This window comes from [Scytonema hofmanni] UTEX 2349 (assembly GCF_000582685.1).
GTDB classification, from domain to species: Bacteria; Cyanobacteriota; Cyanobacteriia; order Cyanobacteriales; family Nostocaceae; genus Hassallia; species Hassallia hofmanni.
In genome coordinates this window covers 3155403-3213073 of sequence record NZ_KK073768.1, presented here as the reverse complement: position 1 = coordinate 3213073, position 57671 = coordinate 3155403, and the positions used below count along the sequence as shown (strand labels likewise).

Below are 57671 nucleotides of genomic sequence, written 5' to 3'. Positions count from 1 at the left end.
AATACAAAATAAACACGGGTAAATACAACTATGACGATAAATACCAGCAAACGCGAATTTTACATCATCATTGAGCGTGACGAAGATGGATATTATATTGGGGAAGTTCCTTATCTAAAAGCTTGTTATAGCCAAGGAGAAACAATAGACGAGTTGATGGTGAATATGAAAGAAGTAATTGAATTATGTTTGGAAGTCGAAAGTGATGAAAATATACCGAAATTTGTCGGAATTCAAAAAGTACTTATTTGATGCCAAAACTACCAACTTTAAAGGGACACGCAATTATTAGCACTTTGGAAAAAGTAGGCTTTTAAGTGGTGCGTCAATAAAATATAGCAATCCTAAACAAAAGCGTGAAACTCTCTGTTTCCTCTTCCTCCGCGTTCTCTGCGTCTCTGTGGTTCGTTTTTCCAAAGTATTTTTTAATGAATCCAGATAGGATTGCTACAAAAACTATTCCTATTCTGGGAAAACTATTGGCTGCATGATTGCTACGCAAAATATTACGCGATGCTGAAATTTCAATCTTATGATTTTATAGCATTGCTTGAGTAAAAATTATCACTTTTAAATTCAATGGCAAATGTTCGTCTAGAAGACATTAAACGTAGGTTTAACAACGTTACCGCTGTCGAGGATATTTCCTTTGAAATTCCGGATGGTGAATTTTGGGTTTTGGTGGGACCATCGGGTTGCGGTAAGTCTACAATTTTGCGGACGATCGCTGGTTTGGAATCTGCAACTTCTGGTAAATTGTTTATTGGCGATCGCTTGGTAAACAATATCCCGGCAAGACAGCGGGATGTAGCGATGGTTTTCCAAAATTACGCGCTATATCCGCATATGACGGTAGCGCAAAATATCGCTTTTGGGTTACAGATGCGGAAAGTTGATCCTCCTACGATTCAAGATAGGGTTTTGACGGTAGCGCGATCGCTTTCTCTGGAACATTTGCTAGATCGCAAACCAAAACAGCTTTCCGGGGGACAACAACAACGGGTAGCATTAGGTAGAGCGATCGCTCGTCAACCTCAAGTTTTTTTACTTGATGAACCTTTATCTAATTTAGATGCCCAGTTGCGAGATGATACTAGGGCGGAGTTGAAGCTGCTACATCAAAAGTTGGGAATTACGACGATTTATGTGACTCACGATCAAGTTGAAGCGATGACTTTGGCTGATAAGATTGTGGTGCTAAATCAAGGACGAATTCAACAAATTGGCGATCCGCAAAGTATTTATGCACGTCCTGCGAATCGAATGGTAGCGACTTTTTTAGGTAGTCCACCGATGAATATTTTGCCCTCTTTGTTTCAGGATAATGCTTTTAATGTGGGTGGGCAATTGTTGCCTGTTTCGGATGATATCAGGCAGAGTTTAAAGCCGCAACAAGGGCAAGGTTTTGATTTGGGGATACGTCCGGAATATGTTTATCTTAACGAACCGCCAAGACGCCAAGAACCCCAAGAAGGAGAGTTAGAGGTTGAGGTGAAGGTGGTGGAACCTTTGGGAAGGGAGACTTTGATTAGGGGTGATTTAGTTGGTTCTCCGGGGGTTTTGGTAAATGTGCAAGGGGGTGCAGATGTGCGTTTGCGTTCAGGCGATCGCTTGACTTTAGAATTGGATATGCATCAATTATTTGTGTTTGATCCGAGTACGGGTGACGCTTTATATCAGCCTAAGTAAAGTTATTTAATAGGAGTTTATATGGCTTTTAGTAGTTACAAAACTATCGGTGAAGTAATTAAAGCATTTCAGGTTTTTTATACTGAAGCAAATTTTATTGTGGAAACTGCGTTTAATATCTCTAATTATTTTCGAGAAGATTTAGAATTAATGATGCGGGAGGCTGTTGTTGATAGTTCAGAATTTGCTATTTGTGAAAATTTAATTTATCCAGTTCTCAAAGAAGTTTGGAAGCAATATCTCAACAATTTTATTTTATGGAGTCATCACTCGCTCAATTTTGATGAAAAATTATCAGGTTTTCCAGAGTATATTCTGTCGAAAAGGTCTCCTTTGGGTAAAGTTGTATTTGATCAACCATATTTTATCTTAGTCGAAGCAAAGCAAGATAATTTTGAAACGGGTTGGGCACAATGTTTAGCCGAAATGATTGCAGCGCAAAGACTTAATGGAGAACTGGAAATAATTGTCTTTGGTATTGTTTCTAATGGTGAACGCTGGCAGTTTGGTAAGTTAGAAAAAAACGTGTTTACTAGAAATGCAACTTTTTACAGCATTCAAGAACTAGATAAACTATTTGCTGCTGTGAATTATGTCTTTCAAGAGTGTGAATCGCAGCTAAACAATCTGGTAGCTGTTTAATTTTCAACTTTTAACGAACATGCGATCTGATATCACTATTAGACATCTGGTGAAAATGTAGAGACGCGATTAATCGCGTCTTTACAAGGGTTCTGGATAACGTATATTTAAATTCGGTCGATGACTATTCAATATTTCGGAATTTGGTAAAATATTACTCATAAGCAAAATACTAAATTTTTGGTAATAAACATGATAGAATTTGCCGCCATTACTTCAGCGATTAGTAAATATGCTCCTCAAGCTGGTCAAATAATCATTAAACAAGCTCAGAAACACGAAGCTATTATCAAAATTCTACACGAATTAGAACTCAATCCTACCCAAATTGCCGATGATGTTGATACTGTTTATGGTTACACTCTGGTAAAGTATGGTGTATTTAAGCATGAAGCAATTTTAAATTTGTTTAGAGAGAAAGGAACTAAAGATTCTTTTTGGGATGCTTATACTAATAATACTCCGTTTAAATTCGTAGAATATATCCGCCATTTTATTGATAAAGATACTGATTTAGACACTGATTTACGCAAAGCTAACATTAATATATCAGCAGAATTAGAGGAATTTGGTGAGGTTTTTATCTCTGTCGCTAAAGCTACTACATCTGCAAAATTCCTGATTCCTCCAGACCAAACTTATCCAGATTGGGATTTAGATGTTTATCCCAAAGAATTTAAAGCCTTGATTTCTGAAAAAACTCGTTTATTTTGTGGTCGTGATTTTGTTTTTCAGGTGATTATAGATTTCGTTGCCAAGGAAAAAAAGGGTTATTTTACTGTGATTGGTGATGCAGGGATGGGTAAAAGTGCCATTGCTGCTAAATACGTTTTACTTCAGAGACACCCTTGTTATTTTAATATTTTCGCAGAAGGACGCAACAAGCCAGAAAAGTTTTTAGCCAGTATTCGTCAACAGTTAATTAAGCGTTATTCCCTCCAAAATGCAAAGAACGCTGATTTAAGAACTTTACTGCAAAAAGTCAGTGAAGAACTAAACGGACAACAACTTGTCATTGTTGTTGATGCACTAGATGAAGTAGAACAAGAAGGAAATGGTAATCTTTTAGATTTACCGCAAAATATTCCTGATGGAGTCTATTTTTTACTGACCAGACGACCTTATAATCAAGAAACAAAACGTTTAACTTTGTCTCCAGATACTCCTGTAGATGAATTGGATTTAAGAAAAGATGAATATAAAAATTTTAGTGCAGAAGATGTAAAAGAGTATCTTAACTTGTTTCTCAGTGCTGATAAAGACTATAAAGATAAGTTGAAAAAATGGATTGCAGACCGCAATATTTCTGAACATAACTTTATTCAAGAAGTAGCGGCTAAGAGTGAAAATAATTTCATGTATTTGCGTTATGTATTACCTTGGATTGCTGAAGGAGAATATAGTGATTTGACATTACAGGGATTACCACAAGGTCTGAAAGACTATTATAAAGTTCATTGGCTGCGGATGGATATGGAAAATGAATCCAATGAAATGAAAGTAAAAATTCTGTATATGTTAGTAGAAAGAGGTGAACCCATATCTTTAAACATGATTGCGGAAATTCTTGAGCAGGATGAATATGAAGTGAAATTGGTTTTAGATGATTGGGTGGAATATATAACAGAAAAAGATAGTAAAAATGAAAAACCAACTTACTATAAGATTTATCATCTAAGTTTTCTGGAATTTCTCAAAGAGCAAGACAAATTAGCTAAAGGTCGAAGATTATTTAAAGAAGTTAATCAACGTATAGCTGATTACCTGGAGCAGAGGATTGCATAAAATGGGTGAACTTGCTACTAAATTTGCCTCAGCAACAGACGAAGTTAAAAATTTGTTTCTAGGCAAACGTGCTGAAAGCAACTTAAAAGCGGGAGATGCAGAGAAATATTATCAAACTCTCACGAATTTTGATTTTATTTCTCTGAAAATTCAATATCCTAAATTTGGAGTAGAAGCCCTGATTAGAGATTATTATTTGATTCATGACCCAGAGATATTAGATAAGTTAGAGGAAGAAGAGAAACTAGACCCCGAACAAGTCAAAACCCTCAAATTAATTCAACGTACCTTAGAGTTATCGGCACATGTTTTGAATCAAGACCCAAATCAATTAGTAGGACAATTATGGGGGAGATTGCAGAGTTTTCCCCAGCCAGAAATTCAAAAAATATTGGCAGATGCACAACAAAGTAAAAGTGAAATTCCTCGATTTCGTCCCATTACAGCTAGCTTAACCACTCCAAGCGGAAACTTACTGCGTACCCTGACTGGTCATAATTCCACAGTAAGAGCAGTAGCGATCGCACCAGATGGAAAAACAGCGGTTTCTGCTTCATCTGACAAAACCCTGAAACTGTGGGATCTAGAGAAAGGATTGGAAATCTCTACCCTGACTGGTCATAATGACTGGGTAACAGCAGTAGCGATCGCACCAGATGGAAAAACAGCGGTTTCTGCTTCATCTGACAAAACCCTGAAACTGTGGGATCTAGAGAAAGGTAAGGAAATAGAAGAAATAAAGAAAAATCCTTTTAAGTATGCTATTTACATTTTTAGGAAACGATTTAAGTTACTCAAAAGAAAGGAAATCTCTACCCTGACTGGTCATAATTCCACAGTAACAGCAGTAGCGATCGCACCAAATGGAAAAACTGCCGTTTCTGCTTCAAATGACAATACGCTGAAACTGTGGGATCTAGAGAAAGGATTGGAAATCTCTACTTTTATTGGTGATAGTTCTATAACTTGCTGTGCAGTTTCCCCAGATGGGTTGACAATTGTAGCAGGAGAACAATTAAGTCGTGTTCATTTCCTCCGTTTAGAAGGGGGTTCAGAAAATGAATAACATCACCCAAAAGACAATTAATATCCCCAGATATCCCCCAGAATTTCAGCAAATCATTACTGCCAAAAACCACAACTTTGTCGGTCGTGAATTTGTCTTTTCTGCCATCAACAACTTTCTCAATCAATCTGACCGGGGCTACTTTACTATTATCGGTGAGCCTGGTATTGGTAAAAGTGCCATTCTTGCCCACTATGTCAGCCAAAATCCCGGCGTTGTTTATTACAATGTGGAAATTGCAGGCAAAAGTCGCGCTGAAGAATTTATGACGACGATTTGCACTCAATTAATAGAAATTGCCCAAAGTCAACGTAGACAAAATCTCACCACTAACTTTCATGATTCTACCACAGAAGGCAGTGGTTTTTTATCATTTTTACTGCAACAAATCAGCGATAGATTGCATCCAGAGCAACATTTAATTATTACTATTGATGGCTGCGATAGAATTGATATCAACAATCAACCACGCGGCTCAAATATATTCTATTTACCCCGCTATCTGCCAGAAAAGGTTTATTTTATCCTCACTCGTCGTCCATTTTTGACAGATAAATCAGGTTTATTAATTGAAACTCCAGCCCAATCTTTAGATTTATCAGCCTACCCGCAACAAAATCGCGCTGATATTCAGGAATATATTAAAAGTTATTTAAATGAATCATCTCATTCAGAGGGTAGCGTTAGCGAAGAGAAGAATCCCGGAGATGTTTCGCTCAACATGACACAAAGTTTTGATGATGAAACCAATTTTATGTATGTTAAGGAAACTTTAGCAGCTATTAACGAGGATATTTACCCCCCAAATTTACAACTCTATTACCAAAATCACTTAGAAAAAATGAATTTAGCAACCAGTAAACAGCAACCAATGGCTTTACAGGTGTTAAATATCTTAGTTCAAGAGCAATCAATATCAATAGAAGCGATCGCAGAAAGATTAGATGCAGATGAATATGAAATCAAGGTACTTTTAGACAAGTGGCGAGAGTTTTTACATTTAGAATCAATAGCAGCAGAAATCCATTATAGTTTTTATCATGCTGGCTTTCGTGATTGGCTGAGGCATTTGTTGGTAAATTAGACATTATAGCAGTTCCCAATAAGAGTGAAGTATACACTTAAAACCTCACCACGCCAGGTGCTTCAACGCGGGGAACCCGCGCAACGCACTGGCTCCCCAACCCCTCTCCTTACTAAGGAGAGGGGAGATAAAGCACAGCTTTATCGGGGTGAGGTAATCGCGCTCACCTTAGTTGCTTAGGAAACGCTATATGTTGTTTTATAATACAATTTTGAATTGATTATGCGCCTAATTCCTCAAACAGATCCGCCGCTACCACCGAGGGAAACGCTGCCGACGATGTACGATTTACCAAGCGATAACCCAGAGGAACCAGGTTTGCCGGACGATTTTCACTTTTTACAGCCACTACTGTTATTTTTAACGTTTCAGCCAAATAATTGGAATTCAGAATCAGTTTACAGTGCTGCTGACCTCAATCTTTACTACGATGTTCGTCATTCTCAGTGGTATAAACGTCCAGATTGGTTTGGTGTGGTAGGAGTGACAAAATTATATGAAGGGGATTTACGTTTAAGTTATGTAACTTGGCAAGAAAGAGTAAATCCTTTTGTTGTCGTTGAGTTATTGTCACCCGGTACCGAAGAAGAAGACTTAGGAGAAACCCAAAGCCAACCAAATAAACCGCCTACTAAATGGGAAGTTTATGAACGGATTTTGCGAGTTCCCTACTATATAGTATTTAGTCGCTACACAAATGAAATTCGGGCATTTCATCTTGTTGGCGGTCATTATGAACCGATGAATTTAACTAGCGATCGCCTACCAATGCCAGAATTAGGCTTAAGTTTAGGATTATGGCAAGGGTCATTTCGGGATATTGAGCGGTTGTGGTTGAGGTGGTTTACTTTAGAAGGAGAATTGATTCCCGTACCCGAAGAGGAAGTCACTCAAGCTAAATTTGAAGTCACTCAAGCTAAATTTGAAGCCACTCAAGCTAAAAGAAAAGCAGAACAATTAGCAGAACGATTGCGTCAGTTGGGTGTCAATCCTGACGAACTGGTTTGACAATAAAAATTGCGCTCATTGAAAGCGATCGCTACCCAAATCCTCATAGAGACTACCAAGTGCTACGTCTCTACATGCATACCATTTTTACTACCAATTCCTTAACTGAACTGTATTAATATATAAAGCATCAAGCGATCGCTTTCACCAATTCATTGAATCTACCTTAATAAATTTATCGAATCCCTTTGTCAAGAGCGTCTCTTTTTCAAAGGTAATATTCTAGTGGGAAGGGAGTAATTCAAAAACGCTCTACAAAGTCTTCAAAATAAAGATCGTGTAATTACTGAGGCACTATTTTATCTCTAAAGTTGATAATTATTAGCTAATGGCTATTAATTTAATTTTGATTTATGTTGAAAAAAATCATTTTTTATTTTTCAAAATTGGATTACAGCCATTAATTGCAAACATCAAGAATGTTCGATATAAAATTTCCGAATATTTAATCGGAAATAGTACATCTGATTTGAATCTGATACCAAGTTACACCAATTCTATATGAGGTTGCGCTTTATTCGCCCTCAGGCTGGAAGCCTGGGGCTATACAAACAAAGCCCACCTTCGTGGGCTAATTAGACGCAGCTTCACACAGAAATGGTATTACACACCATAACCTCACCCCGACAAAGCATAGCTTTATCTCCCCTCTCCTTAACAAGGAGAGGGGTAGGGGGTGAGGTGATATCTATGAAAGCAACTCTGTATAACTACACTAAATCAATTTAAACAATTATGACACTGCAATCAAACGATTCTTTAGTAAAAGAAATTATCTTTATTGATCCCACTGTTGAAGATTACGAGAGTTTAATAGCTGGTATCTACCCAGATACAAAAGTGGTGATACTTGACCAGATGAAAGATGGGATATCACAAATTACTGAGAATTTGCAAGGTGGTACATATAAGGCTGTTCATATAGTTTCTCACGGCAGCGAGGGAAGTTTGCAGTTGGGGTCAAAACAACTGAATTCGAGTAATTTGGATAGTTATAAAAGTCAGTTGCAACAGTGGGCAAAATACCTCACAGATGAGGCTGATATTTTGCTTTATGGTTGCGATGTGGCTGCGGGGGAAACTGGTGTAGGCTTTGTGCAGCAGTTGAGTCAGTTAATGGGTGCAGATGTAGCGGCGTCGAATGATTTGACGGGGAGTGCTGCCCTTGGTGGTGATTGGGATTTGGAAGTGAAGACAGGGAAGATTGAGGCGCCACTGGCGTTTCAGGTGGGGGTGATGGAGGCTTATAACGCTGTTTTAGCCAGTGCTGGGGATGTTATCATCAACGAATTTTCGCAAGGTAGTGACAATGCAAAAGAGTGGGTTGAGATTTTAGTTGTTAAAGACAATTTAGATTTACGAAATCACAGATTAGTTGATACTAATGCTACTAATCCTCAGAATCCTGACGGTCTGGACATAACTTTATCCGGTTCTGGTTTTAGTTCCTTGAGGGCTGGAACTTTAATAGTGCTTTATAACGGTGGTGATCGCGATAGCACGATTACTCCTGACCTGACTTACAACCCCGCAGGTGGAGATTATGTATTACAGATATCATCTCAGAATATGAGTGGGGACTTTGCGGTTATACGTAATATTAACGGTGGCTGGAATAACACAGCTGGGGCTTTTGGGAATGCCAGTACAGATGCACCCAGGTTGCTGAATGTAAGTGGCACTGAAATATATAAGTTTCCCATAGCTGCAAGTGGCTCTCGCTCTAAAACTCCGGACAGTGGGAAATTTACTACCTATCTCGGCAACACTATTGCGGGTGCTACAACTGCTAGTAACTGGTCAGATGACGCTGCATCTACGATCGCTACTCCTGGTCTAGCTAATGGTGGAAACAATACAGGTTGGATTAACATACTGCGTGGAGTTGTAAAAGTTGTCAATACGCCTGCTGTCACAATTAACAATCCGTCACCTGCTAGCAATGAATTATTTGGCTTTTCACTGGCATCTAGTAGCGGTAGTATTTTAATTGGCGCACCCAAAGCCGATGGAGAAAAAGGTGAGGCGTACCGATTTGGTATTAATGGTTTATTCCAACAAACTTTTACTAATCCATCAAGCGTTACAGCAGAGCAATTCGGCTTTGCAGTTGCTACCGATGGCACTAACTACCTTGTTGGTGCTTCTAAGTGGGATGCTCTCGATGTCGGGATAGCGTACCGATTTGATGCTAATGCCGCAAACCAGCAAACTTTTAACAATTCTGTTAACAATGACGACAGTGAATTTGGTAGTGCTATAGCAATCTTGAGTAACGGTAATTACGTTATTAGTGCGCCGGAAAAGGGTAAAAGTTCACCTACTGACAACGCTGGACAGGTACGCTTGTTTAGTAGCAACGGAACATTAATAAAGGATATAACTAACCCTAATGACCCGCAAAACCCAATTATTCAAGATGCTCGGTTCGGCTTCTCTGTAGCAGCTGCTGATAATAATATTTTTATCGGTTCACCAGGTTTTACTTCTGGAATGAATTTTGCTGCTGGATTCGGTACTGGAAAAGCTTATCTTTACAACACAACTAGCAATAACTTTCAAAGTTTTACCAATCCGAATGCATCATCGCAAGATTTCTTTGGCTTTTCGGTAGCGTCCAATAGTAATGGTACGCGCTTTCTTGTCGGCGCACCGGGAGAAATTATCGGTGGTACTGCCGGAATTGCTTACCTGTTCGACAATAACAGCACTTTGTTACGAACCTTTACCAACTCAGATACAACCAATCAGGGATTTGGTGCTTCGGTGGCATTTGTTGGTAACGACATCCTAATAGGTTCACCTGGTGGTTTTACTTTAAACTTGACTACAGGTTTTAATCCGACTCCAAACCGTGGTGCAGTTTATCTATATGATGGCGATGGAACAACACCAACCTACAATCTTGACCGCATTTTCACTAATCCCAGTACAGGCGATGATGGCTTTGGGGCGGCGATTTCTGTTATTAACAATAACAGAATTGCCATTAGCGCTCCTTATTATGACGCGGGAAGTATTAATGATGCTGGAATTGCCTATATCTTCAATATAAACAATACTCTCCCCACTGCTAGCAACAAGACTGTTACTACCAACGAAGACACTACTTACACCTTAAACGCTACAGATTTCAATTTTGGAGATGCAGACAGTGATAATTTACAAAAAGTACAAGTTACAAGTTTATTAGGCGCAGGTAGCTTAACTCTCAATGGTACTGCTGTCAATGCAAACCAAGAGATTAGTATTGCTGACATTACGGCTGGTAAATTCAAGTTTACTCCTGTTGCAGATGCCAATGGCAGCAACTATGCGAGCTTCCAGTTTAAGGTGAGTGATGGTGTGGACTTTAGCACCTCGGCATATGCGATGACTATTGATGTCAACTCTGTAAACGATCGCCCCACTTTCAATATTGGCGCCAACCAAAGCGTAAAAACAGGTGCAGCACAGCAAGCGATCGCAGGTTGGGCAAGCGGCTTTTATTCTGGTGCTGCCAATGAATCAGGGCAAGGTATCAACAACTATATAGTTGATTTTGTCAACTCTTCAGACAGTCAATTTTTTGATGTTGCGCCAAAAATTAACCCTTCTACAATCAACCCTTTAACAGGCGACCTTATATACAAACCAGCCAGCACAATTACTAGCAGCAAAACGGTGGAATTTAAAGTCAAAGTCCAAGATAACGGTGGTGATAATGATCTTTCTGTCGAGCAAACTTTCAAAATCACCGTTAATCCTACAACTACTAACTTACTGAACGGTACGCCATCTGCTGATAATTTAATCGGAACAGACCAAAGCGATCGCATTTCCGGTTTAGATAATGACGACATCATTTATGGTGGATTGGGTAGCGATCGCATTTTTGGCGACAATGGTAACGATATCCTCTACGGCGATTTAGGAATTATATCTAATATCGATCCGAAACTAATATCGGACGTCCAACCAGCTTATGGTGCTACTTTTAGCATGGACGATACTATCGCTGGTGGTGCGGGTAACGATAAAATCTACGGCAATCTTGGTAATGATAAGCTTTACGGTGACGAGGGAAATGACCAAATCTGGGGTGGTGAGGGAGATGACCAAATCTGGGGTAGTTATGGCAATGATACGCTCTATGGTGGTACTGGGAAAGATGCCTTTGTCTTAGTCAGAGGTCAGGGTGCAGATACGATCATGGATTTTACAACTGAAGATGTGCTTGGTTGTGCTGGTGCCTTGAAATATAGTTCCTTATCACCTCAAGTGGTAAATGGCGACACTTTAATTACTGATACAGGTACAAATCAGCTTTTGGCAACCCTCAAAGGGTTTACCGGAACTGTTAATTATGGAGGTTTGTTTTAAAACAGTGTTTGGCGTTTCTAAGTTTCTCTTGGAAACGCCTAATTTGGTAAAAGATGAATTCGCATATGATATGGGATTACTATTTGATTGCGTGAAATACACGTAGGGTGTGGAGCGCGAAGCGTAACGCACCAAAGCATAAAAGACGGTGCGTTACGACGTTCCGTCTAACGCACCCTACAATACTAATTTGGTAAAAGATGAATTCGGATATGATATCATATGCGAATTCGGCGGCATTTAACAGGAGTTTAGAACAGCTTGTAAAGCTGTTTATGCTGCTTAATTAAATAAAAAAGTTAAAATCTTAATTGTGTCCGCCAAAGATGCTTTTCATTATGTGGTCAAAACAGCCCTTCAGAAGGATGGCTGGTTAATTACTCATGACCCATATCCCCTGCAAGCTGGTACATTTGACCTTGCTATTGACCTCGGTGCCCAAAAAGTGATTGCCGCTCAAAAGCAAGGGTTAGAAATTGCCGTGGAAATCAAAAGTTTCCTCGGTTCATCCAAGATTTCGGAATTTTACGGAGCATTGGGACAATTTATTACATATCGAGCTGCTTTACGCAATCAAGAACCACAACGCATCTTATATCTAGCAGTTTCCAGCGATATTTACGATCGCCTTTTTACAACTGTGTTTATTCACGAACTTGTTGAGTAGTTCCTAAGCCAGCAATAATATAGACAAGAGTAGACTATTATTGACAACTATTCTGCTGCACTTTCAATTAGGTTATCGACAAATGCTCTTAACCGTTCTTGCCAGTCGGGGACGGCTTTTAATTTATCTTTAACGCCTTTTCTTACTTTAAAACACACAGGCGACGTATCAAAAGGCTCATCATTAAAAGGTAATGCGCCTAATTTATGATTCTTCTTAAAAGTCATTGCACTTGGTAAACTTTATTAGTATACTAATATTATTAGCACACATTGAAGGTCGAATCAATGCTTTTATCCATCAAAACAAAGTTAAAACTAAGTAAAAGTCAAAAAATCATTATGAGTAAACATGCAGGCATTGCCCGCTTTACCTATAACTGGGGACTGGCTACTTGGAATGATTTTGTTAGAGATGGATTGAAGCCTAATAAATTTCTACTTAAAAAATTCTTCAATAATCACGTAAAATCTGAGTTTGATTGGATTAAAGAAAAAGGTATGCGAACCAATTGGTAGAACTCGGTGTCTCTAAGCAAGACATTGTTTTGGGGTTTGACCCTCCAAAGATGCGTCATTACACTGAATTTGCTGTGGGATAATCCCGCTTTTTTCTTGTTACCAAGCTCTGCCTTAACATACTTTAGGAGGGACAATTCTATTAAGAACGACCAGTTCTGGAATCATTACTCGCAGTTTCTGTGTTAAAGCCTCTATTGTTTCAGCTTCTGTTACTAACCCTGGTACGTCTTCACTGGTTGCAACCCAGACTAGAGCTTCTGAATCCCAAAATGCCTCTACTTGGCAGATAAATTGTGTCATTGTCAAGCGTTCTGTCGAATTTATTTATCTTTATCTTTATTTGGCAAGCCACTTTGATTTATACTGGGAATTACAGCGCGAAAATCTTGATTTTCTAACTGTTGAACATTGAGTTCTTGAAAACCTTGGGAAGACTTATCTAAATTCAATGTCATACCACTCACAACTTTATCGTTAACCAATAAATCGTAAGTTCCTTGTTCCAGTCTTTCTAAATAATAAACTCCGGCGGTGTTGGTGACGGAAAATAACCGCACTTTAGAATATGAAGAAACTGCTTCTACCCTTGCACCATTAATTGGTTTACCTTGAGCATCGGTAATAACTCCCGAAAAGGCGTAAGCACGAGTTAATGGTAACATTACTGGTGTGTAAGAACCGGCAATAACATCGACAGCGTAAGCGTCAGTAGTAGCTTGCCAATCTTCGGGGAAACCTGCGGGATCTAAATCTAAACGATAAGTCCCTGGATTTAAGCGTACCAAAATGCGATCGCTTTGAATATCTGCTTGCAATGATTTGATAAGTCTATTGTTAAGCAGCAGCAGTGTATCTGCATTTTCTGTATATAATTTTTCACCCGCATCGCGTTTGCCGTTATTATTGTTATCAAAGAACGGCTGAATCAATAAACCGCCTTGGGTACGGAAATAATCAGAACGTCTATCCCCTGGTGTAATGCCACTTTGCAAACCGGCGCTAGAAACTAAGTCTATATTAAAGCTGGCTTGGTCGGAAGTCACAGATACACCTTGATAACGCGCCCGCAACAAAATACCTGGTAAAATTGTAGTTGATAATGAAGCGATCGCACCGCTACCCTGAGAACCAATCCCATAACCTAACTGCGCTTCCCAACGATAATTACCATCGTTAGCGCGTTGCGTGGAACGATATCGCCAACCTAAAGTAAGTAAATTATTACTCAAATTTTGACTGCGGGTTTCATAACTTACTAGCAGCGAGTTTCCTAAATTCAAAAAGCTGCTGCTTCGAGAGAAATTATAACTGAATTCCGATAAAGTGCCGATTTCGTTACCGCGTTGATTTAATTCTAATCTGCCGAGACGTTGGAGCAAAGTCCAGCGCAGACGATTTTCTGTATCTAAGCTAACACGGGCGAAGGTAAAAGCGTTTCTGCCACTAAAGTTTAATTGTACACCACCACCTGTTGCGTCGCGGCTATCGGTAGTAGCAAATAAGCTCAAACCAGGAAAAAGGCGCCAATCTATGTTAAAACGATTAGAAAAGCGATCGCTTGTAAATGATGCACTCAAACTCCGAGTCGGATTAAACCGGATATCTGCGTTCACATCCCATTTACTACCGCTGAGTGCAGAAACTGCAATTTCTAAAGGCAAATTTGACGGACGATAAAATAATTCTGCTAAACCTCTGGCGGAATCGTCGTATACTCCACCTACACCGACTGTAAGATTTTCTGATAAACCCCATCTTTGAGCGATTCCACCACGAAAATCTGAAAAGTTCCCCAACAGACTGTTATTTAATTCGCGTCGCAAACCACCAGAAAAAACCAACGCCGAAGAACCTGCGGGTAATTGTCCTGGTACAATCGAGTAAGTAGCTTCGCGGATTTCTGGTTGAGCGGTGAGTCGTCCTTCTGGGTAAAGCAAGACGCGGTAACTACTGCCATAGTATTGATTTTCGCTTCTGACGTTTTCAAAGCGGTAAATTCCGGAAGAGTCAACTAAGACTTCGCCAATTACGCGATCGCCAAATGATTCTGCTAACCTAACTAAAGTACCCGGTTGAGCCGTACCTGTAATTGTCCTGCCAATTTGCGAAGCTTGCAACCGCAAACGCGGATCGACAAAACCACCACCAAAGAGTTGCGGTGGGGTAAATCCTTGTCGTTGAATATATGTAAAACCCCAATAATCGCTTGCACCCTGACTGCGCCAAAAAGTCGGCTGAGAACCTAATATATAGTCAGATTGATTATTTGGTCGATAAAATTGTGCTTCTGCTAATCTCCAACTTGATGCGTCTTGGAAATTTGGCTGATCTGTACGCACAAACCAACTACCACCAAACAGACTACCAACCGCGAGAAAATCGCCTCTGTAACTCGCTCCTGTCCCTTCCGCACCGCTGGCATTAAGTTTTTGTTCAATTGCGCCAAAACTGAAGTTACCCGGTGCAATTCGTGGTATACCTTCTAATATAATCGGCGGTTCCGCTTGCCCAATTCTCGAACTAGATTGATTTAGCCAAGGTACATCAAGCTCAATTGCGTAATCGTTGATGTTGAATTTCGCTTTGATGCCAAACAAAGTATCTAAATCTTGAATCGAAAATACTAAGCCTAACTCTGGATCGTTGCGAATTTTTTTTGGATCGATGCGAGTTACTATACCAGGCGATCGCACTTCTAATTGACCATCTGGTAAGTTCTTTAAGTCTAATTTCAACGCTTGAATTACATCATCAAACGGTAACAGCCAATTTTCAAAGTTAATTGCTTGCGTTCCGTCTTCTTGTCCCCGGATAATCACGCTGGGGTTGACATTGCGTTTGCCCACACTCAAACCAACCGGAAATGTACTGAATTGCTTTGTCTTTTTTTCCAATTCAGATTTAACTTCCGGTGTCAGTGTTTCAGCCCCCTTTTCCAAGGGGGGTTGGGGGGATCTAATATCCGCAGCAACGTTATCTGTAGACCGCGTAGGCTTTAGTCGTTGATGCCAATTTGAATCCTGACTTTTCACCTCATCTGGAAGACCTAACCCCCCAACCCCTTTCCCTAGTAGGGAAAGGGGAGACTCAAAGCCTCTCTCCTCGTAGGAGAGAGGTCTTTGAGATTTAACCGCTTCCCGATATTCAATCAGCCTCTCCCGCAGATCCGCACGACTAGCTTCACTAATCGGCAAACTTTTTAACCTTTCTTCCAAAGAGAGTGAATCTGGCTTCGTCTGATCTAAAGTTGCATTCATAGGTTTCACCTCACCCCCCCGTTGGCTTACGTCAACACTCCCCTCTCCTTTATAAGGAGAGGGGTTAGGGGGTGAGGTATGATCTATAACAGTTTCTTCTGATAAGTCAGGAGTAGGGTTCTTAGCCTTAGCTGGAGTAGCGAAAAAAAGGCAAATCGCAAACGCAGAAAGGTAAAACAGGGGATTTTTCACGCTGACTTTTACCTTCTATTTCTAGTTGGTGATGGGGTAGAATTTCCTCCAGGGACAGTCAAATCCAGCTTGAATGGTACTTTACTTTTGTCGTTATTTTCACCCCACATCAACTCACCACTTAGTTGATATGTTCCAGGAGAAAGAGCTAATTCATCTTTCTTAGATTGATTTAAAATTAAATTGCGATCGCCATCAGGGACAATACCAGTATCTGGTGATTCTCCAGATTTAACAACCGTTCCACCTTGCTTGAGAGTCCATTTAATAGATGTGTAAGCAGATGCTTTACCAGTGTTGCGGACTAATAGTTGTATCTTCTTTGCTTCTGCATTCCATCTAGCGCTATCCACCATCAAATTAGGACGCACATCACCTTTACGGACAAAGAAAGCGCTACCAACACGAGTAATAATGTTGGTTGTAATTCCATTCCCATTCTTGACAGTATTTGGCTTCAAAGGTTCAGTGAAAATCATTGTCCGATATTCACCAGCCGGCAAACTGGGAGCTAAACGAGCATTCAAGCGTACTCTTCTAGTTGTTCCTGGTGGGACAACAAGTTCACGCGGCGAAAATTGTAAATATGGTCTTAAATCGGAAGGACTAGATGGTAAACTTTGAAAACCTGAATCTCGATTGTATGTAAAGGATTCAGCGTAGACGCGAGCGCGAAAGGTTTCGTTACTAGTATTTGTGATATTAATAACACCTTGAGCTTGACCGCGATTAGTTTTAACTTCAATTTTTAATGGTGACAAACTGACTTGTGCTTGACTTGCACCTGCCCAAAGTAAAGCCGCAGATAATGCCCAGGAACTTAAATGCAAAGCAATATTAACAGGTGCGGAAATAACTCCCACCTTTTGAGTTGAAAACAACATTTTAATTTAATTCTCCGAACAGTTAAATTAATAAGCCCTGGCGAATGTAATTCGTGACTATACAAAGGAAGTACGCCTACGCAGACTCAAAAAAATCTAGCTTTACAGAACCTGGGTCAGCAGGTTTTGTTTGTGTGGAAGATGAACTGCGATTAAAATCGCCCGGTGCAAGATATTAGTATGAGTAGATTACCTTTGAAAAATTGGCAATTAATAATAAAATAGTGATTAATTAAGACTTAGAAATATTAACTCTTAATTTATAACTTCTCCATTACTAATTCTTCGTTAACAGTGATTCTGTTTTAGCAGTATTTTTAGCCAGTGATAACCGTAGAATCTACAGTATTTATTTGAGATGATATTAAGCCTAGTTAAATACTCGCTATTTCCACCAAACCCCACCCCACGTTTGAGTTATTCGCTAAATTACCGGCAATATAAATCCCATCACCCTAACCCCTCTCCTTACACTGCGTAGAGGGGTTAGGGATGCGATAGCCGAACGCGAGTGCGTGTCCGACAGGACAAGGCTTAAGCGGAGCTTATCGCACTTCCCTAACATCATAAATGCGTAGCCGTAAGGCTTGTCGTCAGACATCGCACTTCCCCTGCATCACAAATGCGTAGCCGTAAGGTGATCGCACTCCCATCAACCCTAATAACTGCGATCGCATATCCCATCAAACCCAGACATCGCAATCACTGTAATTTTCACGATCGCGTAAAAATCTCTCAATCACGCACAAATGTATTATTGTCCTAGTTTATAATTAATTAGCGTAAATAAATCACTCGTAAAGCTTTATGTTGCAATCGATTGAAGGAATTTATAAAGATGGTAAGGTTGAACTTATCGAACTACCATCAGATGTATTAGAAGGTCGGGTCATTGTAACTTTTTTAGAGTCAAGAAATTCTTTGCAGCACTCACAAATAATGACATTTGGAATGTTTTCAGGGAAGAATCAATCGACGGAAGAGGATTTTGGTATAGCTGAATTTTATGGAGATAGGGAAGATTACTTGGACTGGTCAAAATAACCCATGAAATATGTTGTCGATACCCATGCTCTTATCTGGTTTTTAGAAGGAAACCCACGTTTGGGTGCAAATGCCAAAACCATTCTTTCCCATCCGGATTCTAGATTAGTTATCCCTGCGACGACCTTAGCTGAAGCTGTTTGGATTGTTGAAAAAGGGAAAACATCTATTTCTTCTGCTCAAGATTTGCTCGCAGCAGTCGAAGCAGATTCTCGTGTGATAATTTATCCTTTGGATCGAGATGTGATTGAAATAACTATCAATTTATCCGCAATCAATGAAATGCACGATCGCCAAATTGTCGCAACTGTAATATTTTTAGCGAACAAAGGTGAGGCAGTACAGTTATTGTCGTGTGACAAAAATATAGTTGAGTCTGGTTTGGTTCGGATCGCTTGGTAATAAATCTAAAGTTCAAATTTATGCGATTCATTCGGATCGCGATCGCACTTCCCCAACACCACAAATGCGATCGCATAAACTCTCTAACAACCAACATGCGATCGCACTTCCCCAAAATAACAAATGCGATAGCCGAAGGCTTAAGCGGAGCTTATCGCACTAATCCCAACATCACAAATGCGATCGCACTTCCCCAACATCGCAAATGCGATCGCACTTCCCCAACATCATAAATGCGATAGCCGAAGGCTTAAGCGGAGCTTATCGCACTTTTACAACATTACAAATGCGATCGCTTCTACGCACTCCATCCCAAAGTCCAAGTCGGTGTAGGATAACAAAGGCAAATATTTTTGGTATATACTATAAATGCGCTTTGAGTGGGACGAGAATAAAGCTGAGTCGAATTTTTGGAAACATGGCATTCAATTTGAGGAAGCTGTAACAGTTTTTTGCCGACCCCTATCTCATATTTACGGAGGACTCTAGCCATTCTCAGGGAGAAGAAAGGGAATGGGCAATTGGTGAAGCGGAAGATGGCTCAATTGTTGTGGTTGTTTTTACCATGCGAGGTGAGCGAATAAGGATAATTAGTCCAAGAAAAGCGACAAAAAGGGAGTGTCAACAATATGAGTCAGGAATCTGAGTTTCCTTTTGACAGAGCAAGACGAGTTACATCAGAGGAAAACCAAAAATTCAGAGATGCGATCGCAGATCAGTTTGGAATTACACTAAGGAAGCGTGGACGACCTGCTAAGGATGAAGAAGAAAAGTATGAACCGATTTCTATCAGATTTCATCCTAAAATCATAGCCTGGGCAAAAGAAGAAGCAGAAAAACGAGGGGTAGGCTATCAAACGGTTATCAATGAAGCACTATTGGAGAAAATAGGCTAAAACTGAACGAACGACTTACGTCGCGCAAGCTAGAACTTCGTTCAGCTTTGCTAACGCATAAACTCATCGTGTAGTAAAAAGTGCGATCAGCTATTATAAAGGCATAATAAGTAAGCAAAGGTGGTGTAAATAATGCAGACTGATAACATACCACAACAAAGATTAATCGGTAAAATCCGTCAGCTAGTTCCGGAGCAAGTGGTATTAGTTGAAAGATTCATTGATTCTTTATCCCAGAAAAATGAGGAATATAATTTGACTTTAGCTGCAACAAAGCTTTCTGAACCAGTTCTGCAAAAAATTTGGGACAACCCCGACGACGCAGAATATGACAAATTATAAATTCGGGGATGTTATCTTAGTACCCTTTCCCTTCACCGACCAAACAACTACTAAAAAACGTCCATCTGTTGTTGTCAGTTCTACCGATTATCAACGTCAGCGTTCGGATTTAATATTAATAGCTGTCACAAGTATTGCTAATCCCGTAACTTCTTTTGCTGAAATGACAATTACTGAGTGGAAAGCAGCAGGTTTGTTAAAACCTTCTATTATCAAACCAGTTTTAACTACCATTGATAAGATGCTGGTAATTAAGAAGTTAGGAGAACTCCAGGAAGTTGACGCTCAAGCGTTACATAATCTTTTACAGATTATTTTGGGCGGCTAGATGCGATCGCACTAATCCCAACATTACAAAAGGCGATCGCACTCCTCAAACATCACAAAAGCGTTCACGAAGTGACTCCGAAGGAGTATCGCACTTCTACAACATCATAAATGCGTTCACGAAGTGACTCCGAAGGAGTATCGCACTTCCCCAACATCACAAATGCGTTCACGAAGTGACTCCGAAGGAGTATCGCACTTCTCCAACATTACAAATGCGTTCACGAAGTGACTCCGAAGGAGTATCGCACTAATCCCAACATCACAAATGCGATGGTCGAAGACCACTCCTGCGGAGTATCGCACTTCCCCAACATCATAAATGCGAACGACTCACGTCGGGCAAACTTCGCACTTTCCCACAAACCCGAAACGCAATGATAATTTGTGCTTCAATCTTAAAGAAGTCCACAAGAATCTGAGGGAATGTTTAATTGTCTAGCAGCATCAATAAGTCTACGATCGAGTGAGAGAAGATTTTCTATGCTGTGGTTGCGAGCGATTGCTAAATGTAAAGCGTCTCCTGCTCTCAATCCGGTTTCCCATTGCTGGATAAATTCAGCTGCGAGAATAAAATCAGCAGTTGTCACCGTAAAAACTGTGTAAGATTGAGATGCATCTTCTTTAAATGAGTGTATTACTGCTTCCATTTGTTCTAGATTCAACTCATTCATACGAACGCGACGGGACACAAGACTGGTAAACTCGACGGTTGTCCAATCGCTAATGGCTAATTTATTAGTAGGTATATTAAGGAGGATTGTCTCAACTGATGTACTGGTTGCTTCTTGGATGTAAAAAGGTGCAAGAAAGCTTGTGTCTAGATAGATCAATATCTTGCCTCTTGGCGTAAACTTTGGATCATTTCTACATTACTGGTTAGTGTCTGAGATTGGGTCGCTCTTAGTTTGTGACGAGATGTTAAAGGTTGAGGAATATGTGAGATTGATGACAACCGAGCGATGGGTTTACCATGACTAATAATCACCATTTCTTCGCCATTTTTAACTTGGTTAACCAGTTGATTTATGGTAACGGATGTGTCTGTAATATCTACTTGTTGCATAATATTAGGCGATCGCGCTCACAGTCTATATATCTATTTTTCAATCCTATCTCAACTTGTCAATGAGCGCGATCGCACTTCCCCAATATCACCAAAACGCGATCGCACTTCTACAACATCACAAATGCGATCGCTATCCCTTCACTACACATAAACGCGATCGCACTTTCCTAACATCACAAATGCGATCGCACTAATCCCAAAACCTAATAAACGGGATCGCACTAATCCTAAAACAACCTAAATGCGATCGCACTTCCCCAAAATAACAAACGCCATCGCACTCTGCTTTAACCTTTCGCCTTCCCTGATTGATTCGGACAAATTTCCTGACGCAACTGATCGCGGGAAGCGAGATAATCTTTGAGATAGTTGCAACCTTGCGTTAGTAAATCATCTAAATCTAAACTCCACAATTTGATGGTGTTGTCATCACTTGCAGAAGCTAAGGTTTTGCCATCGGGACCAAACACAACGTTGTTGAGCAAAGATTCATGCCCACTCAGGGAGGCAATTTCTTTACCTGTGGCGACATTCCACAACTTGATAGTACCGTCCCAACTTAGGGAAGCTAGGGTTCCATCAGGACTAAAAGCGACGCTCTTGACCGGATATTGATGCCCGGTGAAAGTATAAATTTCCTTACCTGTAGTCAGATTCCATAACTTGATAGTTTTGTCCCAACTTGCAGAAGCTAAGGTTTTGCCATCTGGACTAAAAGCGACGCTGTTGACCCAAGATTGATGCCCGGTGAAAGTATAAATTTCCTTGCCTGTAGTCAGATTCCACAACTTGATAATGCTGTCACTACTTGCGGAAGCTAAGGTTTTGCCATCTGGGCTAAAAGCGACACTGTGGACCGAATCTTTATGCCCAGTGAAAGTATAAATTTCCTTGCCTGTGGTCAAATTCCACAACTTGATGGTGTTGTCATAACTTGCAGAAGCTAAGGTTTTGCCATCTGGACTAAAAGCGACGCTTAAAACCCCAGATTGATGCCCAGTGAAAGTAGAAATTTCTTTGCCTGTGTTCAGATTCCAGAATTTGATAGTGCTGTCACCACTTGCGGAAGCTAAGGTTTTGCCGTCAGGACTAAAAGCGACGCTTGATACCGCATATTGATGCCCAGTGAAAGTGGCAATTTCTTTGCCTGTAGTCATATGCCACAATTTGATGGTGTTGTCACTATTTGCGGAAGCTAAGATTTTGCCGTCAGGACTAAAAGCAACACTGTTGACCGAAGATTCATGCCCGGTGAATATCTGCATTATCTGCATTATCTGCATCATAGGGAAAGCGACGCTCGATACACCATATTGAAGCCCGGTGAAAGTGGAAATTTCTTTGCCTGTGGGCAGATTCCACAATTTGATGGCGTTATCAACACTTGCGGAAGTTAAACTGTTATCACCACTTGCGGAAGCTAAAGTTTTGCCATCAGGACTAAAAGCGACGCCGTTGACCGGATATTTATGCCCAGTGAAAGTGGTAATTTCTTTGCCTGTGGTCAAATTCCACAACTTGATGGTGTTGTCAAAACCTGCGGAAGCTAAAGTTTTGCCATCTGGACTAAAAGCGACGCTTGATACCGCATATTGATGCCCAGTGAAAGTAGAAATTTTTTTGCCTGTGGTCACATCCCACAACTTGATGGTGTTGTCATAACTTGTGGAAGCTAAGGTTTTGCCATTAGGACTAAAAGTGACACTGTGGACCCCACCTTGATCCCCAGTGATGAAAGTAGAAATTTCTTTGCCTGTAGTTATATTCCACAACTTGATGGTGTTGTCAGTGCTTGCAGAAGCTAAGGTTTTGGCATCAGGACTAACAGCGACGCTGTTGACCGCATATTCATGTCCAGTGAAAGTAGAAATTTCTTTGCCTGTAGTTATATTCCACAACTTGATGGTGTTGCCATAACTTGTTGAAGCTAAGGTTTTGCCATCTGGACTAAAAGCGACGCTGTTGACCGAATTTTGATGACGTCTGAAAGTGAAAATTTCTTTACCTGTGGTCAGATTCCACAATTTGATGGTGTTGTCTGAACTCGCAGAAGCTAAGGTTTTGCCATCGGGACTAAAGGCGACGCTTGTGACCCAATCTTTATGCCCGGTGAAAGTATAAATTTTTTTGCCTGTGGTCAGATCCCACAACTTGATGGTGTTGTCATTGCTTGCAGAAGCTAAAGTTTTGCCATCGGGACTAAAGGCAACGCTGTTGACCAAAGATTCATGCCCTTGTAACTGATTGCGTTCGTGGATGTTTAACAACATCTCCTGTAAACTAAACAATGGACTGTAAGCCGGATAATCAGCCAAAGATTGTTTACTTTTCACCAAACCTTTCAACTCTCTTCCAGCCCGCATTATTTCTACCAAATTCTCAATTTGTCCTCCTACATAGAACTGACGCAAGTTTCTAACTCCCACTTGTTCCAATCGTGTAGCTGTCAGAGCATTTTGGCGTTGTTTTTCTGCGTCTTTTCGCTGCTTTTGGGCTTTTTGTGCCTGTTGTTTAGCTTCTTGCTGCTGCCGTTTTGCCTGTTGTGATTGTTGAACAGCAATTTGCCTTTGTTGCTGGGCTATTTGCTTGTCTCGTAACGCTGCTTGCTGTTGTTTCTTGATTGTTTCTAGTTTATTTAAAGCAATTTGCCGTGCCTTTTCTGCTTCTCGACGCTGTTGTTCAAGTAATTCCACTTCCTGTTTTGCTTGTTGTTTGTCTCCCTGTGCTTGTTTAGCTGCTTCCTTCAAAGACTCTTCCCTCTGTTTTAGCTGTTCAACTTCTTGGGTTCTCTGGTTGACTTCCTGATTTTTTTGCTTTAATTGTTTATCAATATTGTTAAAATTAGTATTTGCAATCTTTTCTTTATCTTCTGCTTTTTTAACTTTATCTTCTGCTTGATTAATCGTAACTTCAGCATCTTGCTGCGCTGTCACCCGTTCCTGATTAGCCCAATTTGCAAAAATCAACGCCGCAACAGCCCCAATAATAGAGACAGCAAGCACAATCAAACCAATACGAATCCGTTGATTTGTTTTTCTTTCCACCTCCGTTAAACGCTGATTCGCTGTCCTCTCTTCCTTCAAAGCCTGATTTTGTCTTTTTTCCGCTTCCGCAACTTTCTGATTTAACTCAGCTTCCACACTCGCAGATAAAAACCGATAATCAGCATCGCTCAAACTATTTTTATCAGCCCAAACACGAGCATTCTGTAAATCTTCCCCCCGCAACAAATACGAATTATTTTGAAATTTACTATTTTCCCAAGCCTTTAAATCATCAGCATAAAAACGTAATTTACCTAATTCATTCTCTACCCAACTTAAATCAAAAACATTCCTATAAACCTTGTTATAAACCCTCAAATTTCCCTGCTGTTCCACCACCAACCCAGTCAAACGCAACCTCATTTGCTCTGCACTACTATCGACAGCAATCTCATCCTGTTGCAAAATTTGCTGATACAACCCCAACAAAGCCACGGCAATTTGTTCGTTAGTCAGCATCCTATCTCGAATTGTCTTTAAATGCTCCTGTTTATCTTGTGTTTCCCAATTCTCAATAATTTTACTTTTAATAATCCTTTCAATTATTGATTGAGAATCTATATTTTCTTGCCAATCCCAGTTTCTCAACAATTCACAAACTCTCTGGGTTAAAAATGGTTGTCCCCCTGTCCAAGCTAAAACTTCAGTCATCACAGCCTGGGGATTTTCCACTTTTTCTTCTAAACCCTTCACTAATGCTCCAACTTCGTGAATTTTAAATCCATCTAGTTGAATTGGTTCCCCAATATTAAATGGTGTACGGGTTTTGTCAGCAATCAAATCACTAGGAGTTGCTACTCCTAATAAAGCAAAAGTCAGCCGTTTATAAGCTGGATTTTCCGATCGCCTATTATAGCAACTTCTAATCAGAGCAAAAAAATCCTCACGACCAAAACTTAAACTCAGAGTGCTGTCAATTTCATCAATAAAAATAATAATCTTTCCTGGGATAGATGCCAAAAGCACATCTTCTATGAATTCATCTAACTTTTGCATAGATGAAATATCATTGCGATCGCGCCACCAAGTACGGCGAAATTCTACGTGATTGGCAATTTTCAAATCCTTAACAATTCTAGAAACAATACCCGTATACCATTGCTCCTGGGTAACGTTATCTTTGCTACCTTGCCCGGAAATATCGATACTACTACAAGCGACTCCCTCATCTATAAATCGTTGCATAGTCCGAGCTTTCAAGCTCGATTTACCCATTTGCCGTGAGTTAAAAACATAACAATACTTTCCAGCTTTCAAAGCATTATAAAAGTCCGAGTCGGCTTTTCTGACTACATAACTGGGAGCATCTGCTGGAAGACTTGCTCCAACTTGGTATTCATAGTTTCCAGTCATTGCTTAGTCTCCAATGGCATAAGTGATAATGGTAAATCGGCACTGTAAATTATTTTCTTGTATTCCTATTCTCTGGTTTTTTTATTCGTATAAAGTTTAAAAATAAATCAGAAAACGTAGGACGATAAGCTTATACCATAAGACTTTACTCTGGAGAATCCTGAGATTCATTCGACTTTGATTCGAGTTTTATCCGACTTCGCTTTGACTTTTTTGGGGCTTCATTTCCTGGAAAAAATCCTTTAAACTCATTGTATAAGTTTTATCAGCACGACTATGGGAATTAGGGTAAATCAGAAATACAGCAAAAAAGTTAAAGCTGCACTGACACGAAATGGCTACCCCAGCCAAAACGAATTAGCCCTTGCGGTGGGTTTAGCTCCATCTACAGTTACTAATTTCTTTGGCGGTAAAAATATATTCATTAAGAATTTTCAAGATATTTGTGAGAAATTGGGGTTAGATTGGCAAGAGATTTTCGATAGAGAAATAGATAGTTCAGATAATATTGAACCAGAAAATTCTCCCCAGGCAAATCCTCAACCTCAGGCAATGCAAACCCCATCTGTTAGCATAGAATATCCAGAAGGCAGTGTTGCATTAGATTCTCCCTTTTACATCCATCGTCCCCCCAAAGAACAGGATTGCTATAAACAAATTAGCAAACCTGGTGCGTTAATTCGGATCAAAGCACCCGAACAAATGGGTAAAACTTCATTGCTGATTCGAGTTCTTGATCAAGCAGAAAAACAAGGCGATCGCACTGTTAAAATTAGCTTGAAACAAGCAGACACGCAATGTTTTACTAACTTAGATAAATTTCTGCGTTGGTTTTGTGTAACTATTAGCCACAAGTTAAAGTTGGAAAATCGGTTAAATGAATATTGGGAAGATGATATTAGCTGCAATATGCGATGCGAAACTTATTTTGAAGAGTACATCTTGCCAGAAATTTATCAACCCTTGACTTTGGGTTTGGATGAAGTCGATAGATTATTTGCATATCCCGATATTTATGGTGATTTTTTCGGCTTGCTCAGATATTTACACGAAGAAGCCAGACGAACAAGTATTTGGCAAAAATTGCGTTTGGTACTCGTCCACTCCACCGAAATTTACGTCCCACTGGATATCAACCGTTCTCCCTTTAATGCAGGTTTTCCCGTCGATTTACCAGAATTTAGTTTAGAGCAGGTACTAAATTTAGCTCAATTACATGAATTAAATTGGAGCAGCGATGATGTAACCCAACTAATATCTATGATTGGAGGACACCCGTTTTTAGTTCGTCTTGCTTTGTATCATATTGCCCGTCAAGATGTAACTTTAGCAAAATTCCTCCAAACAGCAGCAACTGAATCGGGTATTTACTACAACCACCTGAGTCGTCTCGTGTCTGCTCTGAGCAAACAACCTGAATTATTAGCAGCAATGCGAGAAGTTGCAAAAGTCAGCCATCCTGTACAGTTAATCGCTGAAATTAAATTTAAATTACAAGCAATGGGATTAGTAAAAATCACAAACGATGGGGTAATACCCAGTTGTGAATTATATCGAGAATATTTTCGTAATTTTTAATGCAAAAATCATTCATAAAATCAACAATTAAAAATCGAAGATAAATCGGAATAAAGTCAACAATGTCTCAGGGATGAACTCAAGTAGCACTTTTAGATTATGGAATTGTCGAGTTCAACAGGCAATTCAATGTTAGACAAAAAAGTTCAGGCTTTATTCGGAACCGTCGCTGCAATTACTGCTATTTCTGCTTCTCTTCTCGTTGCAGCTACCCCAGTTCGCGCTGATAATCGCGAATATATTTATGAAGTTCGCAACCAGTTAATCGAAAAGGCGATCGCTTCTGGTTTACGTGGCTATAGTTTAACCCACGAACCTATGATCGATGCACTTGATCACGGTCGTTCAAATTATATCACAGTAAATCTGAGCGCAGGTACATCATACGGCATGGTTGGAGTGTGCGATCGCGATTGTCGAGATTTAGATATTTCTCTCTACGATAGCCGGGGAAACCGCATCGCTTCCGATTTGGGAGATGATGATATTCCTGCCATCACCATAAATCCTTCTCGTAGTGGAACCTATCAAGTCAAAGTTGATATGGCTAGTTGTAATACCCAGGCTTGTTACTACGGTATCGGTGTATTTGGTAAATAAAACCAACTGCCATTGTATAAACAAAGGGGGCAAAGAGACAAACTTTATTTACAATTTTGTCACTTTGCACCTTTGATTTATCGCCAAGCCTTTGAATCTAGGTTTAATACCATTTCTGTATGAAGATGCGCCTAATTTAGCCCACGCAGGTAAGCTCTGTTTGTATAGCCCCAGCTTGTCATTACCAACATTCTTAAAGAAGCTGAATTCCTCTAAATGTTTTGTCCTGCCTCAGACTAAAGTAGTATCGGCTAATAGCACAAGTCCGTTGAAACGGACTATTAAATAATTTGAGTCGGATTTATCCGACTTTAGCTTTGAGACTGCGACTTAAGTCCCAGTCCCTTGCGGCTGATAAACGAGGATTTAGAGATGTTGGTAATGGTTAGGGCTTTCATCGCCTGGGCGCTCCTCTCAGGGCAAATATAGCTATTACATATTTTACCAGCTTGCCTAACCTTTACATAAGTTTACATTGCGCTTCGTCTTAAGCTTTATGAAAGAAGTATTTGTACTTTTATAAAGTATAATTAAGAATAAAGATAAAAAAAGACGGGCAACCTCCCTTGGTTAATATTACCTAGAAAGTTACCCGGAAATGTTAAAAGTTTAATTGTTTTAGATAGTTGTAGATAAAAACTACAGATATATTGTCTTTGCAACCAACTTGTGGTTAAAAAAGACAAGCAAACAAAACAGTAAAATTATTGGTTTAAGAGGCAAAGGTCGGCGTGGGTCAGTATCAACCTGCTCAGTTAACGAGCTATAATCCAAACGCGATCGCTCGCTACTACAGCTTGCGTCCCTGGCTGGCGATCGCGCGGGCAATAAAGATAGTTTGGTTTTTTGCGGGATTTATTCTCGGTTTAAAGTGGGATGAATGGCGTGGGGAAGTTGAACAAAACAAGTTCAAACGAGCCATTCAGTTGCGAGAAATATTAACACGTCTGGGTCCAACTTTTATTAAAGTAGGTCAAGCTCTCTCGACGCGACCGGACTTAATACGTAAAGATTTCTTAAACGAGCTGGTAAAGCTACAAGACCAGTTGCCACCTTTTGATAATGCGATCGCTTATCAGATTATCGAAACTCAACTGAACGCAAGCGTTGCAGAAATTTATAGCGAATTGTCACCAACTCCAGTCGCTGCGGCTAGTTTAGGTCAAGTATACCGTGGTCGTCTCTACAGCGGCGAAGAAGTAGCCGTAAAAGTGCAACGACCAAACTTACGTCCGGTGATTACACTTGACCTTTATCTAATGCGCTGGGCAGCAGGTTGGCTGAGTCCTTGGTTGCCCCTCAATCTCGGTCACGATTTAAGTTTGATTGTGGACGAGTTTGGCACAAAGTTATTTGAAGAAATCGACTATATCAATGAAGGTCGTAACGCGGAAAAATTTGCGAGTAACTTCCGCAACCATCCCCAAGTAAAAATACCAGCTATTTATTGGAGTTATACCAACACTCGCGTGTTAACTTTGGAATGGATTAACGGCTTCAAACTGACAGACACGAAAAACATTCGCGGTGTCGGTTTAGACCCAGAAGCGATTATCCAAATTGGTGTCACCTCAGGTTTGCAACAGTTGTTAGAACATGGTTTCTTTCATGCAGATCCCCATCCGGGTAACTTATTTGCCATGCATGATGGTCGTATGGCTTATATTGACTTTGGCATGATGGATCAGCTAGAGGAAACCACCAAAGAAACTCTTGTGGATGCGTTGGTGCATGTAGTCAACAAAGACTATAGCGAGTTCGCTGAAGACTTAGTAAATTTAGGTTTTCTCACACCAGAAACGAATATTGCTCCGATTGTGCCAGCATTAGAAGCGGTGCTAGGAAACGCAATTGGCAAAAATGTCAAGGATTTTAATTTCAAAACAATTACCGATGAATTTTCGGAATTGATGTATGAATATCCTTTCCGCGTTCCTGCGAAGTTTGCCTTAATTATTCGTTCTTTGGTGACGCAAGAAGGTATTGCTTTAAGCCTGAATCCTAATTTTAAAATAGTCGAGGTAGCTTATCCTTATGTAGCACGAAGATTGCTAACAGGAGATTCTCCAGGATTGCAGCGACGGTTATTGAATGTGTTGTTTAAAGATGGTAAATTCCAGTGGCAGCGGTTAGAGAATTTAATTGCGATCGCTCGCACTGATAACAACTTTGATTTATTACCAACAGCACAATTAGGTTTACAATATTTGCTGTCTGATGAAGGCAAGTTTATCCAAAGACAGTTGCTGCTTGCTTTGACTGAGGATGACCGTCTTCACACCGAAGAAGTTCAACGGCTGTGGAATCTGGTGAAAGATGACTTAAAGCCGAATCGTTTGTTGAATGTAGCGATCGGCATTTTGACAGAATTCTCTAGAGAAAGTGCAGCGGCTATTTTACCAACTGCTACATCCCTTGTTTCTTTTGGAAAAAAACAGTAACAACATAGGCTGTCGGGACAAGGGAGACAAGGGGGACAAGCGGGTGTTCAAATTAGCAATGCCCATTGCCCAATTCCCTATTCCCAATTACGATATAAATCAGGAGTTTTAATGTATTATTACCCTCTACATCCGCCATATTTTCTGTTAGCTGTTGGCTTATTTATTGCATTAACCTCTGGTGCAGCTTTATCTGGAACGCTAACGTTAATTATGCAAAAAATACAATTAAAGAATGCAGAAAGTTTAGGTTCTCGTTTTTGGATCAAAAAATTATTTGTCCCATTTATCGGAATCGCTGGTGGTGTTTGTTTATTTCTGACATCAGGTTTTCAGATATTCGGTTTTCCACCATTCCTTGCTTATATAATTGGTGTAACAGTTTCTCTTTTAACAAGTGTGCTAGTTTGGTTGCAGTTAGGAAGTATGCTAGCTTTTATAGAACGTCAAGGAACGGCATCTCTAGACTTAGATTCTATGCCTTAAATGATGCCTGACAAGTTAAAAATTTTTACTTATTCGCAGCATCCAGAACCCCCACTTCTTTAATAAGTCGGGGTTCTAGCTTTTCACAAAAACTTACTTTTTCCGAAAGCGGAATAGAGTTTTAATTTGACTTAAAGTTTGCTGCCAAGAACTTTTTTTGACCTTAACGGGGAAAATTGGTGGTGGCAATGATGGATTGAGATTGCGATAATACTCCCAAATTTCCCAATAAGGGCAACCAGGTTCAATCCGCATTCCTGCCCAGTGAAGAAAGTGTAGAGGTTGATTCAACTTAGAGTCTATAAGTATATGCCCTTGAGCTTGAAAATGAGGGCTACCTGCCCAATTTCCAGGTGCTTTACCAGGTCTATTGACTATATTAAATCGGCGCGGAACATGCTTTAAGACGAGATAGTTGAGAATAGGTTGATCGACAGTTGATAAATCAAAATATTCAGGATTATCTGCCACTTTCTTTAGCCCTTTCCAAACATCTTCTTCGGAAAAAACATGCTTTTTGGAAGCCCAAAAACCGCTATTAAAAACACCTTTTACCTCATAAGATGAGAAAATTTTATTTTCTATTATTGGTTGTTTAAAAACTTCATAAATGCCACTTAAATGTTGATAATCATAACAGACAAAATCATATTCTGTAAGATATTTGAGATTATCAATTATTTTCTCAAAAACAATGATATCTGTATCAATATACAGAAATTCCTCGAAAATTCCAAACCAGCAAATTAGCTTGCGAAGCAAATTCGGTCGTTCAAATAAATCTTGACCACAGATTTGATTAGCTTGCTCAGAAAACTTCTGAATAAATTCCAAGTCTTCATAAATATTTACTTGGGGAAAATTGCTAATAACTTCTGCGATCGCTTGATAGTTTTCATTGTATGGAATCATCACAATTGGCGTATCCTGGTCATAAAATCGGATACTGTTAATTAAAGCGATCGCATTATCCATCACGCGATCGTTGGCAACAATATAAATTCCGCGATTCATTTCTTATTCCTCAAGTTTTTAATCCTAACTTGTTGAAAACTCTCGTAGTTAAACTAGGAGGTGCATTGTAATATCTTGGCTTAGTTGTAAACTTTGGTCGCTTTTCTGGTTCATGTAAATAGCGATAGTGCAAGAAAATATCTCTATAGGGAAAATCAATATTTTCGCCGTTGCACACTCTATCAAATAGACTAGATGACAAACCAATATAATGCAGATAAGTAAGTTGGCTACCTTTGTCGTACAAAAGATTATCTCTTAACTCAAAGTGTTCGGAAGTAACTGCACAACCAGTTATTTCATTAGGAGGTAATTGCAACGATAAGTTATAAACTGGGATATTACATCGCATCACCATATAGTTCAAAACAGATTGATTTGGGGCTTTCATTAATAAGATTTCTGCTTCCCCGCTTTCTAATTTGGATACTATGTAATCCCGTTCTTCTGGGGTAAATAAACCCTTAGTTCCGGCATAAAAACCCGCACAGAAGATATCTGAACTTATGCGTTCTTTGCTGAAAATAGTTGATAATTTTTCAGATTCAGTATTGAAAATAAACGATGGATCTTTGTACTGAAAGTCATAAACAATTAGGGGATGAGTCTGCAATTTTTCAAAAACTAATTGCAGAGAATCTAAGACCAAAATATCTGCATCAAAATAGGCAAATTTGTCAAAGGGGCTATTGTTGTCAAAAGCGCAGTATCGACGATTCATGCCAATCCGACGCACTCCTTTAATGCCTTGTTCTTCCCAAACTTTTAAAGCAGTGGGATGTGTTTGCCACACTCGCAGAGAAAAATCTTCCCAACTTTTAAACAATTGGGCATCATTTAGCAGAGTGACATTTTTTCTAGTAGCGACTTCCGCACTAACTTTTTCAATATTGTCGTCGTAGGCAATTACACATACTGGAATATCTGTACCTACATTGACTTCAACACTATTAAGAAAAGCTACGAGTTGGTTATAAACTACATCGTTCGCGATTGTATAGATACCATTAGTCATGGAAATTTCCTGAATGTTTTAGGTAATTTGATTAACTGCGTTATCTAACCAGTTGAGCAGATTTAATTTGTGCAAAATAATTTGCCTAGCTTCAGCGATCGCTTCTTTAGCTGCGTACCAAGCATCAGGAGTAGACGTTACTTCCTGAATGTATGCCAAACCCTTTTCATCTATACTTGGTAGTCTTAAAAAGCTTCCTGGTGGCAATAATTTATCAGCAGCAGAACCACCATAATAAATTGGCAAACACCAAGCTAAAAGAGAATCCCAAAGCTTCTCACTCACATACCAATTATTGTCAGCATAATTTTCTATTGCCAAGTTGTAATAATAGGGAGCCATGCTATGCCATTTATTATTAACTTTGCCATTTCCCTGTGCCCAATCTGGTAAATCTCGTCCATATAAATCGAATACTAAACCGCTTTCTCGCAACATTTTTAAAAAGTTAAGACGTTGCTGATGATTTGCCGTGCGATCAATTCCCGATGTAATCCAACTGCAAGGACGAACCTTTTCTGGAGGTGGCATTTCGTTCAATTCTCTAAAGGAATTTGCATGATACCAAATAGCAGGCATATACTCAGGTATTGGTGCAAAATCATCGGGACCAGAGACATAATCGCAGTATTTAGAAGCGTTTTTGTAATCACTAATTCGCTTTTCTTTTAACTCTAAAAATGGTGGTTCTCTTACTATATAAAAGATTCTTTCTTTCGGTACTCCTCGTAGTAAACTTGTTATGTTTTCTTCTTGCTGTTGCTGCGGTATAAACTTATTCAACCAGCTTTTATTGGCAATAGGCTTAAAAAAGTCGCAGAAATTATATAACAAGAGAAAATCTGGTGCTGAGTTATTTGCTTGTATTTGAATATTTTTCCACTCACCAAATGCATTAGGGCTTTGATGCCAAAGCCAATCACTTTGGTTAATAGCTTGGTAGCTGGTAATCATGCCGATAGTTTTTTTTTCCATACTTTTAAATTACTAATTTTTTCAGTCATCTAATCTCAATTTATTGCTACTGGTCGCATAGAAGCATCGACATAGCTGAGAGTTTTTTGAATTCTATCTTCCCAAGAAAACTGTTTCCCAAAATTTATACTATCGGTGTAACCTTCTACTTTTCTCGGATATTTTTCTAATATTTGCTGGATACATTCAGCAAATTTATGCGGATTATCTGGTTCACACCAACCTGCTACTAAAGGTGTGTTTTTGAATTCCATTAAAGGTGGAATTTCTGTCACTGCAATGGGAGTTCCAGTAGCCATATATTGGAAAAACTTCACTGGATTCGTGAAATCGGCGGCTTCACCAGAACAGTGAGGATGTGCCAAAACATCCGCAGCTTGCATCAAGCTAACCAATCGTTCTCTTGGGAGAATCCAGCCTAAGAATTTAACGTTTGTGACATTTTTATCTTGAGCAATTTGTTGATATTCTTTGACTTGGGAATCTTTTCCACCTGTAATAGCAAACTGTATTTCTGGTAAATATTTTGCCGCATCAATTAAATCATCAATTCCTTTGAAGCGATACAAAGCACCAGAATAAACAACTAAATGCTTGCGTCCATCCACAAGTAATTCTTGACGCCATGCTTGTGCTTCTTCCGGTTGTCTTTGTAAAAATGCTTGACTAAACCCATTGTGCAGCCAGATAACTTTTTTTTCTGGCATTCCATATTTTATTAAGCTTTGTCTGATGATTTCTGACTGAGTTATTGCTAATTGAAAATATGGACTATTAACAATTTCTGGCTCAAATTGTTTGTCTTGGAAATAATGACGTTCGTAGATAACAGGAATCTGATTCTTTATGGCGAGTTTAACAAATTGCCAATCTTGAGTATGAACAATTTTGGCATGGGGTTGAATTTGCTTAGGAAAATAATACTTTGAGACTATTTCTTGAGTATTTAACCATCTTTTAGCTATGCGGTCAATGGGCCAGGGCAGAGGTAATGGTAAAATTTTTAGAGCTTCATCAACGTTGTAAAAATCGATGAATTCTTGATGTGGTTGTTTGGGTTCAGAAGGACGAATTAATTCTACGGGATTCAAACTAGCGTTGTGTTTATTTCCATAAATCAAAACTGTGGAATAACCTAAATTAGCTGCGGCATTTGCACAAAGAACATCATGAATTTGATGCGCCGTATTTGGCTGCATATTTAGTTCTCTAGCATAAAAAACGTATTTATTTTTTTGATTGGTATTTTGCATGAGTGTTAATTTTAGGTAATGTGGAAATATGTATTTACTTTTGATAACTGGTTTCAAAATCTTGGAGAGTGCCAAGTAGATGTACTGCGTCATCGTAGGCAGATTTGATAACTTTATATTCTTCGTTTTCTTGTTCTATTAAATCATCAGCTAGAGAACGAAGAGAATAGAGCATCGGATTGAGATGGGTACGGAATTCATTAGAGATATTGTTCAAAATATCTGGTGAGTTATTATCATTAACTAATGTTGATTGGCAGCTATTATGTAAGTTGAGCATGTCGTCAAAAACATCAACAGCGTTGAGAATTCTAAAAGCTGATTTGTAAGATTCTGCGATTAATTCCTGCCGTTCTTGGGGATTTTCTACCATATCATCAAGTATTAAGCGCAAGAAACCAATCATCGAATTAAGACGCGATCGCATTTCATGAGAAATCCGAATCAAGCTTTGATGAGGTTTGGTCTTCACTTGGGAGTGATCGCTAAATTGCATCGAGTACAAACGCGAATAGTAGCCATTTTTGCTTAACAGTTCTTGATGAGTTCCTACCTCAACAACACATCCTTGATCTAATACAGCAATTTGATCAGCTTTTTGGACTGTAGAAAGTCGGTGTGCAATTACTAAAGTAGTGCGATCGCGACTGAGATCGTCAATAGCGGTTTGCACCAAGCGTTCAGAAACGGTATCTAAAGCGCTGGTAGCTTCATCGAGAATGAGAATTTCCGGATTCTGCACTAATGCACGAGCGATCGCTAATCTTTGTCTTTGTCCACCAGATAACATCACCCCGCGATCGCCAATCATCGTTTCAAATCCCTGAGGCAATTTGCTGATAAACTCATAAGCATTTGCCTTTTGCGCTGCTGCAATAATTTCATCGACCGTAGCTTCCGGTTTTCCGTAAGCTATATTATTCCGCACCGAATCATTGAATAGAAACGTATCTTGACTAACAATTCCCATCGCTTTTCGTAAAGACGTAAGATTGAAGTCGCGCAGATCGGTTTTGTCAATGGTAATACTGCCAGATATCGGGTCATAAAATCTTGGTAAAAGGTCTGCAAGTGTTGACTTACCCGCACCCGAACCACCTACTAAAGCTAAAGTAGTACCACGCGGTAAAAATAAATCGACATCTTTCAACACCAATTTATCTTGATTGGGGTAAGAAAATGTGATGTTATGAAAATGCACTCCTTCCTCTAATTTTGTGTAGTTTAACTCACCCCTATTCATTAAAGGTTTATTATCGAGTCGTAAAAACTCTGTCACCATATCTACACTACCAGCGGTATTAGCAAATGCACTGCGAATAGTATTTAACTGAGAGATTAACGGCAAAAGTCGCAAAAGCACTAATAAATATGTAAAAATAACCGCTGAAAGTGACGCAATTTGTGATGCAAAAAAGGTACGACTTAAAAAGACAATTAGCAGTAAAGCCGTAATTCCCATCACCTCACTAACTGGTGCAATTATCTCAGAATTAGCCTGGGATTGGTACTCTGCTTTTTCGCGATCGCGAATTAGTTTTTTAATTCTTTGATATTCCTTCTCTTCATTCCCAGTTGCTTTGACTAAGCGAATTCCACTCAGGGTTTCTAGTGTACTGATTGAATAAGCTTTAGACATCTCTGACAATTGCTGACCAAACTTTTTAGAACGACCTATAGCATACTGATTAATCAGCATTACCAAAGACAGCAAAAACGTAGCAGCAATTGTCAATTGCCAAGAAATTGATAACAAGAAGCCAACAAAAACTAAAATTGTCATTCCGAGAATAACTAATTTAACTGCATTTCCTATAGCACTAGCAGCACGATTAATTTCTCCACCAAGACGGTTGATTAAATCACCAACTTTCATCTTGCTATAATAATCTATATCAACTTCTAGTAATAACTTTACTCCCGCTTCTCGCATATCTGATGTTAGCATCCGCGTTAAAGTGCTAGATGCTAAACTACTAGCATAAGTTGCAGAATTTTTTAAAATAATTGTCAATATAATTGCTCCTGCCATTAATGGTAATCTGTAATTTTCCGATACCTTATCAAAGGGATACATAATTACTTTGAGAATACCAGGAGCAGTGGTTAAATTCACTTCTTGTCCGACAATTTTTAAAATTACTGGTACAATTAGTGCTGTACTTATACCATTAAATAAAGCTCCAGAAAACCCCAGGATTATTGTTATAATAATCCAGCCCGGATAAGGTTTAGCAAATTTGATTAGTAGCTTATTGCCCAACATACTGTATGTATTTACTCTCAGAATATTACGTATTAATAATACCGTGAATGACACTTTTACATCCATGCACTACTAGATATTTTGCATGATGTTTCCTAAGGTAGCTGTCATTGCATCAATACTGTAGTATTCTACACATCTTTCTCTGGCTAGCTTTCCTCGCTCATTTGCTTCATCTAAATGCTGGAATATGTATTGAATTTTCTCGGCTATTTCAAGAGGGCAACTTGGCTCAACTAGATAACCAGTCTCACCTAAAATATCAGGAATATCTCCTACCCGTGTTGCTAAAACTGGCTTTGCCATTGCCATTCCATCGGTTAATTTTAATGGAAACTGAGCTAAAGCTGCTGGGGTATTTCGCTGGGGAACAACAATAACGTGCGCTGCTGCGACAATTGCAGGCATTTCTGTAGATGGATACTTTGGTAATTTAATTATCCAACGTCCCCATTTTTCAGTGAGTTCAGCATCATAGTTATCATAAGGGCTACCACCAACAATTACTAGTCTTAAATCTGGCTGATTTAGTTTATCTAATGCCATCAATACATCTTCAACACCTTTGTATGGTCTTGGCGCACCAGGAAACATTAAAATGCGATAGCCAGTAAGTCCATAACGTGTTCTGCTTTCTTCAGGATCGTAGTGTGAGGGATTAAATAGAGTAGTGTCTTTACCATTGGGCAAATAAAATCCACCAAATCGCTCTTTTAAAAAGTGGGTGTGAATTGTAATCGCATTAGCATTTTGTGTCATCCCTTCAATCCACTTTAAATAAAGCGGATGATCTGGATATCTAAGAGCACCATCTGATTTAAAAATGTCTCTACCAAATTGCTTAATTGAAGGGCGATATTGCCACTTATCTCCACCATGCCAACTTAATTCCCAGTCGTCTATATCTAAAATTACAGGTCGATGATTATTTAATTTTTTTAGCAAAGATAAACCGAAGGTTGTTGGTTTCGGTCGCATTGCATAAATAATATCACCATCAAGTTTTTTCAGAAGCCCAGAAGCTGATACTATAAATTTTGGATAGTTGTAGCCAACAAAGCTACTAACTGGAATTTCCGATTGAGGAATTACTGCTGGCTCGTCACCAAAAACAAATCCTAGAATTTCTACTTGATATTGAAGCTTTTGGAGTGCTTGAGCTAGTAAAAATGAACGAACACCTCCACCTCCCCACCTTCCTGCTCCAGCGCTCGATAGGTCACTGACAAGTATTGAAACTTTCAATTGAGTTTTGCTTTGCTGTAAACTCACAATACTTTACTGTTGTTAATGTGTGCAAAAAACTAGTAGATTCCTCACACCCTTGTTTTAAAATTAACATATAAATCTTGATTGTACGGAATCTCAATATTTTATGTTACTTACAATCAGAAAAATCAAAATCAATCTAACCTTACATATGCTACCTTTTCAAGAGAAAATTCACGGATAAATCAAACTTATTTTCCTGGTATATGAAAAATTATCAGTAAAATCACGGTAGCCAATCCGAAAAATATTATTACTAATTTTTGAATTTTAGCAATATTTATTCATATTTACATCCATCGTTTTAATTATTGTATTTATATTTAATTGACTTATTACTTATTATTATTAAAATTAATCATAAATGTGGCATATTATTTATCTTTTTGAGTCTTTACTTATAGATCAATACAGTTCAGTTAAGGTTTTTTTTGAGTTATTTGAGACCTGTAGAGACGCAAAATTGAACTTCGTCCCGCTTCGCTAACGCGTCTCTACACTCGTATTTTAGGCTTAACACCAACCGTATTGACTTATAGATAGATAAATAGCCACAATTATTTACGGATGCTACCAGTCAATTAATTTTAGCCGACCTGTCTGGATATGATCAAATACGCGATTAATTTGGCGACGGTCTCCTTCGCTGACATAGCCCTCATCAAATACCGTAGAGGTAAGCAGGATATGGTCTTGACGGCTCATCTTTCCTGAGCGGAGAATTCGATCCACAATCTTTTTCACAGCCAATTTACAATGATTATTAATGGCTGTGTACGTATAAGTTTGGTAATTCATATTCCTCTGGTTGGATGCAAAAAAAGAAATGGCAACATTTGCTCACCTTTTTTTTTTGCAAAAGGGAGCTGTAGAAGAATTAAAAGTTTATTAAAACTAACAGCTTAGAGCAAATATCTGTGATTTTTTTTGTTGGGATACTGAGGATTACTAGTATCTTTATAAAGAAAATAACTAGATAAATCTAACTTTGCGTTTACTACTCAATCCAGAGGAATTTTACGGAATTTTAGTATCTCTTAAGGTATACGCAAGCTATTTTTAATGAAAAATACGGTTGTAAATTATTATATTTTATGCGTTTGTGAAGCTATGGTTAAAAAATTATAAATAGTTAATATAGTTTGTGAAGGTAGAGCTGTCGCGGATAAGTGAAATATAGGATGAGGGAGGCTATTGTCATGCAGGTATTTCGTCTTGAGGCTTTATCAGACAATTACATCTTTTTGCTTTTCGATGCAAACCAAAATATCGCTGCTGTAGTCGATCCGGCGGAGGCTGAACCAGTATTAAAGCAACTTGCTAAACTAAACGCTAAGTTGGTGGCGATTTTTAACACGCATCATCATCAGGATCATGTTGGTGGCAATAAACACTTAATGCAAAAATTCCCGGAAGTGACGGTTTATGGTGGAGCCGAGGATCGGGGGAGAATACCAGGACAGCAAGTATTTCTTGTAGAAGCTTCGCAGGTTCAGTTTGCAGACAGAATCGGGGAAGTTATCTTTGTTCCCGGACATACCCGCGCTCACATCGCTTACTACTTTCCACCAGCACAACCAGGTGAAACGGGGGAGTTATTCTGCGGTGATACGCTATTTGCTGGAGGTTGCGGTCGCTTATTTGAAGGAACTCCTACACAAATGGTGGATTCCCTGAGTAAACTACGCTCTCTACCGGATGATACGCGGGTTTGGTGCGCCCACGAATACACTTTAAAAAATCTTCAATTTGCGCTGAGTGTAGATACAGAGAACGCCGATTTACAAAATAGATATGATGAAGTGAAGGCTTCCCGTAGTCGGGGAGAAGCTACTGTTCCTTCGCTACTGGGAGTGGAAAAGCGGACAAATCCCTTTTTACGTTGGGAGCAGCCGACGCTACAATTATCTGTTAAGAGTAGCGATCCAGTACAAACTTTTGCTCGTTTGCGGGGGATGAAAGATAAATTTTAGTTAGGAGTCAAGAGTCAAGAGTCAAAACTTTGGGCTGTGGACTGGTGGACTATTGACTTTGCTTTGTCGGGTAGAACTTTATTGTGACTAATGGTTGCGATCGCACCCTAGATGAAGCTAGGATCTGTAAGCTTTAAGCTATATGCTCTGATTAGCTTGTGGGAACACAGCTACAAATCATGTGAGTTACCCTGCCCAAAGCTAAGAACAGACAGATTTTACCGGAAAGAGAAAAAAGAAAAACGATGGCGAAACGCATACAGTTAGTTTTAAACCAAGATGTCAACAAGCTGGGAAAATCTGGCGACTTAGTAGAAGTTGCTCCTGGCTATGCTCGTAATTATCTGATTCCACAGAAGCTGGCAATTAATGCTACTCCTGGTATTCTAAAGCAAGTTGAACGCCGTCGCGAGGTGGAACGTCAGCGACAATTAGAACTCAAGCAACAAGCACTTGAGCAAAAAGCAGCTTTGGAAAAAGTTGCTAGCTTGAGAATTGCCAAGCAAGTTGGTGAAGGTGAGTCGATTTTCGGTACTGTCACTACTCAAGAAGTTGTTGATGCAATTAAAGAAAGTGCGGGGCTAGAAGTAGATCGGCGCGGTATTACTATACCTGATATTAGCCAAACAGGTACTTATAAAGCTGAAATTAAGCTGCATTCGGAAGTAACCGCGCAAATCGATATTGAAGTCGTATCTAACTAACAACTTTTTGTGAAACCACAGATGCACACTCTGTTAATTTGTGTGGATCTGTGGTTCGTCATTTGCTGTTGAGTGTTTAAGTGGGTGAAATTTCACTTAAAACAACCTAGTGAGCGGTTTACCGCTGAAATCAAAATTTTAAGGGATAGAGCCGCTTACTACGAAGGAATGTCCATTTACACCTGATTAAAAGGGATTTTGTCAGAGATATAAAATCCCCAATTTATATATAAAATAGTTTATGGCTGAAGAATTAAGTTTTCAAGGCGATGGAAGCGATCGCTTGCCACCCCAAAACATCGAAGCGGAAGAAGCGATTTTGGGGGGAATTTTATTAGACCCAGAAGCGATCGGACGAGTTAGCGAAAGTCTTATTCCAGAAGCTTTTTATATTAGCGCTCATAAAGACATTTATCAAGCCGCGCTGCGTCTTTTTGCTCAACGTAAACCCACGGATTTGCTAGCGGTAATCAATTGGCTAGCTGACCATAATATGCTTGCCCGCATTGGTGGCAGAAATAAATTAGCCTCTCTTGTAGATCGCACCGTTTCCGCTGTTAACATCGACGCTTTAGCATCGCTAGTAACAGAAAAATATCTGCGACGTCAGTTAATTAAAGCTGGTAATGAAATTGTCCATCTCGGTTTCGAGACAGAAAAAGAATTACCAATAGTTTTAGATCAAGCAGAACAGAAAGTTTTCAACGTAACTCAAGAACGTCCCCAATCAGGTTTAATTCACATTGCTGACACTTTAATTAATGCTTTTCAGGATATAGAAAATCGTCATCAAGGTATAGCTTTACCGGGTATTCCCTGCGGATTTTATGATTTAGATGCCATGACAACCGGCTTTCAGCGTTCTGATTTAATCATTGTCGCTGGCAGACCGTCAATGGGGAAATGCCTCAGTCATGATTCAGAAATCGTTTTAGCAGATGGACAAATTGCGACGATTGAAGAGTTATATCAGCAACGTCAAGGTTCATTATTAACCTTAAATGATGATTGGAAATTTATCTTTACCCAACCATCTGCATTTGTAGATGATGGTATTAAACCAGTTTTCCGCGTAACAACTTGCTTGGGTCGGGTAATTGAAACCACAATTACTCACCCATTTTTAACTATTAAGGGTTGGCAAAGATTAGAAACTCTGCAAGTTGGTGATAAGATTGCAATTCCTCGCAAAATAAATGTGTTTGGGACAGAAACTATCCGCGAGTGCGAGGTCAAATTGTTAGGTTATTTGATTGGTGATGGTGGTTTAACTAACAGCACTCCCAGATTTACAAACAGCAACCCATTATTGCAAACAGATTTTTCCCAAGCAGTAATTGAATTTGGTGGTTTGTCAGTAGGATGGGAAAATTCCCAAGGCAAACGGACACCATCATTGTGTGTTCGAGGAGATTTAGAATTTATTGCTACTCAAAGACAGCTTTTTGCCGAAAGTCTCAAAATGGCTATTCGCTCTCGTTCATTATCTGCTAAACAATTGAGTTATGAACTAGGAGTAACTTCATCTTTACTTTGTATGTGGCAAAAAGGAGAGTGTGTACCAAAGTATGACACTTATCAGCTATTATGTAAAACTCTGGAAATGGAGTCAGAAGAATTTGCACCTCATGGATTTGCTAGTATTAGAAAGTCTAGTAAAAATGCTTTGACAATTTGGTTAGAAAAATTAGGTTTATGGGGTAAAGATGCTCATACTAAAACTATCCCAGCCATTGTCTTTAAATTAGAAAAAGCACAACTTTCCTTATTCCTCAATCGTCTATTTGCAACCGATGGATGGGCTACTTTACTTGCAAGCGGTCAATCGCAATTAGGCTACTGTACTGTCAGTGAAAAATTAGCCAGACAAATACAACATTTGTTATTGCGATTTGGAATTATTGCCAGTCTCAAAAAAGGCTCTGTAAAATATAAAGATACTCGCAGACAAGCTTGGCAACTAGATATTACTGATGCCCAGAGTATCAAAACTTTTATCTCAGAAATTGGTATTTTTGGCAAAGAAGAGGCATTAGCAAAAGTCTCAGATGCAATAGCTCAAAAGAGATATCAAACAAATAGAGACCTTATCCCTGTAGAAATTTGGGAACAGATAGCAGCAGCTAAAGGTAATGAACCTTGGACTATTTTAGCTCAACGTGCCGGAATTAAAGGGTATTCAAATATCCATGTAGGCAAACGTGCTTTATCACGAGAAAGACTGTGGATATTAGCAACTACTTTAGAAGATTTACCACTTCAGCAGTTAGCCGCGAGTGATGTTTATTGGGATGAAATTGTTTCTATCGAGTCAGTTGGCAATAAACAAGTTTATGATTTGACAATTCCTGAAACACACAATTTTGTTGCCAATGATATCTGTGTTCACAATACCGCTTTCTGTCTGAATCTGGCTCAGAATGTTGCTAGTTCTTATAAATTACCAGTTGCTTTTTTCAGTTTAGAAATGTCAAAAGAGCAATTAGCGCAGCGATTATTAGCTAGTGAAGCGAGAATTGAAAGTGGTTATTTGCGGAGTGGACGCATCAGTCAAGCTCAGTGGGAACCTTTAAGCCGTGCTATTGGTATGCTCTCAGAAATGCCAATTTATATTGACGATACGCCGAATATTACAGTTACACAAATGCGGAGTCAAGCGCGACGTTTGCAAGCAGAACAAGGAACAGAATTGGGATTAATTGTCATAGATTACTTGCAATTAATGGAAGGTGCCGGCGATAATCGCGTACAAGAATTATCGAGAATTACGCGCAGTCTCAAAGGTTTGGCTCGTGAATTAAGTGTGCCTGTTATTGCTTTATCTCAGTTGAGTAGAGGTGTCGAAGCGCGTACTAATAAGCGTCCGATGTTGTCTGATTTGAGAGAATCGGGTTCCATCGAGCAAGACGCCGATTTAGTTATTATGCTTTACCGAGATGAATATTATACGCCAGATACACCCGAACGCGGTGTGGCTGAAGTGATAATTGCTAAACACCGCAATGGTCCGACAGGAACTGTGAAACTTTTGTTTGACCCGCAGTTTACTAAGTTTAAAAATTTAGCTAAACAAGGTAATTATTGACCATCAGGTTCAAAAATTTAGCCAGGTCAAATAATTATTAAAACATTATTAAATGCTTTGGCAAGAACCAATAAAAAAATGCCTAGCTCTTTGCTTGAACACTAAGAGTGTTGTTATAACAAGGTTAAAGCTGTAAATAAACTAAAAGTATAAATTATGAATATCCAACTAAAACCTGAACTAGAGCAAATTATCGAAGCGCAAATTGCTACAGGTAGATATGCGGATGCGGAAGAAGTTCTTAGTAAAGCCTTAAAGCTGCTATTAGAGTGGGAAAAAGGTTATCAGCACTGGGTAGAAGAAACACGACAAAAAGTTGAGATTGCGATTGTTCAGTTGGATAAAGGAGAAGGTATTGATGGGGAAGTTGTAGTTGAGCAACTACGGGAAAAATTGCGTCAAGCGAGAGAAAAGCAAGGATGAAACAACATATTATCTCTCCAGAAGCAAGCCAAGATTTGTCGGAAATTATTGATTATTTTGCTAGGATAAATATTGATGCTGGAGAGCGTTTTGTTGATGAGTTTGATAAAAAGTGTAAATATTTAGCTAATTTTCCCAATATGGGACGGAGCTATGGAAATATTAAACCTGATTTAAGGGGCGTTCCTTTAGATGATTATATTATTCTTTACCGAGTTATAAACAGTGAAGTTGAAATTGTGCGTGTAATTAGTGTTTATCGAAATTTAGAGTCTTTATTTACAGAATAATACGAGTAAGTTTTTTATTAAAGGTTAGTAGTTGGTTGAATTTCCTACCAACTACCAACTACTAACAACTAACAACTAACCATTACCCAACTTCCAACAACTCCACATCAAAAAGCAGGGTAGCGTTAGGAGGAATGACACCACCAGCACCACGGGCACCATAACCTAACTCTGGGGGGATGATTAATTTGCGACGACCGCCTACTTTCATAGTGCTAAGTCCTTCGTCCCAACCTTTGATGACTTGTCCGACACCAAGTTTAAAATCGAAGGGACGTTTGCGATCGCGTGAACTATCAAACTTTGTACCATCTTCTAATGTGCCGATGTAGTGTACTGTCACTTTTTGTCCGGTTTTAGGAGTATCACCAGTCCCCTCTACTATTTCGACGTACTTCAATCCAGAGGGGGTAGTGACGACTTTTTCATCAGCCATAGTTTTGCTCGCTATCAAGGTATTGTTTTCAGTTACAGTAGTGGACGCTGGTGTAGTTTGAGTTAAAGATGAAGCAACAAATGTATCTTGTTTTGCCCCAACTTTAGCCAATACTAAAACCACTACACAGACCAGCATGAAACCCACACTAAGTAAAATTGCTTTCATTCATCAGTCCTCCCTACATACGTAGTCTCAGATTCTTGTTTACCAGTAGGACAAAACTTAGTTTAAATCAGAAAGCGCATCCTAACGCCAGAGTTTATTTTCTAAATCGCGAATTTGACGCTCTAGACGATCAATTCTACCGCGTAGTTCGTCCACTTCTGACTGGCGAGCAACACCAAAATCCTGCATCATATTTCGCATTTGCCGTTGCATGTTGCCCTCAAAGTTGCCCTGTTCGGACTTTAACTGCTGTGCAATATCATCGATTACGGCTTTGGCTTGTTCCGGATTGAGCTTGCCATCTTTGACCAAATCATCGCCCACTTGCTTGAGTTTGTCTGCTACCAAAGAGGTTGTACCAATACCAACCATTAATAATTGTTGCACCCAATTGTTGTTGTCCATATTTTTTTCCTATTACTTTTTTTAAAGGAGCCAATTCTTGGTTTTGTGTGTAACTAATTAAAGCTATGCTGAAAGCAAGCGCTATTTTAGCCTACAACTATATTTTGGCAAATTTGCACTATTATACAAGGAATAAAAGGTGTGGTTATCGAACTACTAAAGGTGAAAATCCCGCCCGAACTGCGAGAAAAATGTATCCAGAAGGATGCAGAAATTTGGACAGCAGCGCTGGCTAAGTATCCAGGATTTATGGGTAAAGAGGTTTGGATCAACCCCAACGATCCTACAGAAGTTGTGCTAATAATTCGTTGGCAAACTCGCGAACATTGGGACGCTGTACCCGAAGCAGATTTAAAGGCGATCGCTTTGAAGTTTGACGCAGCAATGGGAAAATCTTATCCTATTGTGGAGTCTAGTGAATATCAAGTGCGGAAATTTCCCCATTCCTAAAATCTGTGCCTCTACTAGAAGAGAAAATCGTTATAATATCATGTTCGAGTTTTACAAAAAACCAGCCATGTTATTTAATCTGCCGAGGTACTTGCCCTCTGCTGAAGAACTACCCGACTCTGACGAAACACCTGTGGATAACGAACTGCAAGAATTAATACCAGGGTTGTTGAAAGCAATACTGCTGATACTTTGGTCAGAGCGCATGGACTGGTTTTTTGGCGTAGATATGGGTATTTATTATCACCCCGATAAGCCGCCGATTGTGCCAGATGGATTTCTCAGCTGATTAAGACTTTCTTTGTAAGGCTTAAACAAATTTTTGCTCAAATTTATACATTAAATCTATCCGACCTTTACGTAACATTGCTGGGTCTAATCTTTCAGTTGTGTTGCAAGTCATCAAAATGACCAAACGCTGTTGCATTTGAATACCAGATTCATCAATTACACTTTGGTATAATGTGCCATCCAACAAGCTGAGAATGTGTTCCGTTTTATTATTGTATTGCGCTACTTCGCTGGCACGGTCTTGTGCTAAGTTATCAGCTTCGTTGATAATAATACAAATTCTTTCTAAATATGTGGGTGGGACAAAGTTAGCGATCGCATCGTGATCTAAAATAAAAATCACATATCCTAAAGGCACAAGAATTTCTTTGGCTACAGCTTGCGTCCATACGGTTTTACCTGTACCTGGTTCCCCGTGTACTAAAACTGCTAGCTGCTTTTGATTGAGAACTGCTTGTTGTACTGAATCTGTAAAACTTTGGATATCTTCGGGAAAAGTCCGAATGGGAAATTGACTGTGAACCTTACCCACACGACTTTGATATCCACTCAACATCATTGCTAAGTCGAAAGTTGCTTTATTAATTAATGGTGTTAAAGTTCTTGCCATTAAAGTATATTGTCGTCTTCCGCGATCGTAAGGGTCAATTTGCAACCAAACATCATGCCCAGACCAGTAAGCATAAACTGTATTTATCACATCTAAGCGTTCCCAATTAACAAATCGGTTAACCGGAAAATAAAAATCTCTTTCTAAATAATATTGGGTAATAATATCTGGACGACCTAATAATTCTAAAACTCTTAATACAGTAATTTCTTGAAGTCTATTAAGAACGTAATCAATAGGGATACTGTTGCGGCTCACAAATTGAACGATGGGCGTTTCTGTACTTAAAACATCTTTGTAGCGATGATCTGGTGAGTTAGGTTCAGGTGTGATGTAATTCCAAAGTTTTTCTATTTCGTAGCGCGTATTATCAGAAACAACATTTAATATATTAGCCCACCAAGCATAATTAGTCCGTCCCAAATTATCAGCAATATTACTTGCTAAGTTCAAACTTTTTTGAGTTAATTCCCCTGCATCAGTATACAACAAATGCCACAGAAATCCCCAGTCAAACTCTCGGTTAAATGGTCGCCAACCGCTAGCTAATAAGCTTTGACGATTGTTATTCGTTGGAGTCCCTTCATTTTGTCTATAATAATCAAAATCCATATTTTAATTTGTGCGGCGGTGGTTAAGTTGTTCTGTTGTAATCTAGGAGATGGGAAAAAACTTTTCTTGTAATATAACTTACATCTTGCACTATGAACGCCGACTTACTTAAAACCTCCGCGCACTTGACAGGGGTCATGGAGGAGCCTGCGTTAGTATAGCCGAGCCACTGCAAAAAAAGTGAGCCGACACTCACGCATGTGGCATCTAGGCTTAAGCGCAGCTAGGGCAACTAGGTGCTTTCTAATTATAGTAATTCTTCCGACGATATTACTCTGCTATTTCTGATTAATGTAGTTCAGTTCCATCTTGACGAAGTAGATAGCGATCGCTGATTAATTTCAGCACTACTCTACCGATTATGGCGTGCCTTCTCTCAACTATTGGTTGCACAACAACACCTTCCATCATACAATTTGGACTTGTGACACTATCAGCATTATTGAACTGAGACACAACGACATAACTGTAAGCACCAATATAAAGTAAAGGCACTCTCGGTAGATTATACTCTTCACAAAAATCCACAAATTCACTGTAATTTAGGAATTTTCCATCACTACGTACAGCAAATAAAGCAATTTTAATTTTGCCATTGTTCAAGCCATATTTAATATCTTGTACGCCGTAGATTTTCCCAAAAATCTGAGTATTTACTGGGACTTTATGCAAAGCTTCATTTTCGTTGTATGCTCTGATGTAAACTAGAGTTTTATTCGCTTCGTTATTTTTCCAAAAGTAATTGTGACTGCCAATTTTTATGATGCCTTCAGCATCAACTAAGACGGTGAAGTTAGTTCCGTGTAACTTCTCTGTGACTACTATTTCTTCACCTTCTATCAGCACATCTTTGTAACGTTTTAAATTCTCTGGGCTGGGGAATTTGTAATGTCCAATCGGACTTTCCATTTGTCCACTCATTCCGCGAGGAATCGGATATTCGTATTTAGTTACACCAAAATATTCTGTGCAATCATCTCCGACGTTTCCCGTAAAGTTATCACCTACAGGTATGAGCAAACCTTCAGAAAAAATTCCTCTCAGTTTAGCTGCACGCAGTTTTTTAGAGTAGTAGTTGCGAATGCCAAATTTATCTAAAAATTGTTCTGGAATTACACTATCAATTGGAAAGTAAAATGCTAAATCTCCACTCTTTAAGTTACCTTTGGCGGTGATAACTTGATATGCCATCCCTTCAACTGTAACGATGTCTAACCTATCAGCATTGGGATGAGGATTAACGCTGCTTATTTTGACTACTTCAACTTTAAATATGCTCATGGTTCACCTCATGGTTGAAAAGGGATTTTAGAAAGAATAAATTAAATAAATTTACTTTCTTTCTAAGTTAAAACCTTTGCCAAAAATTGAACGTCGCAGAGCATTTTCAGCAATCGAAGGTTTGAATGCTTGATATACAAAAAATCTTTCATTGTCGAAGGCAGCAATTATTTCTTGTCGCATTATGTGCTTGACTATCTGTCATTTGTTTAAAAAAATCGCAACCATTAACTATCAGATTTCCAGCTAGCTTGAATATCAGACGTTTTTCAATTCGGGGACGAATAATTTTTACTTTGATATTTTCTAGTTTATTAGCTAAGTCATCTTGCGCCATTTCTGCAAGTATTACGACAGTATATCTGCGATCGCTAACCAGTCATGTGGCTAATGTGTGAAACTTTTGTTTATCGCCATCTTTATACTACATATGTAATACAAAAGTGTCAAGGGGGTGGATGGTAATTTTTACAAGCTGGTATCCCAGCAAAAAAGAAAAAAGGACTGAAGTCTGTACTACAAAGTAGGCTAATCTACTTATTCTGGGATTGTTAATTTTCTTTAATGAAAATGTATTCCGTTGTTACAATATAAAAGTATTATTAATTTTCTTAGTATTTTCTGACCAAAATGCTATCATCCTTTACATTTATCTCATATAATCAAGAAGTGTCCGATCGCTTTGTCAGTTAGATATATTCTTTCCTCGTGCATGTGTTAAGTGGGCAAAGATTATCAGCTTTTAAGATCGAAACTGCGAGCCAGTCTTGAATGAGCGCTTTAGGATCGCTCTCTTGAGTGCCTCCGCTGTTGGCTGTTATAACAGGTCATGAATTTCAATATAATCTTCTGGAGAAGATATGGATTTGGCACGTTCTTTCATTGGTCAAGAAAATAAGACCAACTATCCGCAGCCGTTGATTTTGGCAGTGGAAGACAACGATGATAATTTAGTACTGATTACCTATACTCTGGAATCACTTGGTTGTAAACTGATTTGTCAAAAAGACAGTTCTTCAACGCTACTTATAGCGAAAGAGTATCAGCCAGACTTAATACTGATGGATATTTTGTTACCTGGTCTGAGTGGTATCGATGTTGTACATTATCTCAAAAAAGAATCGTTAACTTGTAAGATTCCGGTGATAGCAGTTACAGCTTTAGCAAGTCCGGAGGAACGAGAACGCATCCTCATGGCAGGCTTTGATGATTATATCAGCAAGCCTTACATGATTGAAGATTTTGAAGCGCTGATTTGCTCTTTCTTGAGTAAAAAGCTAAATCCGGAATCATGTTTTGACCTACAGTAAAAGTAGTTTATTCAGATGTCTCACTATGGCTTTTATCTGTTGTCTTTTTTTTGATATTGGAAGTTAAAGGGGAATTGCGGATATTTGGCGTATCCGTGAGTAAAGCTATAATTCCTGTGCGTCCTGTCTCTAGTGTGGCATCACTAAGTAATTCAACTACCTCAACATTTAATATATTTTCAATTAGTGTTTTGAGTTGAGGTTGAATTGCTTCATCTAAATCAGATCGTACTTGTTGTGCAAGTTTTTCACGACCAGTTTGTGCTAGTAACTGCTCTGGTTGAGTGATAGAATTTTCCAGAATGATGGTAAGATTGCTATCCGATAACTGACAGGTAACTTTACTCGGCTGATGTCCTAGTTGCTCGCGGTACAAAGCTTGGATACGCTGTGCGAGTGTTCTTTGAATTTGTCCACGGGTTGGGTTTGATGTTGTCGTCATGTGTTGTTTGCGGTAAAGATTTAGACAACTACGAATAAGCCAGAAATTATTGATGACTTTCTGAGTTATCAGCAGTAGTGAACTCTTACGATGTAACTAAATTGAGAACTTCAGTTGTAAGTAGATGGGCATAAATAAACCATCCTTAAGGTAGTAACGGCTGAAGCCGTTAAAATCTTTAGCGACGAGGGGTAAACCGCTCACTACGAATCAAGAGAGTACTTGAGGTTTAATTTTTCCCACTCACTTAACTGTCCTCATTATAGTAATAGCCACTGCCAAAAATCAGCGTCCAAATGTAGTATTTCCCACTACCTTTTTATCCCTCTCTTGGTTTATTCGATTAGTAATTTTAGATATAGCTAATGACTAATTGCTCAATTGACTTTGCTTTGGTAAGCGTACAGTAAATACACTTCCTTTACCTAATTCAGAGAAAACCTCAATCGTTCCTCCATGTGTTTCAACAATCAGACGGGATAAATGCAGTCCCAAACCGCTACCGGCGCGTTTATTTCTCCCTTGACGAAAGCGCTCAAAAATTGTTGTTTGGTCTTCGGCAGCTATGCCATATCCAGTATCTTCTATTTCAATTGTTACCAAATTTTTATCGTTATTCTGTGCGGATTCAGAAATGCGAGTTTCTATCCCTCCTGTATCTGTAAACTTGATGGCATTACCGATTAAGTTGCTAAAAACGCGCCGAAATTCTAAGCGATCGCCTGTAACTATACCAGGATTTTCACTTACTTTTTCTAATCCGCTAGTATCGACTTTTAGAGTTAAGCCTTTATCGTTAGCAATTGGATTTAATTCTTCAACTACTTCAATTAGCATTTCTGGTAAATTGCAAATTTCGGAATTTAAGGTCTTTTTACCAGCCTCAAACCGATAAACTTCTAGCAGATTGTTCACCATCTGCGTCAAGTTATGGTTACTGCGAATCATCACAGCGATCGCTTGTTTCATTTCTGGTGAAATCTTGCAGAAAATCTCTTGCTGAAACAAATTCAACATTCGATCCGATGCTACTAACGGAGTTCGCAAATCATGGGTCATCCGCGATACAAAGTCTTCTCGCTGACGTGCCATTTTTTGTTGTTCGTCAAGACTGTGTTTTAGACGTAGAAGCGATCGCACTCTTGCTAGTAACTCATCTGTATCAAATGGTTTTCTAATAAAATCATCCGCTCCCGCATCCAAACCTTCAACAACGCTAGATTCAGTAAAAGCTGTAATTAGCAGAATCGGGATATAAGGCAATTGTGGGTTATTACGTATGCGTCGTGTGACTTCATATCCATCTATCCCCGGCATCATCACATCAAGCAAAATCAAATCTGGTGGTGATTCTGCAATTTGCTGCAAAGCAGTTATTCCATCTGCCACTAAATCTATCTCAAATCCTTCGCTTTCTAAAATTGTCTCAACGAGGATGAGATTATCTGGAGTGTCATCAACAGCGAGAATACGGTCAATTTTTAAACTTTCAACAACAGACATGACGTAACCGACTTTTTTCAAAGGAATTTTATCGTTTTTCGTTTCAGTATCTCGGCGATGCTTTGGTTTGCGGAGGATACTCAGAATTTTGATTATCTTGATTATTTAATTTAGGTTCTGTGAGATTTTGGTCTTTGTTCAATAATGATATTTGACGTGGTATTTCAATGCGAAACATTGAACCATGACCCAACTTACTTTCAATAATAATTTTGCCGTCCATCATTTGCACTAGTGAATCTATAATTGCCAAACCCAGACCTGTACCGGGATATTTCCGGGTGGTGCTTTGATCGACTTGCTTAAATGCTTCAAAAATATGTTTTAAATCTTCGGCAGCAATACCAATACCTGTATCGCGAATGGCGATCGCTATTTGATTTGCTCCTATTTCTTTAATATCGATCCAAATAGAGCCAGACTCTGTAAATTTAATCGCGTTTGAAAGCAAATTCGTGATAATTTGTCGCACACGCAATGAATCATTAAACAGCATCGGGTTTTGCAACTGATTTTGAACCAGCACCGTCAGTTTTTTGGCTTCTGCTAGAGAACGCATTTCTGCGACTGTGGCATTAACTATCTTTGATAAATCAAAGATTGCTGGCTTTAACTCTAGATGTCCGGCTTCTAAATTAGAAAAATCGAGAACTTCGTTCAGCAACACTAGTAAATTTTTGCCATTATTTAAGATTCGTTGTACCATATCTTTCTGCCCAGGCGTAATTTCCCCAGCCTTGGGACGCAGCAATAATTGCGAAAACCCGATGATAGCATTTAGGGGCGTCCGCAATTCATGAGATATTGTGGCTAAAAACTGAGTTTTTAGACGCGATGCTTGTAATAATTTCAGGTTTTGTAACTGAATTTGTTGGCGTTGTTTTTCAAGTTCATAATTTTTCCGAATCAGTTCCTCGTTAGTTTCTCGGATCTGTCTGTCTGCCAAGGCTATCTGCATTTCTGCGCGATAAACCCGGATGGCATTCCGCAGAACTTGCGCCAGAATTTCTGGGGATATTCTAGACTTAGACAGGTAATCAGTAGCACCAGCTTTCATTAGTTCCACAGCGATTTGCTCATCTCCTTGATCGGTGAGAACTACTAAGGGAACTTTGATTTTTGCTCTTCGTATTCTTTGGATCAGCGTTAACCCATCTTGGTCTGGTAGATGATAGTCGAGAAAAACGCAGTCATAACTATTATTGTTTAGGGCAGCGATCGCACTTTCACAGTCTTCGACTTCCGACAGTTCCATCCGCACATCGGCTTTTGTCAGAGCGCGACGCACAGCCATGCGATCTACTGTGTCATCGTCTACTAGCAAAATTGAGAGCGTTTCTTCCATCGGCTTGAGTTATCGCTTTCAAATAAAGGTTTATGTATAACATTTCTATTTTCAAATCCCTGATATGGAATTTTATCTTTATATATTTATTTTAAATTTTTACATTGGCACTAACTGATAACTGTTAACCTTTAACCAATCTAAAAGGCAAAATCTACCTAATGATAATTTTTTTATAGCATTTCACTTTGTCATCCACCACTAGTAGTATATTATTCACGCTTTTTGGCATTTCCTTGGATATAATTTAGCAACATCAGAAATTATACTTTAGTATGTTTACTCGAAATCGCCTTGGACGATAATAATTAATTATTCGCGCTTTCACTGCTAACAATACAACTATTAGCAATTATTCCATTCCGAATGATTATCTCTAAGGAACTATTTTGGAAACAGCGTATCATAAAATACAGCATCATCCAACTCAACCCAATTATAGATAAATAGGCGATCGCCTGTCCTCACCCATTGGTGAGAGTTATATATGAACTTTTGTAGATAGAAACTTTCATGGGAATGAGCGTATTTTGATGAAAGTTTCGATCTGTTCGCGTAGCGTTCGGTACAGGGTACGTAGGAAGCAATTGGGCGAATAGAATTCGCTACTACACAAACGTAGGGACATAGCATTGCTATGTCTGTATGTCTTTTCTACTAAAGAGTGTCTATTGAGCAATTTTGAATTCACTCCGCCGCTTTCCCCTTCTTTATTGGTTTATGAGTCATGATGAAGAAGATGTACAAGTTTAAGTTCGCCTTAATATTTCACAATTATTCGTAAAATAGCTATATATCCCAGGCTAGATTTTTGCTTTTATGCAAAAATAAAAAGAAAAAGATAAAGCAATTATTTCTATCGGTGGATGCAAGTTGGTAAAAAAATCATCTATCTTAAGTTTTCAAATTAAGATAAATTGATTGTAAAAGGTCGTAACTTCATATATATAATCAGGAAAAAGTGGGTATAGCTATGAGCGAAATTAAAATAGTTCTCATTGAAGATCATGATTTAACAAGAATGGGACTACGGGCAGCATTACAGTCTCATAGCGGACTTGAAGTGATTGGCGAAGCGGCAAATGCTACCCAAGGACTGAAACTTTTGCAAACCACTAAGCCGGATGTGGCAGTTGTGGATATTGGTTTGCCGGACATGGATGGAATTGAACTCACCAGAAAGTTTAGAAGTTTCCAAGAAGAGACAAAAGACCAAGCAACGAAGATCCTCATCCTGACAATGGAACATTCAGAGGATGCGGTGCTTGCGGCTTTTGCGGCGGGTGCAGACTCATATTACATGAAGGATACGAGCATTGATAGATTAATGGAAGCGATCCAAGCGACTTACGAAGGTAACTCGTGGATCGATCCAGCGATCGCTAATGTTGTATTGCGGCAAATGCGGCAAGGTTTGCCAGAAGATAACCCACAGTCAAGTCAGCCAAAGACTGTCAAAATTGAAGCGCTAGAGACTGAATACGAGCAAGTTTTAGAAACCTATCCCCTGACTCAACGAGAATTAGAAATCCTAGAGTTGATTGTTGCAGGTTGTAGCAACGGGCAGATTGCCGAAAAACTCTATATTACAGTTGGGACAGTTAAAACCCACGTTCGCAACATCTTAAACAAACTCTGCGCTGATGACCGTACTCAAGCAGCAGTTCGCGCTTTGCGTTCCGGTTTGGTAGCATAATCGCAATTACAGATATTGTAGAGACGTTCCAATACGGTTCGGTTAAGGTGCATAGTCTTTAAAGATCCCCCTTAATCCCCCTTAAAAAGGGGGAAATGGAGCCATTCTTAGCCCCCCTTTTTAAGGGGGGTTGGGGGGATCGAGTTTTATCCGAACCGTATTGAGAGACGTTCCACTGGAACGTCTTTACCCCAACCGATTTTGCAAGCATTCGGCAATACGTCGTGCTGCCCCAGGTTTACCCATGCGTCGCAAACCATTATCAGCGATCGCTTGAAGTTTATCTGGATCGTTAAAAAGCGATCGCACAACTTGACCAACTTGGGCGGCTTGCTGTACTAAAATCAGAGATGAACCCAACAGACGGCTTTGTGCTTCCGCAAACACAGGGTTATATTGAGGACCATTTCCCGGAATGGCGATCGCACTTTTTCCCAAACCGATAAATTGTTCTGTGGCTGTCCCTGCCATTGCGATCGCTAAATCTCCTAAATGCAAGCAGTCGTTATAAGCTTGTTGAGTCAAAATCAGATATGCATTGTTTGATTTAAAAGTCAAGGAATTTTTATCAGAAATTTGCACAGGTGATTCAGAGTGAGGATGCCAGCCTTGAAATTGTAGAGATTGACATAAAATGTTCAAGTCTAAGCTGGATGCGATCGCACCTAAAAACACCATAATTTGAGTCTGTGAAAGGTAATCGCGTTTCGAGAAACTTTCCATCACTGAAGAAACTGCAACCATAATTTGTTGCCAATTCGCATAAGCTTCTGGTGGACGAGAACCAGGTAAAAGAGTTACAATCAACGGACGAATTATTTCTTGTTGTTCAGCATCACCACGATACAATCGTCCTTGAGGAAAGCTCGGTTCAAGTCCATCCATCATCGGATTCCCCAAATCAAAAGCCGGAATAGACCACTTTTTTAAGATTTCCGTGGTTAGCGAATCTCTGGGAAATATCGCTTTGCAGTGGGGACGACTCATCAACCAACGTTCCCAAGGATGGTAAACTGAACCGGAAAAACTTTCCCAACGTGCAGCTTTTGATTTGCGTTGCAGTAACCCAACTTCATCCCGCACGTAATATTCTGACTTTGCCGTGCCGATAAAAGCATAATTAGCACCGCTCGCCCAAGCAAACAACAGAGGTACAATATCCCCTACAGCTAAAATAGCACTTTTATGACCTGATTTCTTTTGCAAATTTACCCAAGCACGTATAGCTTTAATTTGACTCAGAGTAAGTTGCAGTAAACCACCGCGTACATCTCGCACTAATTGCCGTCCATCCATGTAAATAAACCCACCAGAAGGCATGGTGCGTACTGAACCAATTAAGGGAATATTTAACTGTTGATAAGCATATCCTTCACCCACTATAGGCAAAGCGAAGATATCTGGAGGGTTGGATAGTTGCTGAAGTTCTTGCAAAATGCGGACAGCAATTACATCCTCTCCATGACCATTACTTAAAACAAGTAAATGCAAGGCAGAAGTTGTAGCCGGCGAATTTAAAGCTAGGGATAACCTAGGTAGATCACTCATAGGAGAAACAAAAACTCATAATTAACTGTCGTTTGGGCAAGAGGGGTGAATGGGAGTATCAATCATCGGCGTGGAAGCTGGAAGTTAGTATTATTCCCATTGCCTAACCTCAGTAAAAAAGTACAAACTAACTCCCAGGTAATCAGGCTAAAAACATGCAAGTTTCTTCTGCGGCAATTTTGACTTTAGCTACCTTAGCGACTAGCAACACTACTGAAGCAATAGCTGCACCTTCTATAACTCCCACTCAGCCAGAAAAAGTCGGCTTAGTAGTGCCGGTGACTCAAGAAAATACACCTGCACCAATCAAAGCGTACACGCAAAACGGGTTTTCGCAAGACATCGCATCTCCAGAAACGATAGTTGTCCAACAATTTTCCCAAACTCCGGCTAATAATAATTCAATAGTACCAACACAAGAGGTTGGAATAGGGGGACAAGGGGACAAGGGGACAGGGGGACAAGGGGGACAAGGGGACAAGGGGACAAGGGGACAAGGAAAGATTTTTCCTTCATCCCCAGTGGTAATAATCCCCCCCTCTTCCACTCCCCCACTCCCCCCCTCCTC

58 protein-coding genes and 2 pseudogenes (1 of these 60 only partly in view) are annotated in these 57671 nt (G+C 39.3%); 34 read left to right on the top strand and 26 right to left on the bottom strand.

What is annotated here, in order from left to right; genetic code table 11:
- From TOL9009_RS0119350 to TOL9009_RS39750, 10 genes are all read left to right on the top strand, one after another.
- A protein-coding gene (locus TOL9009_RS0119350; RefSeq protein WP_029634247.1) for a GUN4 domain-containing protein crosses the window boundary here: on the top strand, positions 1-12 show its 3' end. Its footprint begins 711 nt before the window's first position; only the last 12 of its 723 coding nucleotides appear in the window; the start codon falls outside the window, past its left edge; the stop codon is at positions 10-12.
- Positions 13-30: 18 nt separating this feature from the next.
- Positions 31-252, top strand: a complete 222-nt coding sequence (locus TOL9009_RS0119345; protein WP_038296451.1) for a type II toxin-antitoxin system HicB family antitoxin — start codon at positions 31-33, stop codon at positions 250-252.
- A 327-nt stretch (positions 253-579) separates the two neighbouring features.
- Positions 580-1689, top strand: a complete 1110-nt coding sequence (locus tag TOL9009_RS0119340) for an ABC transporter ATP-binding protein (RefSeq protein WP_029634245.1) — start codon at positions 580-582, stop codon at positions 1687-1689.
- A gap of 21 nt (positions 1690-1710) precedes the next feature.
- On the top strand, positions 1711-2331 hold the full coding sequence (locus TOL9009_RS0119335) for a hypothetical protein (protein WP_029634244.1): 621 nt from the start codon (positions 1711-1713) through the stop codon (positions 2329-2331).
- Between the two features lie 192 nt (positions 2332-2523).
- Positions 2524-4116, top strand: a complete 1593-nt coding sequence (locus TOL9009_RS0119330; RefSeq protein ID WP_029634243.1) for an AAA family ATPase — start codon at positions 2524-2526, stop codon at positions 4114-4116.
- Between the two features lies 1 nt (position 4117).
- A complete protein-coding gene (locus tag TOL9009_RS0119325; protein WP_029634242.1) occupies positions 4118-5182 on the top strand; it encodes a WD40 repeat domain-containing protein in 1065 nt (354 codons plus the stop codon).
- Positions 5175-6266: an ATP-binding protein gene (locus TOL9009_RS0119320; RefSeq protein ID WP_029634241.1), complete on the top strand. Its 1092-nt coding sequence runs from the start codon at positions 5175-5177 to the stop codon at positions 6264-6266. The genes TOL9009_RS0119325 and TOL9009_RS0119320 overlap by 8 nt, the downstream gene beginning before the upstream one ends.
- A 222-nt stretch (positions 6267-6488) precedes the next feature.
- Positions 6489-7274, top strand: a complete 786-nt coding sequence (locus TOL9009_RS0119315) for a Uma2 family endonuclease (RefSeq protein ID WP_038297326.1) — start codon at positions 6489-6491, stop codon at positions 7272-7274.
- Between the two features lie 735 nt (positions 7275-8009).
- Positions 8010-11636, top strand: coding sequence for a DUF4347 domain-containing protein (locus TOL9009_RS0119305; protein ID WP_029634239.1), 3627 nt, complete (start codon positions 8010-8012; stop codon positions 11634-11636).
- A 313-nt stretch (positions 11637-11949) separates the two neighbouring features.
- On the top strand, positions 11950-12303 hold the full coding sequence (locus tag TOL9009_RS39750) for a XisH family protein (RefSeq protein ID WP_038297324.1): 354 nt from the start codon (positions 11950-11952) through the stop codon (positions 12301-12303).
- A gap of 47 nt (positions 12304-12350) precedes the next feature.
- Here TOL9009_RS39750 and TOL9009_RS0119295 read toward each other — a convergent pair whose 3' ends face one another.
- Entirely contained in the window at positions 12351-12530 is a 180-nt protein-coding gene (locus tag TOL9009_RS0119295; RefSeq protein ID WP_029634238.1) for a hypothetical protein, read from the bottom strand.
- 60 nt (positions 12531-12590) lie between these two features.
- On the opposite strand from TOL9009_RS0119295, the gene TOL9009_RS0119290 reads away from it, so the two are divergent.
- The gene (locus tag TOL9009_RS0119290) at positions 12591-12821 is read left to right on the top strand and encodes a helix-turn-helix domain-containing protein (protein ID WP_029634237.1); all 231 of its coding nucleotides are present in this window, start codon (positions 12591-12593) and stop codon (positions 12819-12821) included.
- Complete coding sequence (locus TOL9009_RS45860) at positions 12815-12904, top strand: element excision factor XisI family protein (protein WP_199341456.1); 90 nt, start codon at positions 12815-12817, stop codon at positions 12902-12904. The genes TOL9009_RS0119290 and TOL9009_RS45860 overlap by 7 nt, the downstream gene beginning before the upstream one ends.
- Positions 12905-12935: 31 nt before the next feature.
- On the opposite strand, the gene TOL9009_RS39745 is transcribed toward TOL9009_RS45860, so the two are convergent.
- The 4 genes from TOL9009_RS39745 to TOL9009_RS47470 form a co-directional block, all read right to left on the bottom strand.
- Positions 12936-13124 carry a DUF1902 domain-containing protein gene (locus TOL9009_RS39745; RefSeq protein ID WP_038296449.1) on the bottom strand — a complete coding sequence of 63 codons (189 nt, stop codon included), beginning with the start codon at positions 13122-13124 and terminating at the stop codon, positions 12936-12938.
- A gap of 20 nt (positions 13125-13144) precedes the next feature.
- On the bottom strand, positions 13145-16081 hold the full coding sequence (locus tag TOL9009_RS39740; RefSeq protein WP_144238278.1) for a carboxypeptidase-like regulatory domain-containing protein: 2937 nt from the start codon (positions 16079-16081) through the stop codon (positions 13145-13147).
- Between the two features lie 200 nt (positions 16082-16281).
- Positions 16282-17157, bottom strand: a complete 876-nt coding sequence (locus tag TOL9009_RS0119275; RefSeq protein ID WP_186227599.1) for a fimbrial biogenesis chaperone — start codon at positions 17155-17157, stop codon at positions 16282-16284.
- Positions 17158-17721: 564 nt separating this feature from the next.
- Positions 17722-17859, bottom strand: coding sequence for a hypothetical protein (locus TOL9009_RS47470; RefSeq protein ID WP_186227598.1), 138 nt, complete (start codon positions 17857-17859; stop codon positions 17722-17724).
- A gap of 105 nt (positions 17860-17964) precedes the next feature.
- On the opposite strand from TOL9009_RS47470, the gene TOL9009_RS0119270 reads away from it, so the two are divergent.
- The 7 genes from TOL9009_RS0119270 (at position 17965) to TOL9009_RS0119250 (ending at position 20169) form a co-directional block, all read left to right on the top strand.
- Positions 17965-18201, top strand: a complete 237-nt coding sequence (locus TOL9009_RS0119270; protein ID WP_029634235.1) for a hypothetical protein — start codon at positions 17965-17967, stop codon at positions 18199-18201.
- 3 nt (positions 18202-18204) lie between these two features.
- Positions 18205-18603, top strand: coding sequence for a type II toxin-antitoxin system VapC family toxin (locus TOL9009_RS0119265; RefSeq protein ID WP_029634234.1), 399 nt, complete (start codon positions 18205-18207; stop codon positions 18601-18603).
- A gap of 20 nt (positions 18604-18623) precedes the next feature.
- Complete coding sequence (locus TOL9009_RS45855) at positions 18624-18836, top strand: hypothetical protein (protein WP_144238277.1); 213 nt, start codon at positions 18624-18626, stop codon at positions 18834-18836.
- Between the two features lie 236 nt (positions 18837-19072).
- Entirely contained in the window at positions 19073-19249 is a 177-nt protein-coding gene (locus TOL9009_RS49485) for a BrnT family toxin (RefSeq protein WP_260675979.1), read from the top strand.
- A complete protein-coding gene (locus tag TOL9009_RS0119260; RefSeq protein ID WP_029634233.1) occupies positions 19233-19499 on the top strand; it encodes a BrnA antitoxin family protein in 267 nt (88 codons plus the stop codon). The genes TOL9009_RS49485 and TOL9009_RS0119260 overlap by 17 nt, the downstream gene beginning before the upstream one ends.
- Positions 19500-19631: 132 nt before the next feature.
- The gene (locus tag TOL9009_RS0119255) at positions 19632-19841 is read left to right on the top strand and encodes a hypothetical protein (protein ID WP_029634232.1); all 210 of its coding nucleotides are present in this window, start codon (positions 19632-19634) and stop codon (positions 19839-19841) included.
- Positions 19828-20169: a type II toxin-antitoxin system PemK/MazF family toxin gene (locus TOL9009_RS0119250; protein WP_029634231.1), complete on the top strand. Its 342-nt coding sequence runs from the start codon at positions 19828-19830 to the stop codon at positions 20167-20169. The genes TOL9009_RS0119255 and TOL9009_RS0119250 overlap by 14 nt, the downstream gene beginning before the upstream one ends.
- Before the next feature lie 397 nt (positions 20170-20566).
- Here TOL9009_RS0119250 and TOL9009_RS0119245 read toward each other — a convergent pair whose 3' ends face one another.
- Together TOL9009_RS0119245 and TOL9009_RS39735 are read right to left on the bottom strand one after the other, a co-directional pair.
- Entirely contained in the window at positions 20567-21001 is a 435-nt protein-coding gene (locus tag TOL9009_RS0119245; RefSeq protein ID WP_038296447.1) for a type II toxin-antitoxin system VapC family toxin, read from the bottom strand.
- Entirely contained in the window at positions 20998-21234 is a 237-nt protein-coding gene (locus tag TOL9009_RS39735) for a type II toxin-antitoxin system Phd/YefM family antitoxin (protein WP_038296446.1), read from the bottom strand. Before TOL9009_RS39735 ends, TOL9009_RS0119245 begins: the two co-directional genes overlap by 4 nt.
- Positions 21235-21296: 62 nt before the next feature.
- Between TOL9009_RS39735 and TOL9009_RS49480 the strand changes: the two genes are divergently transcribed.
- A complete protein-coding gene (locus TOL9009_RS49480) occupies positions 21297-21431 on the top strand; it encodes a hypothetical protein (RefSeq protein ID WP_260675919.1) in 135 nt (44 codons plus the stop codon).
- A gap of 93 nt (positions 21432-21524) precedes the next feature.
- On the opposite strand, the gene TOL9009_RS44575 is transcribed toward TOL9009_RS49480, so the two are convergent.
- Positions 21525-25634 carry a WD40 domain-containing protein gene (locus tag TOL9009_RS44575; protein ID WP_084763252.1) on the bottom strand — a complete coding sequence of 1370 codons (4110 nt, stop codon included), beginning with the start codon at positions 25632-25634 and terminating at the stop codon, positions 21525-21527.
- A 276-nt stretch (positions 25635-25910) separates the two neighbouring features.
- Between TOL9009_RS44575 and TOL9009_RS0119230 the strand changes: the two genes are divergently transcribed.
- The 4 genes from TOL9009_RS0119230 to TOL9009_RS0119215 all read left to right on the top strand — a co-directional run bounded on the left by TOL9009_RS0119230 (position 25911) and on the right by TOL9009_RS0119215 (position 30739).
- Positions 25911-27212, top strand: coding sequence for an AAA-like domain-containing protein (locus TOL9009_RS0119230; RefSeq protein WP_038296444.1), 1302 nt, complete (start codon positions 25911-25913; stop codon positions 27210-27212).
- A 129-nt stretch (positions 27213-27341) separates the two neighbouring features.
- Entirely contained in the window at positions 27342-27812 is a 471-nt protein-coding gene (locus tag TOL9009_RS0119225; RefSeq protein WP_029634228.1) for a CHASE3 domain-containing protein, read from the top strand.
- Positions 27813-28543: 731 nt separating this feature from the next.
- A complete protein-coding gene (locus TOL9009_RS0119220; RefSeq protein ID WP_029634227.1) occupies positions 28544-30253 on the top strand; it encodes an ABC1 kinase family protein in 1710 nt (569 codons plus the stop codon).
- A 111-nt stretch (positions 30254-30364) separates the two neighbouring features.
- Positions 30365-30739, top strand: a complete 375-nt coding sequence (locus tag TOL9009_RS0119215; protein ID WP_029634226.1) for a hypothetical protein — start codon at positions 30365-30367, stop codon at positions 30737-30739.
- Between the two features lie 93 nt (positions 30740-30832).
- Here the strand turns inward: TOL9009_RS0119215 and TOL9009_RS0119210 are convergent, their stop codons facing one another.
- From TOL9009_RS0119210 to TOL9009_RS0119180, 7 genes are all read right to left on the bottom strand, one after another.
- Positions 30833-31753 (bottom strand): Npun_R2821/Npun_R2822 family protein, encoded by a 921-nt coding sequence (locus TOL9009_RS0119210; RefSeq protein WP_029634225.1) that lies wholly within the window; start codon positions 31751-31753, stop codon positions 30833-30835.
- A gap of 10 nt (positions 31754-31763) precedes the next feature.
- Positions 31764-32768: an Npun_R2821/Npun_R2822 family protein gene (locus tag TOL9009_RS0119205; RefSeq protein ID WP_029634224.1), complete on the bottom strand. Its 1005-nt coding sequence runs from the start codon at positions 32766-32768 to the stop codon at positions 31764-31766.
- 18 nt (positions 32769-32786) lie between these two features.
- Entirely contained in the window at positions 32787-33743 is a 957-nt protein-coding gene (locus TOL9009_RS0119200) for a glycosyltransferase family 10 domain-containing protein (RefSeq protein WP_029634223.1), read from the bottom strand.
- Positions 33744-33778: 35 nt separating this feature from the next.
- Positions 33779-34996, bottom strand: coding sequence for a glycosyltransferase (locus TOL9009_RS0119195; protein WP_029634222.1), 1218 nt, complete (start codon positions 34994-34996; stop codon positions 33779-33781).
- A 34-nt stretch (positions 34997-35030) separates the two neighbouring features.
- Positions 35031-37262: an ATP-binding cassette domain-containing protein gene (locus tag TOL9009_RS0119190; protein ID WP_029634221.1), complete on the bottom strand. Its 2232-nt coding sequence runs from the start codon at positions 37260-37262 to the stop codon at positions 35031-35033.
- A gap of 72 nt (positions 37263-37334) precedes the next feature.
- The gene (locus TOL9009_RS0119185) at positions 37335-38534 is read right to left on the bottom strand and encodes a glycosyltransferase family 4 protein (protein ID WP_029634220.1); all 1200 of its coding nucleotides are present in this window, start codon (positions 38532-38534) and stop codon (positions 37335-37337) included.
- Between the two features lie 567 nt (positions 38535-39101).
- The gene (locus tag TOL9009_RS0119180) at positions 39102-39275 is read right to left on the bottom strand and encodes a hypothetical protein (RefSeq protein WP_398344895.1); all 174 of its coding nucleotides are present in this window, start codon (positions 39273-39275) and stop codon (positions 39102-39104) included.
- 455 nt (positions 39276-39730) lie between these two features.
- Here TOL9009_RS0119180 and gloB point away from each other — a divergent pair, with 455 nt between their 5' ends.
- The 5 genes from gloB (at position 39731) to TOL9009_RS0119155 (ending at position 45006) form a co-directional block, all read left to right on the top strand.
- The gene (gene gloB / locus TOL9009_RS0119175; RefSeq protein ID WP_029634218.1) at positions 39731-40504 is read left to right on the top strand and encodes a hydroxyacylglutathione hydrolase; all 774 of its coding nucleotides are present in this window, start codon (positions 39731-39733) and stop codon (positions 40502-40504) included.
- A gap of 245 nt (positions 40505-40749) precedes the next feature.
- Positions 40750-41208 carry a 50S ribosomal protein L9 gene (gene rplI, locus TOL9009_RS0119170; RefSeq protein WP_029634217.1) on the top strand — a complete coding sequence of 153 codons (459 nt, stop codon included), beginning with the start codon at positions 40750-40752 and terminating at the stop codon, positions 41206-41208.
- A 241-nt stretch (positions 41209-41449) separates the two neighbouring features.
- On the top strand, positions 41450-44293 hold the full coding sequence (gene dnaB / locus TOL9009_RS0119165) for a replicative DNA helicase (protein ID WP_029634216.1): 2844 nt from the start codon (positions 41450-41452) through the stop codon (positions 44291-44293).
- Positions 44294-44449: 156 nt separating this feature from the next.
- Entirely contained in the window at positions 44450-44716 is a 267-nt protein-coding gene (locus TOL9009_RS0119160) for a ribbon-helix-helix domain-containing protein (RefSeq protein ID WP_029634215.1), read from the top strand.
- Entirely contained in the window at positions 44713-45006 is a 294-nt protein-coding gene (locus TOL9009_RS0119155; protein ID WP_029634214.1) for a type II toxin-antitoxin system RelE/ParE family toxin, read from the top strand. The genes TOL9009_RS0119160 and TOL9009_RS0119155 overlap by 4 nt, the downstream gene beginning before the upstream one ends.
- Before the next feature lie 82 nt (positions 45007-45088).
- Here TOL9009_RS0119155 and TOL9009_RS0119150 read toward each other — a convergent pair whose 3' ends face one another.
- Both TOL9009_RS0119150 and TOL9009_RS0119145 read right to left on the bottom strand, forming a co-directional pair.
- Positions 45089-45610 (bottom strand): FKBP-type peptidyl-prolyl cis-trans isomerase, encoded by a 522-nt coding sequence (locus TOL9009_RS0119150; RefSeq protein ID WP_029634213.1) that lies wholly within the window; start codon positions 45608-45610, stop codon positions 45089-45091.
- 81 nt (positions 45611-45691) lie between these two features.
- The gene (locus TOL9009_RS0119145) at positions 45692-46015 is read right to left on the bottom strand and encodes a phasin family protein (RefSeq protein ID WP_029634212.1); all 324 of its coding nucleotides are present in this window, start codon (positions 46013-46015) and stop codon (positions 45692-45694) included.
- Between the two features lie 141 nt (positions 46016-46156).
- Here TOL9009_RS0119145 and TOL9009_RS0119140 point away from each other — a divergent pair, with 141 nt between their 5' ends.
- Both TOL9009_RS0119140 and TOL9009_RS0119135 read left to right on the top strand, forming a co-directional pair.
- Entirely contained in the window at positions 46157-46465 is a 309-nt protein-coding gene (locus TOL9009_RS0119140) for a TIGR03792 family protein (RefSeq protein WP_029634211.1), read from the top strand.
- Positions 46466-46532: 67 nt separating this feature from the next.
- Positions 46533-46751: pseudogene (locus TOL9009_RS0119135) on the top strand (hypothetical protein); the annotation flags it as partial.
- Between the two features lie 24 nt (positions 46752-46775).
- Here the strand turns inward: TOL9009_RS0119135 and TOL9009_RS0119130 are convergent.
- The 4 genes from TOL9009_RS0119130 to TOL9009_RS49475 form a co-directional block, all read right to left on the bottom strand.
- Positions 46776-47978 (bottom strand): AAA family ATPase, encoded by a 1203-nt coding sequence (locus TOL9009_RS0119130; RefSeq protein WP_029634209.1) that lies wholly within the window; start codon positions 47976-47978, stop codon positions 46776-46778.
- Between the two features lie 288 nt (positions 47979-48266).
- Positions 48267-49259 (bottom strand): RNA ligase (ATP), encoded by a 993-nt coding sequence (locus tag TOL9009_RS0119125; RefSeq protein WP_029634208.1) that lies wholly within the window; start codon positions 49257-49259, stop codon positions 48267-48269.
- 51 nt (positions 49260-49310) lie between these two features.
- On the bottom strand, positions 49311-49442 hold the full coding sequence (locus TOL9009_RS48455; RefSeq protein ID WP_221928647.1) for a DUF4291 family protein: 132 nt from the start codon (positions 49440-49442) through the stop codon (positions 49311-49313).
- Positions 49408-49596, bottom strand: coding sequence for a hypothetical protein (locus TOL9009_RS49475; protein ID WP_029634207.1), 189 nt, complete (start codon positions 49594-49596; stop codon positions 49408-49410). The genes TOL9009_RS48455 and TOL9009_RS49475 overlap by 35 nt, the downstream gene beginning before the upstream one ends.
- 523 nt (positions 49597-50119) lie before the next feature.
- Between TOL9009_RS49475 and TOL9009_RS0119115 the strand changes: the two genes are divergently transcribed.
- Positions 50120-50569 (top strand): response regulator, encoded by a 450-nt coding sequence (locus tag TOL9009_RS0119115; protein WP_029634206.1) that lies wholly within the window; start codon positions 50120-50122, stop codon positions 50567-50569.
- 7 nt (positions 50570-50576) lie between these two features.
- On the opposite strand, the gene TOL9009_RS0119110 is transcribed toward TOL9009_RS0119115, so the two are convergent.
- The 4 genes from TOL9009_RS0119110 to TOL9009_RS45845 all read right to left on the bottom strand — a co-directional run bounded on the left by TOL9009_RS0119110 (position 50577) and on the right by TOL9009_RS45845 (position 54492).
- Positions 50577-51011, bottom strand: a complete 435-nt coding sequence (locus tag TOL9009_RS0119110; RefSeq protein ID WP_029634205.1) for a DUF2294 domain-containing protein — start codon at positions 51009-51011, stop codon at positions 50577-50579.
- A 369-nt stretch (positions 51012-51380) separates the two neighbouring features.
- Complete coding sequence (locus TOL9009_RS0119105; protein WP_029634204.1) at positions 51381-52514, bottom strand: sensor histidine kinase; 1134 nt, start codon at positions 52512-52514, stop codon at positions 51381-51383.
- A gap of 43 nt (positions 52515-52557) precedes the next feature.
- Positions 52558-53859: an ATP-binding response regulator gene (locus TOL9009_RS39725; RefSeq protein WP_051502952.1), complete on the bottom strand. Its 1302-nt coding sequence runs from the start codon at positions 53857-53859 to the stop codon at positions 52558-52560.
- Positions 53860-54243: 384 nt separating this feature from the next.
- The gene (locus TOL9009_RS45845) at positions 54244-54492 is read right to left on the bottom strand and encodes a hypothetical protein (protein WP_144238276.1); all 249 of its coding nucleotides are present in this window, start codon (positions 54490-54492) and stop codon (positions 54244-54246) included.
- A 340-nt stretch (positions 54493-54832) separates the two neighbouring features.
- Between TOL9009_RS45845 and TOL9009_RS0119095 the strand changes: the two genes are divergently transcribed.
- A complete protein-coding gene (locus TOL9009_RS0119095; RefSeq protein WP_029634203.1) occupies positions 54833-55555 on the top strand; it encodes a response regulator in 723 nt (240 codons plus the stop codon).
- 186 nt (positions 55556-55741) lie between these two features.
- Here TOL9009_RS0119095 and TOL9009_RS0119090 read toward each other — a convergent pair whose 3' ends face one another.
- Positions 55742-57103, bottom strand: a complete 1362-nt coding sequence (locus TOL9009_RS0119090; RefSeq protein WP_029634202.1) for a lipid-A-disaccharide synthase-related protein — start codon at positions 57101-57103, stop codon at positions 55742-55744.
- Positions 57104-57258: 155 nt separating this feature from the next.
- Between TOL9009_RS0119090 and TOL9009_RS47465 the strand changes: the two are divergent.
- Positions 57259-57671: pseudogene (locus TOL9009_RS47465) on the top strand (hypothetical protein); the annotation flags it as partial.

Coding starts and splice junctions, on each gene's coding strand:
- TOL9009_RS0119305 (WP_029634239.1), top strand. CDS start 8,010: ATGACACTGCAATCAAACGATTCTTTAGTAAAAGAAATTATCTTTATT.
- TOL9009_RS0119290 (WP_029634237.1), top strand. CDS start 12,591: ATGCTTTTATCCATCAAAACAAAGTTAAAACTAAGTAAAAGTCAAAAA.
- TOL9009_RS0119265 (WP_029634234.1), top strand. CDS start 18,205: ATGAAATATGTTGTCGATACCCATGCTCTTATCTGGTTTTTAGAAGGA.
- TOL9009_RS0119275 (WP_186227599.1), bottom strand. CDS start 17,157: ATGTTGTTTTCAACTCAAAAGGTGGGAGTTATTTCCGCACCTGTTAAT.
- TOL9009_RS49475 (WP_029634207.1), bottom strand. CDS start 49,596: ATGGCGCAAGATGACTTAGCTAATAAACTAGAAAATATCAAAGTAAAA.
- TOL9009_RS45855 (WP_144238277.1), top strand. CDS start 18,624: ATGCGATTCATTCGGATCGCGATCGCACTTCCCCAACACCACAAATGC.
- TOL9009_RS39735 (WP_038296446.1), bottom strand. CDS start 21,234: ATGCAACAAGTAGATATTACAGACACATCCGTTACCATAAATCAACTG.
- TOL9009_RS0119330 (WP_029634243.1), top strand. CDS start 2,524: ATGATAGAATTTGCCGCCATTACTTCAGCGATTAGTAAATATGCTCCT.
- TOL9009_RS0119320 (WP_029634241.1), top strand. CDS start 5,175: ATGAATAACATCACCCAAAAGACAATTAATATCCCCAGATATCCCCCA.
- TOL9009_RS0119095 (WP_029634203.1), top strand. CDS start 54,833: ATGAGCGAAATTAAAATAGTTCTCATTGAAGATCATGATTTAACAAGA.
- TOL9009_RS0119195 (WP_029634222.1), bottom strand. CDS start 34,996: ATGCAAAATACCAATCAAAAAAATAAATACGTTTTTTATGCTAGAGAA.
- TOL9009_RS0119270 (WP_029634235.1), top strand. CDS start 17,965: ATGTTGCAATCGATTGAAGGAATTTATAAAGATGGTAAGGTTGAACTT.
- TOL9009_RS0119325 (WP_029634242.1), top strand. CDS start 4,118: ATGGGTGAACTTGCTACTAAATTTGCCTCAGCAACAGACGAAGTTAAA.
- TOL9009_RS0119250 (WP_029634231.1), top strand. CDS start 19,828: ATGACAAATTATAAATTCGGGGATGTTATCTTAGTACCCTTTCCCTTC.
- TOL9009_RS44575 (WP_084763252.1), bottom strand. CDS start 25,634: ATGACTGGAAACTATGAATACCAAGTTGGAGCAAGTCTTCCAGCAGAT.
- TOL9009_RS0119155 (WP_029634214.1), top strand. CDS start 44,713: ATGAAACAACATATTATCTCTCCAGAAGCAAGCCAAGATTTGTCGGAA.
- rplI (WP_029634217.1), top strand. CDS start 40,750: ATGGCGAAACGCATACAGTTAGTTTTAAACCAAGATGTCAACAAGCTG.
- TOL9009_RS0119225 (WP_029634228.1), top strand. CDS start 27,342: ATGTTAGACAAAAAAGTTCAGGCTTTATTCGGAACCGTCGCTGCAATT.
- TOL9009_RS0119340 (WP_029634245.1), top strand. CDS start 580: ATGGCAAATGTTCGTCTAGAAGACATTAAACGTAGGTTTAACAACGTT.
- TOL9009_RS48455 (WP_221928647.1), bottom strand. CDS start 49,442: ATGCGACAAGAAATAATTGCTGCCTTCGACAATGAAAGATTTTTTGTA.
- TOL9009_RS0119255 (WP_029634232.1), top strand. CDS start 19,632: ATGCAGACTGATAACATACCACAACAAAGATTAATCGGTAAAATCCGT.
- TOL9009_RS49480 (WP_260675919.1), top strand. CDS start 21,297: ATGAGCGCGATCGCACTTCCCCAATATCACCAAAACGCGATCGCACTT.
- TOL9009_RS0119215 (WP_029634226.1), top strand. CDS start 30,365: ATGTATTATTACCCTCTACATCCGCCATATTTTCTGTTAGCTGTTGGC.
- TOL9009_RS0119260 (WP_029634233.1), top strand. CDS start 19,233: ATGAGTCAGGAATCTGAGTTTCCTTTTGACAGAGCAAGACGAGTTACA.
- TOL9009_RS0119145 (WP_029634212.1), bottom strand. CDS start 46,015: ATGGACAACAACAATTGGGTGCAACAATTATTAATGGTTGGTATTGGT.
- gloB (WP_029634218.1), top strand. CDS start 39,731: ATGCAGGTATTTCGTCTTGAGGCTTTATCAGACAATTACATCTTTTTG.
- TOL9009_RS0119190 (WP_029634221.1), bottom strand. CDS start 37,262: ATGTTGGGCAATAAGCTACTAATCAAATTTGCTAAACCTTATCCGGGC.
- TOL9009_RS0119110 (WP_029634205.1), bottom strand. CDS start 51,011: ATGACGACAACATCAAACCCAACCCGTGGACAAATTCAAAGAACACTC.
- TOL9009_RS0119150 (WP_029634213.1), bottom strand. CDS start 45,610: ATGAAAGCAATTTTACTTAGTGTGGGTTTCATGCTGGTCTGTGTAGTG.
- TOL9009_RS39725 (WP_051502952.1), bottom strand. CDS start 53,859: ATGGAAGAAACGCTCTCAATTTTGCTAGTAGACGATGACACAGTAGAT.
- TOL9009_RS39745 (WP_038296449.1), bottom strand. CDS start 13,124: ATGACACAATTTATCTGCCAAGTAGAGGCATTTTGGGATTCAGAAGCT.
- TOL9009_RS0119295 (WP_029634238.1), bottom strand. CDS start 12,530: ATGACTTTTAAGAAGAATCATAAATTAGGCGCATTACCTTTTAATGAT.
- TOL9009_RS0119105 (WP_029634204.1), bottom strand. CDS start 52,514: ATGTCTGTTGTTGAAAGTTTAAAAATTGACCGTATTCTCGCTGTTGAT.
- TOL9009_RS0119335 (WP_029634244.1), top strand. CDS start 1,711: ATGGCTTTTAGTAGTTACAAAACTATCGGTGAAGTAATTAAAGCATTT.
- TOL9009_RS0119345 (WP_038296451.1), top strand. CDS start 31: ATGACGATAAATACCAGCAAACGCGAATTTTACATCATCATTGAGCGT.
- TOL9009_RS0119160 (WP_029634215.1), top strand. CDS start 44,450: ATGAATATCCAACTAAAACCTGAACTAGAGCAAATTATCGAAGCGCAA.
- TOL9009_RS0119205 (WP_029634224.1), bottom strand. CDS start 32,768: ATGACTAATGGTATCTATACAATCGCGAACGATGTAGTTTATAACCAA.
- TOL9009_RS0119200 (WP_029634223.1), bottom strand. CDS start 33,743: ATGGAAAAAAAAACTATCGGCATGATTACCAGCTACCAAGCTATTAAC.
- dnaB (WP_029634216.1), top strand. CDS start 41,450: ATGGCTGAAGAATTAAGTTTTCAAGGCGATGGAAGCGATCGCTTGCCA.
- TOL9009_RS0119315 (WP_038297326.1), top strand. CDS start 6,489: ATGCGCCTAATTCCTCAAACAGATCCGCCGCTACCACCGAGGGAAACG.
- TOL9009_RS0119115 (WP_029634206.1), top strand. CDS start 50,120: ATGGATTTGGCACGTTCTTTCATTGGTCAAGAAAATAAGACCAACTAT.
- TOL9009_RS0119130 (WP_029634209.1), bottom strand. CDS start 47,978: ATGGATTTTGATTATTATAGACAAAATGAAGGGACTCCAACGAATAAC.
- TOL9009_RS45845 (WP_144238276.1), bottom strand. CDS start 54,492: ATGCTATGTCCCTACGTTTGTGTAGTAGCGAATTCTATTCGCCCAATT.
- TOL9009_RS0119230 (WP_038296444.1), top strand. CDS start 25,911: ATGGGAATTAGGGTAAATCAGAAATACAGCAAAAAAGTTAAAGCTGCA.
- TOL9009_RS39740 (WP_144238278.1), bottom strand. CDS start 16,081: ATGAATGCAACTTTAGATCAGACGAAGCCAGATTCACTCTCTTTGGAA.
- TOL9009_RS0119210 (WP_029634225.1), bottom strand. CDS start 31,753: ATGAATCGCGGAATTTATATTGTTGCCAACGATCGCGTGATGGATAAT.
- TOL9009_RS0119090 (WP_029634202.1), bottom strand. CDS start 57,103: ATGAGTGATCTACCTAGGTTATCCCTAGCTTTAAATTCGCCGGCTACA.
- TOL9009_RS0119125 (WP_029634208.1), bottom strand. CDS start 49,259: ATGAGCATATTTAAAGTTGAAGTAGTCAAAATAAGCAGCGTTAATCCT.